The organism is Pseudomonas sp. LPH60, from assembly GCF_030718165.1.
GTDB classification, from domain to species: domain Bacteria; phylum Pseudomonadota; class Gammaproteobacteria; order Pseudomonadales; family Pseudomonadaceae; genus Aquipseudomonas; species Aquipseudomonas danubii.
Map to the genome: position 1 here is coordinate 110,619 of NZ_JAVAJH010000007.1, position 57,490 is coordinate 168,108.

Annotated in this window: 49 protein-coding genes (1 of these 49 running past the window's edge); 13 read left to right on the plus strand and 36 right to left on the minus strand. The window is 61.4% G+C overall.

All coding sequences use genetic code 11. From position 1 onward, the window contains the following. Positions 1–279: 279 nt before the first annotated feature. Positions 280–627 carry a DUF6124 family protein gene (locus tag Q8O96_RS23855; RefSeq protein ID WP_102864688.1) on the minus strand — a complete coding sequence of 116 codons (348 nt, stop codon included), beginning with the start codon at positions 625–627 and terminating at the stop codon, positions 280–282. Positions 628–760: 133 nt separating this feature from the next. Between Q8O96_RS23855 and Q8O96_RS23860 the strand changes: the two genes are divergently transcribed. Further along, entirely contained in the window at positions 761–1,426 is a 666-nt protein-coding gene (locus tag Q8O96_RS23860) for a LexA family transcriptional regulator (RefSeq protein WP_102881807.1), read from the plus strand. 54 nt (positions 1,427–1,480) lie between these two features. On the opposite strand, the gene Q8O96_RS23865 is transcribed toward Q8O96_RS23860, so the two are convergent. The 4 genes from Q8O96_RS23865 to Q8O96_RS23880 all read right to left on the minus strand — a co-directional run bounded on the left by Q8O96_RS23865 (position 1,481) and on the right by Q8O96_RS23880 (position 7,134). Next, complete coding sequence (locus Q8O96_RS23865) at positions 1,481–3,427, minus strand: acetyl/propionyl/methylcrotonyl-CoA carboxylase subunit alpha (protein WP_305949526.1); 1,947 nt, start codon at positions 3,425–3,427, stop codon at positions 1,481–1,483. Continuing rightward, positions 3,427–4,242, minus strand: coding sequence for a gamma-carboxygeranoyl-CoA hydratase (locus tag Q8O96_RS23870; protein WP_115580508.1), 816 nt, complete (start codon positions 4,240–4,242; stop codon positions 3,427–3,429). Before Q8O96_RS23870 ends, Q8O96_RS23865 begins: the two co-directional genes overlap by 1 nt. Positions 4,243–4,259: 17 nt before the next feature. Continuing rightward, the gene (locus Q8O96_RS23875) at positions 4,260–5,864 is read right to left on the minus strand and encodes a carboxyl transferase domain-containing protein (protein WP_115580507.1); all 1,605 of its coding nucleotides are present in this window, start codon (positions 5,862–5,864) and stop codon (positions 4,260–4,262) included. A 106-nt stretch (positions 5,865–5,970) separates the two neighbouring features. After that, on the minus strand, positions 5,971–7,134 hold the full coding sequence (locus Q8O96_RS23880; RefSeq protein ID WP_102864693.1) for an isovaleryl-CoA dehydrogenase: 1,164 nt from the start codon (positions 7,132–7,134) through the stop codon (positions 5,971–5,973). Positions 7,135–7,362: 228 nt separating this feature from the next. Here Q8O96_RS23880 and Q8O96_RS23885 point away from each other — a divergent pair, with 228 nt between their 5' ends. Further along, the gene (locus Q8O96_RS23885; protein WP_305949527.1) at positions 7,363–9,066 is read left to right on the plus strand and encodes an AMP-binding protein; all 1,704 of its coding nucleotides are present in this window, start codon (positions 7,363–7,365) and stop codon (positions 9,064–9,066) included. A gap of 622 nt (positions 9,067–9,688) precedes the next feature. Here the strand turns inward: Q8O96_RS23885 and Q8O96_RS23890 are convergent. From Q8O96_RS23890 to Q8O96_RS23900, 3 genes are all read right to left on the minus strand, one after another. Then, entirely contained in the window at positions 9,689–10,588 is a 900-nt protein-coding gene (locus Q8O96_RS23890; RefSeq protein WP_170003889.1) for a hydroxymethylglutaryl-CoA lyase, read from the minus strand. Between the two features lie 62 nt (positions 10,589–10,650). Next, complete coding sequence (locus tag Q8O96_RS23895; RefSeq protein ID WP_102864696.1) at positions 10,651–11,055, minus strand: MerR family DNA-binding transcriptional regulator; 405 nt, start codon at positions 11,053–11,055, stop codon at positions 10,651–10,653. Between the two features lie 124 nt (positions 11,056–11,179). Continuing rightward, positions 11,180–12,115 (minus strand): LysR family transcriptional regulator, encoded by a 936-nt coding sequence (locus Q8O96_RS23900; protein ID WP_102864697.1) that lies wholly within the window; start codon positions 12,113–12,115, stop codon positions 11,180–11,182. A 180-nt stretch (positions 12,116–12,295) separates the two neighbouring features. On the opposite strand from Q8O96_RS23900, the gene Q8O96_RS23905 reads away from it, so the two are divergent. Next, positions 12,296–13,525 carry an acyl-CoA dehydrogenase gene (locus Q8O96_RS23905; RefSeq protein ID WP_102881801.1) on the plus strand — a complete coding sequence of 410 codons (1,230 nt, stop codon included), beginning with the start codon at positions 12,296–12,298 and terminating at the stop codon, positions 13,523–13,525. 55 nt (positions 13,526–13,580) lie between these two features. Here the strand turns inward: Q8O96_RS23905 and Q8O96_RS23910 are convergent, their stop codons facing one another. After that, a complete protein-coding gene (locus Q8O96_RS23910; protein ID WP_305949528.1) occupies positions 13,581–14,963 on the minus strand; it encodes a phosphate ABC transporter substrate-binding/OmpA family protein in 1,383 nt (460 codons plus the stop codon). Between the two features lie 292 nt (positions 14,964–15,255). On the opposite strand from Q8O96_RS23910, the gene Q8O96_RS23915 reads away from it, so the two are divergent. Further along, on the plus strand, positions 15,256–15,588 hold the full coding sequence (locus Q8O96_RS23915; RefSeq protein WP_102864700.1) for a YegP family protein: 333 nt from the start codon (positions 15,256–15,258) through the stop codon (positions 15,586–15,588). A 48-nt stretch (positions 15,589–15,636) separates the two neighbouring features. Here the strand turns inward: Q8O96_RS23915 and xthA are convergent, their stop codons facing one another. Then, positions 15,637–16,449: an exodeoxyribonuclease III gene (gene xthA / locus Q8O96_RS23920; protein WP_102864701.1), complete on the minus strand. Its 813-nt coding sequence runs from the start codon at positions 16,447–16,449 to the stop codon at positions 15,637–15,639. A 175-nt stretch (positions 16,450–16,624) separates the two neighbouring features. Here xthA and Q8O96_RS23925 point away from each other — a divergent pair, with 175 nt between their 5' ends. The 7 genes from Q8O96_RS23925 (at position 16,625) to Q8O96_RS23955 (ending at position 27,700) form a co-directional block, all read left to right on the plus strand. Beyond that, on the plus strand, positions 16,625–17,275 hold the full coding sequence (locus Q8O96_RS23925) for an N-acetyltransferase (protein WP_110596189.1): 651 nt from the start codon (positions 16,625–16,627) through the stop codon (positions 17,273–17,275). 65 nt (positions 17,276–17,340) lie between these two features. Continuing rightward, the gene (locus tag Q8O96_RS23930; protein ID WP_102864702.1) at positions 17,341–19,068 is read left to right on the plus strand and encodes an autotransporter assembly complex family protein; all 1,728 of its coding nucleotides are present in this window, start codon (positions 17,341–17,343) and stop codon (positions 19,066–19,068) included. Then, positions 19,065–22,742 (plus strand): translocation/assembly module TamB domain-containing protein, encoded by a 3,678-nt coding sequence (locus tag Q8O96_RS23935; RefSeq protein ID WP_305949529.1) that lies wholly within the window; start codon positions 19,065–19,067, stop codon positions 22,740–22,742. Before Q8O96_RS23930 ends, Q8O96_RS23935 begins: the two co-directional genes overlap by 4 nt. A 205-nt stretch (positions 22,743–22,947) precedes the next feature. After that, entirely contained in the window at positions 22,948–23,421 is a 474-nt protein-coding gene (locus tag Q8O96_RS23940) for a MarR family winged helix-turn-helix transcriptional regulator (protein WP_102864704.1), read from the plus strand. Beyond that, the gene (locus Q8O96_RS23945; RefSeq protein WP_102864705.1) at positions 23,418–24,887 is read left to right on the plus strand and encodes an efflux transporter outer membrane subunit; all 1,470 of its coding nucleotides are present in this window, start codon (positions 23,418–23,420) and stop codon (positions 24,885–24,887) included. Before Q8O96_RS23940 ends, Q8O96_RS23945 begins: the two co-directional genes overlap by 4 nt. A 15-nt stretch (positions 24,888–24,902) precedes the next feature. Beyond that, a complete protein-coding gene (locus Q8O96_RS23950) occupies positions 24,903–26,102 on the plus strand; it encodes an HlyD family efflux transporter periplasmic adaptor subunit (RefSeq protein WP_102864706.1) in 1,200 nt (399 codons plus the stop codon). 68 nt (positions 26,103–26,170) lie between these two features. Then, entirely contained in the window at positions 26,171–27,700 is a 1,530-nt protein-coding gene (locus tag Q8O96_RS23955; RefSeq protein WP_102864707.1) for a DHA2 family efflux MFS transporter permease subunit, read from the plus strand. 139 nt (positions 27,701–27,839) lie between these two features. Here the strand turns inward: Q8O96_RS23955 and lpxH are convergent, their stop codons facing one another. Both lpxH and Q8O96_RS23965 read right to left on the minus strand, forming a co-directional pair. Next, positions 27,840–28,592: a UDP-2,3-diacylglucosamine diphosphatase gene (gene lpxH, locus Q8O96_RS23960; protein ID WP_305949530.1), complete on the minus strand. Its 753-nt coding sequence runs from the start codon at positions 28,590–28,592 to the stop codon at positions 27,840–27,842. Continuing rightward, positions 28,589–29,092, minus strand: coding sequence for a peptidylprolyl isomerase (locus tag Q8O96_RS23965; protein ID WP_016965727.1), 504 nt, complete (start codon positions 29,090–29,092; stop codon positions 28,589–28,591). Before Q8O96_RS23965 ends, lpxH begins: the two co-directional genes overlap by 4 nt. A gap of 270 nt (positions 29,093–29,362) precedes the next feature. Here Q8O96_RS23965 and Q8O96_RS23970 point away from each other — a divergent pair, with 270 nt between their 5' ends. Both Q8O96_RS23970 and cysS read left to right on the plus strand, forming a co-directional pair. After that, the gene (locus Q8O96_RS23970) at positions 29,363–31,063 is read left to right on the plus strand and encodes a glutamine--tRNA ligase/YqeY domain fusion protein (RefSeq protein ID WP_102864710.1); all 1,701 of its coding nucleotides are present in this window, start codon (positions 29,363–29,365) and stop codon (positions 31,061–31,063) included. A gap of 18 nt (positions 31,064–31,081) precedes the next feature. Continuing rightward, a complete protein-coding gene (gene cysS, locus Q8O96_RS23975; protein WP_102864711.1) occupies positions 31,082–32,464 on the plus strand; it encodes a cysteine--tRNA ligase in 1,383 nt (460 codons plus the stop codon). 68 nt (positions 32,465–32,532) lie between these two features. Here cysS and Q8O96_RS23980 read toward each other — a convergent pair whose 3' ends face one another. From Q8O96_RS23980 to Q8O96_RS24095, 24 genes are all read right to left on the minus strand, one after another. Further along, positions 32,533–32,850 (minus strand): DNA-binding transcriptional regulator, encoded by a 318-nt coding sequence (locus tag Q8O96_RS23980; RefSeq protein WP_102864712.1) that lies wholly within the window; start codon positions 32,848–32,850, stop codon positions 32,533–32,535. Further along, positions 32,837–33,187 (minus strand): hypothetical protein, encoded by a 351-nt coding sequence (locus Q8O96_RS23985; RefSeq protein WP_019092839.1) that lies wholly within the window; start codon positions 33,185–33,187, stop codon positions 32,837–32,839. Before Q8O96_RS23985 ends, Q8O96_RS23980 begins: the two co-directional genes overlap by 14 nt. A 237-nt stretch (positions 33,188–33,424) precedes the next feature. Then, on the minus strand, positions 33,425–34,888 hold the full coding sequence (gene nuoN, locus Q8O96_RS23990) for an NADH-quinone oxidoreductase subunit NuoN (protein WP_015636299.1): 1,464 nt from the start codon (positions 34,886–34,888) through the stop codon (positions 33,425–33,427). 7 nt (positions 34,889–34,895) lie between these two features. After that, on the minus strand, positions 34,896–36,428 hold the full coding sequence (gene nuoM / locus Q8O96_RS23995; RefSeq protein WP_207166231.1) for an NADH-quinone oxidoreductase subunit M: 1,533 nt from the start codon (positions 36,426–36,428) through the stop codon (positions 34,896–34,898). Positions 36,429–36,467: 39 nt separating this feature from the next. Next, positions 36,468–38,321 (minus strand): NADH-quinone oxidoreductase subunit L, encoded by a 1,854-nt coding sequence (gene nuoL / locus Q8O96_RS24000; RefSeq protein WP_102864714.1) that lies wholly within the window; start codon positions 38,319–38,321, stop codon positions 36,468–36,470. Beyond that, positions 38,318–38,641 carry an NADH-quinone oxidoreductase subunit NuoK gene (nuoK, locus tag Q8O96_RS24005; protein ID WP_016964784.1) on the minus strand — a complete coding sequence of 108 codons (324 nt, stop codon included), beginning with the start codon at positions 38,639–38,641 and terminating at the stop codon, positions 38,318–38,320. Before nuoK ends, nuoL begins: the two co-directional genes overlap by 4 nt. 4 nt (positions 38,642–38,645) lie before the next feature. Beyond that, a complete protein-coding gene (nuoJ, locus tag Q8O96_RS24010; RefSeq protein WP_102864715.1) occupies positions 38,646–39,146 on the minus strand; it encodes an NADH-quinone oxidoreductase subunit J in 501 nt (166 codons plus the stop codon). 9 nt (positions 39,147–39,155) lie between these two features. Further along, complete coding sequence (gene nuoI / locus Q8O96_RS24015; protein WP_003223795.1) at positions 39,156–39,704, minus strand: NADH-quinone oxidoreductase subunit NuoI; 549 nt, start codon at positions 39,702–39,704, stop codon at positions 39,156–39,158. Positions 39,705–39,715: 11 nt separating this feature from the next. After that, positions 39,716–40,723, minus strand: a complete 1,008-nt coding sequence (gene nuoH, locus Q8O96_RS24020; RefSeq protein WP_102864716.1) for an NADH-quinone oxidoreductase subunit NuoH — start codon at positions 40,721–40,723, stop codon at positions 39,716–39,718. Next, a complete protein-coding gene (nuoG, locus tag Q8O96_RS24025; protein ID WP_115580498.1) occupies positions 40,720–43,434 on the minus strand; it encodes an NADH-quinone oxidoreductase subunit NuoG in 2,715 nt (904 codons plus the stop codon). Before nuoG ends, nuoH begins: the two co-directional genes overlap by 4 nt. 137 nt (positions 43,435–43,571) lie before the next feature. After that, entirely contained in the window at positions 43,572–44,927 is a 1,356-nt protein-coding gene (nuoF, locus tag Q8O96_RS24030) for an NADH-quinone oxidoreductase subunit NuoF (RefSeq protein ID WP_011062189.1), read from the minus strand. Beyond that, positions 44,924–45,421 (minus strand): NADH-quinone oxidoreductase subunit NuoE, encoded by a 498-nt coding sequence (gene nuoE / locus Q8O96_RS24035; protein WP_011062188.1) that lies wholly within the window; start codon positions 45,419–45,421, stop codon positions 44,924–44,926. The genes nuoF and nuoE overlap by 4 nt, the downstream gene beginning before the upstream one ends. A gap of 2 nt (positions 45,422–45,423) precedes the next feature. Next, complete coding sequence (nuoC, locus tag Q8O96_RS24040) at positions 45,424–47,205, minus strand: NADH-quinone oxidoreductase subunit C/D (RefSeq protein ID WP_102864719.1); 1,782 nt, start codon at positions 47,203–47,205, stop codon at positions 45,424–45,426. Positions 47,206–47,275: 70 nt separating this feature from the next. Beyond that, positions 47,276–47,950 (minus strand): NADH-quinone oxidoreductase subunit B family protein, encoded by a 675-nt coding sequence (locus tag Q8O96_RS24045; RefSeq protein ID WP_305949531.1) that lies wholly within the window; start codon positions 47,948–47,950, stop codon positions 47,276–47,278. Between the two features lie 10 nt (positions 47,951–47,960). Further along, complete coding sequence (locus Q8O96_RS24050) at positions 47,961–48,374, minus strand: NADH-quinone oxidoreductase subunit A (RefSeq protein WP_011062185.1); 414 nt, start codon at positions 48,372–48,374, stop codon at positions 47,961–47,963. Between the two features lie 604 nt (positions 48,375–48,978). Next, on the minus strand, positions 48,979–50,304 hold the full coding sequence (aceA, locus tag Q8O96_RS24055) for an isocitrate lyase (protein WP_025126589.1): 1,326 nt from the start codon (positions 50,302–50,304) through the stop codon (positions 48,979–48,981). Positions 50,305–50,818: 514 nt separating this feature from the next. Continuing rightward, complete coding sequence (locus Q8O96_RS24060) at positions 50,819–51,574, minus strand: secretin N-terminal domain-containing protein (protein ID WP_102864720.1); 756 nt, start codon at positions 51,572–51,574, stop codon at positions 50,819–50,821. A gap of 176 nt (positions 51,575–51,750) precedes the next feature. Then, complete coding sequence (locus Q8O96_RS24065; protein ID WP_102864721.1) at positions 51,751–52,173, minus strand: GNAT family N-acetyltransferase; 423 nt, start codon at positions 52,171–52,173, stop codon at positions 51,751–51,753. Further along, the gene (locus Q8O96_RS24070) at positions 52,166–53,332 is read right to left on the minus strand and encodes a cupin domain-containing protein (RefSeq protein ID WP_102864722.1); all 1,167 of its coding nucleotides are present in this window, start codon (positions 53,330–53,332) and stop codon (positions 52,166–52,168) included. Before Q8O96_RS24070 ends, Q8O96_RS24065 begins: the two co-directional genes overlap by 8 nt. Positions 53,333–53,415: 83 nt before the next feature. Then, the gene (gene purB, locus Q8O96_RS24075; RefSeq protein ID WP_102864723.1) at positions 53,416–54,786 is read right to left on the minus strand and encodes an adenylosuccinate lyase; all 1,371 of its coding nucleotides are present in this window, start codon (positions 54,784–54,786) and stop codon (positions 53,416–53,418) included. A 119-nt stretch (positions 54,787–54,905) separates the two neighbouring features. Then, positions 54,906–55,529 (minus strand): high frequency lysogenization protein HflD, encoded by a 624-nt coding sequence (gene hflD, locus Q8O96_RS24080; RefSeq protein WP_025126594.1) that lies wholly within the window; start codon positions 55,527–55,529, stop codon positions 54,906–54,908. Then, the gene (gene mnmA / locus Q8O96_RS24085; RefSeq protein WP_102864724.1) at positions 55,526–56,659 is read right to left on the minus strand and encodes a tRNA 2-thiouridine(34) synthase MnmA; all 1,134 of its coding nucleotides are present in this window, start codon (positions 56,657–56,659) and stop codon (positions 55,526–55,528) included. Before mnmA ends, hflD begins: the two co-directional genes overlap by 4 nt. Before the next feature lie 71 nt (positions 56,660–56,730). Then, positions 56,731–57,177, minus strand: coding sequence for an NUDIX hydrolase (locus Q8O96_RS24090; protein WP_115580497.1), 447 nt, complete (start codon positions 57,175–57,177; stop codon positions 56,731–56,733). Positions 57,178–57,338: 161 nt separating this feature from the next. Further along, positions 57,339–57,490: the 3' end of an NADP-dependent isocitrate dehydrogenase gene (locus Q8O96_RS24095; protein WP_305949532.1), read on the minus strand. It continues 2,074 nt past the right edge of the window; the window shows 152 of its 2,226 coding nt (coding positions 2,075–2,226); the start codon falls outside the window, past its right edge; it ends in the stop codon at positions 57,339–57,341.

The window sequence follows — 57,490 nt, forward strand, 5'->3', positions numbered from 1 at the left end:
CCATTATTTTAGCTGCATCCACGTCTTCATTAGCCTGAAGCCAAGCCAGAAAACTGGCAAAAAAAAGACCCGGCAAAAAGCCGGGTCAAAAACCGTGATTAGCCTGATGAGGAGATAATCCAAAGGTCCGACCTAAGGTCCTTTGGGCTATCGACTGATCTCGCGACCAGTTGCTTGCAATAATAATCATTATCATTTGCAAGTCAAATGTTTTTCCCTGCCCTTCGGAAAATATTTTTCCATTTCTCCTGTTTCCGCTGTTTTTTCCTTGCCGGCGCCTCAGCTGGACTCAAAGCGCTGACTTTCCAGGGACTTGTCCACCAGGGCTTTGGCCAGGTCGATCATGTGCACCACGGAAAAAGCCAGGTCACGCTTGGCCCCCCGCAGATTGTCGGCCGCGTCATAGGCGGTGGCTGCTGCACAGCGCAGCAGATCGGATGCATGGATCATGGCTTCCTCGCTGCTGAGGTTGCGCCTGACCTCGAAAAACTTCTCTTCCTTGTCCGATCCGGTCAGCGCGGGCTTCAAGTAGTAGTCCATCGCCCGTCGTGCTGCGTGGCTGCCCTTGAGTGAATTCAATGTGGTCTCTGTATCGAGCTCCGGCACGTCCTTGCTGCTTGCGTTCATAAAGTGTTCCGTCCTGTTTGAGAAAAGGAAAGAGGGGTATGAACTAGATTAATACGTATTGTAATTGTGACGAGATTTCAAATACTACAAGTTGTGTGTTGAGGCCGGAAATACACAACGTATTGTTCAGTCCATGGACAAATGGATCGAGTTGGTCAAAGCCAACATGAAAGGCCGCAAGGTCACACAGGAAAAACTCGCCGAGCGTCTGGGCATGTCTCAGGGTGGTATCGGTCATTGGTTGAGCAAACGCCGTCAGCCAAAGATCGAAGACATGAATCGGGTGCTTGAAGAGATCGGCATGGGCTTTCTGGAAGTTGCCCTGGTGGTCCGCGAGAAACCCATGCTCGGTGACGATGGCGAACCCCTGGTGAACGAGCCTTCACTGTTGCACAAGTACAATCCGTACTTCCGTTATCCGGTGAGCGATTGGCGAGCTGCTGGGGAAGTTCGTGAAGATGGCAAGTCAGCCTATGTACCGGAGCGCTATGAGCTTTCCGATTATCAGGCTCAAGGCGCGGCGTTTTGGCTGGTGGTAGTCGGTGACGCAATGATTGCGCCCAGCGGCTTGAGCATCAGTCAGGACATGCTGATTCTGGTGGACCCGGCTATTACCGCCGAACCTGGGAAGTTGGTGGTCGTACAGTGTCCCGGTAATGCCGAGGCGATCTTTCGTAAGTGGGTGAAAGAGGGCAGTCAGCATTATCTGGTTCCCCTCAATCCCACCTATCCGAAGATGCTCTACAGCGACGAGTGCCGGGTTATTGGTGTAGTCGTACAAGCTACTGCGAAGTTTTAACTTGCTTGAAAGGCCCCTTCCTACAGCTAGGAAGGGGCTTTCTTATTAGTGGGTTTACTCCAACTCTACCAACGCACTGCCTTCACTAACCATTTCGCCTTCCTGGCAATACAGTGCCTTGATGACACCTGCCTGGGGCGCGCGGATGCTGTGTTCCATCTTCATCGCCTCCAGCACCACCAGTTGCGCGCCGGCTTCGACGCTTTGCCCGGCGCTGACCAGCACCCGCACGATGCTGCCGTTCATGGGCGCAGTAAGTCCGCCCTGGTGACTGTGACTGGCATCGGCTGCAGCAATCGGATCGTAAGCCGTGACGCTGTGCATCTCGCCCTGCCAGTGCAGGTACAGAGTGTCACCACGGCGAATGGCGCGATGTTCACGACGCAACCCCTGTTGCTCTACCCACAGGTGTTCACCTTGCAACTGGAAGGCTGGCGAGCGAGCGCCCAGGCTGATGGCCTGATCCTGTCCGGCACAGCTCAGGTGCAGGCTGGTCTGGGCCGGTAACGCGCTGCGCCAGCCATTGACTGCCGACCATGGGGACTGCAGGTCGTCGCTACGCACCCGTTCCGGCTGGCTTTGTGTGAATGCCTGTGCGGCCGCTTGCCAGAAGTCCGCGCCGAGTTCGCAGGGCGCTGGCAGTAATTGTTCCTGATAGCGTGGGATAAATCCGGTATCCAGTTGCGCCTCGGCGAACGCTGGATGGGCAATGATGCGCCGCAGGAACGCCAGGTTGGTTTTCAGGCCACCGATGGCGAACTCGTCCAGCATGCTTAACAGGCGCAGACGAGCCTGCTCGCGGGTTTCGCCCCAGGCGATCAGCTTGCCCAGCATCGGATCGTAGAAGGGCGACACGCTATCGCCTTCCTCGACCCCGCTGTCGACCCGACGGCCCGGGCCAGCGGCGGATTCGCGATACAACTCCAGGCGCCCGGTCGCGGGAAGGAAGTCGTTGCCCGGGTCTTCGGCATACAAGCGCACTTCAATGGCGTGCCCCAGCAGCGGGACCTGTTCCTGGCTGATGGGCAGGGCTTCACCCTGGGCCACGCGTATTTGCCAGGCCACCAGATCGAGGCCGGTAATGGCTTCGGTAACCGGGTGTTCCACCTGCAGCCGGGTATTCATTTCCATGAAGAAGAATTCGCCGCGAGCATCCAGGAGAAACTCCACGGTGCCGGCGCCGACGTAGCCGATGGCCTGGGCCGCGCGCACGGCGGCTTCGCCCATGGCCTTGCGCAACTCGGGGCTGAGGCCGGGAGCGGGGGCTTCTTCGACCACTTTCTGGTGACGCCGCTGGATCGAGCAGTCGCGCTCATTGAGGTACAGGCAGTTGCCGTGTTTGTCGGCGAACACCTGGATCTCCACGTGGCGGGGCTTGAGCAGGTACTTTTCCACCAGCATCCGCGAATCGCCAAAGGATGATTGGGCCTCACGCTGGGCCGAGGCCAGGGCTTCGGCCAACTGGCTGACGTCCTCGACCACTTTCATGCCCTTGCCGCCGCCGCCAGCGGTGGCCTTGAGCAGCACCGGGTAGCCGATGCGCTCGGCGGCACTGCGGAAGGTTTCCAGGTCCTGGGCTTCGCCGTGATAACCCGGCACCAGAGGTACGCCGGCGGTTTCCATCAGTGCCTTGGCCGCCGACTTGCTGCCCATGGCGTCAATGGCCGAGGCGGGCGGGCCGAGAAAGATCAGGCCCGCCGCTTCGATGGCTCGGGCAAAACCGGCGTTTTCCGAGAGAAAGCCGTAACCGGGGTGGATGGCCTGGGCGCCGCTGGCCTTGGCCGCAGCGATCAGCTTGTCGATCTGCAAGTAACTGTCGGCGGCCTTGCTGCCCCCCAGGTCGACGCGGATATCTGCCTCGCGGCTGTGCCGGGCATTGCGGTCGGTGGCGCTGTGCACGGCCACGGTGGTCAGGCCCAAGGCCTTGGCGGTGCGCATCACGCGGCAGGCGATCTCGCCACGGTTGGCCACCAGTAAAGTGTCTAGAACGGGGGCGCTCATCAGCGGGACTCCTTGGTCGTGGGCTCGGACTGCCAACTGGGCGGGCGTTTTTCCAGGAAGGCCCGCAGGCCTTCCTGGCCTTCGGCGCTGACCCGAATCCGCGCGATGGCATTTTCGCAGTAGCGACGCAGGGCTGTGGTGAGGGCGCCATTGCCCACTTCTCGCAGCAGGTCCTTGCTGGCACGCATGGCTTGGGGGCTGTTGAGCAGCAGATTGTCGATCCATTGGGTGACTTGCTGTTCCAGCTCGGCAGCCGGGTAACTCTCCGCCAGCAAGCCGATTTCCCGTGCCCGTTGGCCGCCAAAGCGCTCGGCGGTGAGGGCGTAACGTCGGGCGGCGCGCTCGCCAATGGCCTGGACCACAAAGGGACTGATGACCGCTGGCGCCAGGCCAATGCGGACTTCCGACAAGCAGAACTGCGCATCGTCGGTACCGATTGCCATGTCGCAGCAACTGATCAGGCCCAGGGCGCCACCAAACGCTGCGCCTTGCACCACGGCCAGGGTCGGGATCTTCAGTTTGGCCAGGTTGTACATCAACTCCGCCAGTTCCCGGGCGTCGTCGAGGTTGGTCTGGTAGTCGAGTTCGGCGGACTGCTGCATCCAGGCCAGGTCGGCGCCGGCACTGAAGTGCTTGCCGCGTCCGCGCAGCAGCAGGAAGCGCAGGCTCGGGTCGCTCTGCACCTGATCCAGGGCCAGGATCAGCTCGCGGATCATCTCGGCGTTGAAGGCGTTGTTCTTGGTTTCGCGGCTGAGCCACAGGGTGGCGAAGCCACGAGGGTCACGCAGCAGTTCCAGGGTATTGAAGTCGCTCATGTTCTTCTCGCGCAGGATTACATGCGGAACACGCCGAAGCGGCTCTGTTCGATGGGTGCATTAAGGGCCGCAGACAGGGCCAGGGCCAGGACGTCACGGGTCTGTGCCGGGTCGATGACGCCGTCGTCCCATAGCCGGGCGCTGGAGTAGTAAGGGTGCCCCTGGTGCTCGTATTGATCGAGGATCGGCTGTTTGATCTCGGCTTCCTGGGCGGCATCGAAAGGGTGTCCGCCGCGTTCCGCCTGCTCGCGCTTGACCTGGACCAGCACCCCGGCCGCCTGTTCGGCCCCCATCACGCCAATCCGCGCGTTGGGCCACATCCACAGAAAGCGTGGATCGTAGGCGCGACCGCACATGCCGTAGTTACCGGCCCCGAAGCTGCCGCCGATGATCACGGTAAATTTCGGCACCTTGGCACAGGCCACCGCGGTGACCAGCTTGGCGCCGTGCTTGGCGATGCCGCCAGCCTCGTATTTCTGGCCCACCATGAAGCCGGTGATGTTCTGCAGAAATAGCAGGGGAATCCCGCGCTGGCAGGCCAGTTCGATGAAGTGCGCGCCTTTTTGCGCGGCTTCGGCGAAGAGGATGCCGTTGTTGGCGAGGATGGCGATAGGGTAGCCATGCAGGTGAGCGAAACCGCAGACCAGGGTGGTGCCGAACAGGGCCTTGAATTCATCGAACAACGAGCCGTCCACCAGCCTGCTGATGACTTCGCGCACATCGAAGGGCTGCTTGGGATCGGCCGGCACCACGCCGTAAAGCTCTTCACGGGCATACAGCGGAGCGAGCGGGGTGCGTTGCTGCAACTGGCCCTGCTTGTGCCAGTTGAGGTTGGCCACGCTGCGCCGGGCCAGGGCCAGGGCGTGTTCATCGCTGTCGGCGTAGTGGTCGGCAACCCCGGAAATCTTGCAGTGCACGTCGGCGCCGCCCAACTCTTCGGCACTCACCACCTCGCCGGTGGCAGCTTTTACCAGGGGCGGGCCGGCGAGGAAGATGGTGGCCTGTTCACGAACCATGATGGCTTCGTCGGCCATGGCCGGCACGTAGGCGCCGCCGGCGGTGCAGGAACCCATGACCACGGCGATCTGCGGAATGCCCTGGGCGCTCATGTTGGCCTGGTTGAAGAAGATCCGGCCGAAGTGCTCGCGGTCCGGGAATACTTCGTCCTGGCGTGGCAGGTTGGCGCCGCCGGAGTCCACCAGGTAGATGCAGGGCAGGCGGTTCTGTTGGGCGATGGTCTGGGCCCGCAGGTGTTTCTTTACCGTCAGCGGGTAGTAGGAGCCGCCTTTCACCGTGGCGTCGTTGGCCACGATCATGCATTCGATGCCTTCTACCCGACCGATGCCGGCAATCACGCCGGCGGCGGGCACGTCTTCGCCATAGACCTCGTAGGCGGCCAGGGGGCTGACTTCAAGAAACGGCGAGCCAGGGTCGAGCAGGCGGTTGATACGCTCGCGCGGCAGCAGTTTGCCCCGGGAAGTGTGGCGCTCCTGGGCCTTGGCACCACCGCCTTGCTGGACCTGGGCGAGCAGGGTATGCAGGGCGTCGACTTGGGCCAGCATGCTGGCCGCGTTCTGCGCGAACTCGGGGGATTTCGGGTTGAGCTGAGACTTCAGAATCATGGGAGGGCCTACGGCAGCTTCAAGCGACACGCTTCAAGCTGCAAAAGTAAGTCGGTATTACGGCAGCTTTGGCTTGCCGCTCGTAGCTCGCAACGTGCGGCTGCTCTTACTTGGTTTCGTTGAACAGTTCGCGACCGATCAGCATGCGGCGGATTTCGCTGGTGCCAGCGCCGATTTCGTAGAGCTTGGCGTCACGCAGCAGACGGCCCGCGGGGAATTCGTTGATGTAGCCGTTGCCGCCAAGGATCTGGATCGCATCCAGGGCCATCTGGGTGGCACGTTCGGCGCTGTAGAGAATCACCCCGGCGGCGTCCTTGCGGGTGGTTTCGCCACGCTCACAGGCCTGGGCCACGGCGTACAGATAGGCGCGGCTGGCGTTGAGCTGGGTGTACATGTCGGCGATCTTGCCCTGGATCAACTGGAACTCGCCGATGCTCTGACCGAACTGCTTGCGGTCGTGGATGTAGGGCACCACCAGGTCCATGCAGGCTTGCATGATCCCGGTCGGGCCGCCGGAGAGCACCACGCGCTCGTAGTCCAGGCCGCTCATCAGCACTTTGACCCCGCCGTTGAGCACGCCGAGGATGTTTTCCTCCGGCACTTCCACGTCATCGAAGAACAGCTCGCAAGTGTTGGAGCCGCGCATGCCCAGCTTGTCGAACTTGTTGCTGCGGCTGAAGCCTTTCCAGTCACGTTCGACGATGAAGGCGGTGATGCCGTGGGGGCCCTTTTCCAGGTCGGTCTTGGCGTAGATCACGTAGGTGTTGGCGTCGGGGCCGTTGGTGATCCAGGTCTTGCTGCCGTTGAGGACGAAGTGGTCACCGCGTTTGTCGGCGCGCAGCTTCATCGACACCACGTCGGAGCCGGCGTTGGGTTCGCTCATGGCCAGGGCGCCAATGTGTTCGCCGCTGATCAGCTTGGGCAGGTATTTGCTCTTTTGCTCATGATTGCCGTTGCGGTTGATCTGGTTCACGCAGAGGTTGGAGTGGGCACCATAGGACAGTGCCACCGAGGCGGAGCCGCGGCTGATCTCTTCCATGGCCACCACGTGGGCCAGGTAACCCAGCCCGGCGCCGCCGTATTCTTCCGCTACGGTAATGCCCAAGAGGCCCATGTCGCCGAACTTGCGCCACATGTCGGCGGGGAACAGGTTGTCGACATCGATCTGTGCCGCCCGAGGAGCCAGTTCCGCCTTGACGAAGGCCTGGACCTGTTGGCGCAGCATGTCAATGGTTTCACCGAGGGCGAAGTTCAGGGTCGGGTAACTCATGGCGGGGCACCTTCAAACTTGTTTTTATTGAGGGAATGGGCTGCAGAGAGCGGCGCTGTCTAGCTCTCACCTTTACGTTAACGTAAACCTGCGACCGAAGGCTGTCAATCGCCCTTTACGTAAACGTCAACTTGCGCCAGAGTAGCAGGGCTTTCGATTGGAGCCAGGCTTTTTCGCACCATCGGCCAGGCTCCTGAACACCCACTAATAAAGACAATAGGGGTCGTCATGGAACACTCGGGTTTCCAGCCGGATCGCAGTTACACCCGTGGTACGCAAGACAAGCCATTGCTGGCGCTGACCATCGGCCAGGCCTTCGACAACACCGTCGCTACCTATCCCCAGGGGGAAGCCCTGGTGGTGCGTCATCAGCAGTTGCGCTACAGCTGGCAGCAACTGCGCGAGGCCGTCGACCTGCATGCCAGGGCGCTGCTGGCCTTGGGGCTGAAGACGGGGGATCGACTGGGGATCTGGGCCCCCAACTGCGCCCAGTGGTGCATCGCCCAATTTGCCAGTGCCAAGATCGGCGCGATCCTGGTGAACATCAACCCGGCCTATCGCAGTTCCGAGCTGGAATATGTGCTCAAGCAGTCCGGCTGCCAGTGGCTGATCTGCGCCGGAGCCTTCAAGACCTCTGACTACCACGGCATGCTGCAGGGGCTGATCCCTGAATTGGCGGAGCAATCCATCGGTCAATTGCACTGTGAACGCCTGTCCGAGTTGCGTGGGGTGATCAGCCTGGATGCCCAGCCGCCCTCCGGCTTTCTGCCCTGGTCGCAACTGACGGCCCTTGCCGCTGGAGCCACCGCCGAGCAATTGCAGGCGCGCCAGGACAGCCTGGATTTCGATCAGCCGGTGAATATCCAGTACACCTCCGGCACCACCGGTTTCCCCAAGGGCGCGACCCTGAGTCACTACAACATCCTCAATAACGGTTACATGGTGGGGGAGAGCCTGGGCCTGACCGCGGCAGATCGGCTGGTGATCCCGGTGCCGCTGTATCACTGCTTCGGTATGGTCATGGGCAACCTGGGCTGTATCACCCACGGCACCACCATGATCTACCCCAACGATGCCTTCGACCCGTTGCTGACCCTCAGTACCGTGGCCGAGGAGCGGGCTACCGGCTTATATGGGGTGCCCACCATGTTCATTGCCATGCTCGACCAGCCCAGGCGTGGTGAGTTCGACCTGTCGAGCCTGCGTACCGGGATCATGGCCGGTGCCACTTGTCCGATCGAGGTGATGCGCCGGGTCATCAGCGAGATGCACATGAGCGAGGTGCAGATCGCCTACGGCATGACGGAGACCAGTCCGGTGTCGTTGCAGACCGGTCCTGCCGATGATCTGGAGTTGCGGGTCACCACCGTGGGTCGTACCCAGCCGCACCTGGAGAGCAAGATCATCGACGAGGCCGGCAATCTGGTGCCCCGGGGCACCATCGGTGAACTCTGCACCCGGGGTTACAGCGTCATGCTCGGTTACTGGAACAACCCCCAGGGCACCAGCGAGTCCATCGATCAGGCGGGCTGGATGCACACCGGCGACCTGGCCACCATGAACGAGCAGGGTTATGTGTGCATTGCCGGGCGCAACAAGGACATGATCATCCGCGGTGGCGAGAATATTTACCCGAGGGAGCTGGAAGAGTTTTTCTTCACCCATCCCGCCGTGGCCGATGTACAGGTGATCGGCATTCCTTGCGTCAGGTACGGTGAGGAAATCGTCGCCTGGATCAAGTTCCACCCCGGGCATTGCGCTAATGAAGTCGAGCTGCAGGCCTGGTGCAAGGAGCGCATCGCCCACTTCAAGACGCCGCGTTACTTCAAGTTCGTCGAGGAGTTTCCGATGACGGTAACCGGCAAGATCCAGAAATTCCGCATGCGCGAAATCAGCATCGAGGAGTTGCGCGAGCAGGTGAGCAGGGTGTGAGCATTGCTGGAGCGTGCATCTGGACGGGTGCACGCTTTATGGGCGAGAAGGGCAGGCAAAAGCTAAATCGCAGAAAGCACAAAGGGGAGCCGAAGCTCCCCTTTAATTTGTCGTTGCGTGCTCTTTTTTTATTATTGAGGGGCGGTCTATTGTTGTTTTTGGCAACCGTGGCCCTTTACCGCTGTTTTTGGCGATCCCCATCCGGGATCAAGAGCAAACGTATTTTTTTGAGCGCTGATCTAACGTGTCGCCAGGGCGATCCAACCAGTTCGGGAGCTACCTCAAGGGTAGTTTTATTGTTCTCTGACCGGTTGCGGGTGGCTCTTGCAAGCCCTCCTGCACATCACATCCTCTCCAAAAAAATCTGTTAGCTGCGTCTCTGCCGTGTTGTTTTTGTTATGTCAGAGTCGTTACGTCTTATTTTTATTAGGTTTGCTGCTTTTTATTCTTGTTATGCCATAGAGATAGCAGGAGCCGTGCCAACTTTTTAAAATCCTTTAAAATCAATGGCTTGATGTTTTTGTAGGACAATCTGCATCGCAATAAAATCGACAAACTGTTTCCGTGTTACTCGTTCCCGCCACCGTTTAGAGCGGCCGGTAACACCCGGCCGCACATTGGCTCACCCGGCGCTACGTGCCTTGGCCACACGAGAACCGCTGGGGCGGCCCAGCACCGTGCAGATCTGCCGGCCAGCATCGATCAGGCGATCCATGTCGATACCGCTGTGTATGCCCAGGCCGTTGAGCAGGTACAGCACATCCTCGGTAGCAACGTTACCGCTAGCGCCCTTGGCATAGGGGCAGCCGCCGAGGCCGGCGATCGAACTGTCGAACACCGCGATGCCCTCCAGCAGACTGGCGTAGACGTTGGCCAGGGCTTGGCCATAGGTGTCGTGGAAGTGGCCGGCGAGCTTCTCCCGTGGTACCTGGGCGCTCACCACTTCGAACATTCTGCGGGTGGCGCCGGCGGTGCCGGTGCCGATGGTGTCGCCCAAGGACACTTCGTAGCAGCCCATGGCGTACAGCTCACGGGCCACCAGGGCCACTTGCTCCGGGGCTACCTCACCTTCGTAAGGGCAGCCCAGCACACAGGACACATACCCGCGCACGCTGACGCCATGCTGCTTGGCGGCCTCCATGATCGGCACGAAGCGCTGCAGGCTTTCGCTGATGGAACAGTTGATGTTGCGTTGGGAGAAGGACTCCGATGCGGCGGCGAACACCGCGACTTCCTTGACCCCCGCCGCCAGGGCATCTTCGAAGCCCCGCAGGTTCGGCGCCAGCGCGCCGTAGACCACCCCCGGCTTGCGCTGGATGCGGGCGAAGACCTCGGCCGAACCGGCCATCTGCGGTACCCACTTGGGCGAGACGAAACTGCCGACTTCTATATAGCCCAGGCCTGCCGCCGTCAGGGCATCGACCAATTGCACCTTGTCATCGACGCTGATGGGCTGGGCTTCGTTCTGCAGACCGTCGCGGGGGCCCACTTCGATCAGGCGTACATGGCTGGGGAGTGACATTCAGGTTCACCTTCTATGAGGGAGGGCGGATGCCGGCGCGAGCGGCGCAGGTGTCCCAAGGATTATTGTGCGGTGCTTTTCTGGTTCTGGATGGTTTGTTCCAGCGCCTGGGTACAGCGCTCTTCGGCGGTGTCCAGTTCCAGCTTCATCTGTTCGATGTCGAGCAACTGCTGTTCGAGCTGCTCTCGCCGTTCGCCGATTTTCGCCAGCATGCTGTGCAACTGCTTCAGGTTGCCGCTGCTGGGGTCGTAGAGCTCGATGAGTTCACGGCATTCGGCCAGGGAAAAGCCGATGCGCTTGCCCCGCAGGATCAGCTTCAGACTGACTTTGTCCCGTGGGGAGTAGATGCGTTCCTGGCCGCGACGCTCAGGGGCCAGCAGGCCCTGCTCTTCATAGAAGCGTATGGCCCGGGTAGTGATGTCGAGCTCGCGGGCGAGGTCGGAGATGCTGTAGGTCTGGCTGCTCATGGAGGCGCTCAAGGTGGGACTTGGCGCTAAGCTAAAGGCAGGTTTACGTATACGTCAAGCAATCCGCGTCGATCCCGTTCGCCGGCAAGCCGGCTCCTACAGTGAGGGCTTGCCGGCGAAGGGGTCAGGCTGTCTGCTGGTCGAGTTTCTTTTCGTGGGCGGTCACCTGTTGGCACAACTCGATCATCTGTTCGCGCATCCAACGGTTGGCCGGGTCCTGGTCGGTGCTTTCGTGCCAATAGAGGTGGGTTTCCACCGGTGGTACATCATTGACCGGCAGATTGAAGGCCTGCAGGTCATGGCGTCGGGCAAAACGTTCCGGGACGGTCATGACCATGTCGGTTTGTTGCAACACTTGTGAAGCCATCAGGTAGTGCTGGGAGCGCAGGGTGATCTTGCGCTGGATGCCCATCTTGCCCAGCGCCAGGTCGACATGGCCCAGGCCGCTGCGACGGCTGGAAATATGGATGTGGGTCAGGGACAGGTAGTCGTCCAGGGTGAACTTTTCCTTGCCGGCCAGGGGGTGGCCCTTGCGCATGGCGCACACGTAACGGTCTTCCATGAGCTTGACGTGGCGCACCTGGGGGTCGGTGTTGAGGGGGGCGTCCACGGCAAAGTCCAGGCGCCCGGCTGCCAGTTCCTTGGTGGTCTCCCGGCGCTTGGAGAGGAAACTCTCGATGATCACCGCCGGTGCCAGGCGGCGCAGGCGTTGGAACAGGGGGGGCAGGATCACTGCCTCGGTCAGGTCGGTCATGCTGATGCGGTAGGTCTTGACCGCTTGCAGAGGGTTGAAAATCCGACTTTCCTGGACTGAAACCCGCAGCAGTGACAATGCATTGCGCACCGGACCGATGATGTTCTGTGCCATGGGGGTGGGCACCATGCCCTGGGCGGTCCTGACGAACAGCGGATCATTGAAGGTCTCGCGCAGACGCGCCAGCGCGTTGGACACCGCCGGTTGAGTGATGCCGACGATCTGCCCGGCGCGGGTCAGGTTGGCTTCGGTGTAGATCGCGTCGAAAACGATGAAGAGGTTGAGGTCGACCTTGCTCAGATTCATGGCGCTGCACTCTTATTGTTAGGGCCTGTGAGGGAGGCTCGGAGGCCTTTCGGATCAGCCGATCATATATCGGTGATGAATGTTAATACACGCCGAGAATAGGCTAGGTAAATTTTCGTAGCTGATCTAGCATCGATTTCAGTCCCCCAACACCCGTTCTTCACAAAGGTAGAACTGCCCATGGAATTCGCCTATTCCCCCAAGGTTCAAGAGCTGCGTGAGCGCGTCACCGCGTTCATGGATGCCTATGTTTATCCGGCTGAAGCGGTCTTCGAGCGTCAGGTTGCCGAAGGTGATCGTTGGCAGCCGACCGCCATCATGGAAGAGCTCAAACTCAAGGCCAAGGCTGAAGGTCTGTGGAATTTGTTTCTGCCTGAGTCGGAACTGGGGGCCGGCCTGACCAACCTTGAATATGCGCCACTGGCGGAGATCATGGGCCGATCGCTGCTGGGCCCCGAGCCGTTCAACTGCTCGGCGCCGGATACCGGCAACATGGAAGTGCTGGTGCGTTATGCCAGCGAAGAACAGAAGCAGCGCTGGCTGGAGCCGCTGCTGCGTGGCGAGATCCGCTCCGCGTTCGCCATGACCGAGCCGGATGTGGCTTCCTCCGACGCCACCAACATGGCGGCCCGCGCGGTGCGCGACGGCGATCAGTGGGTCATCAACGGCAAGAAGTGGTGGACCTCGGGCGCCTGTGATCCGCGTTGCAAGATTCTGATCTTCATGGGCCTGAGCAATCCGGATGCGCCGCGTCATCAGCAGCACTCGATGATCCTGGTGCCGGTGGATACCCCCGGGGTGAAGATCGTCCGTCCACTGCCGGTGTTTGGCTACGACGATGCGCCGCATGGTCACGCCGAAGTGTTGTTCGACAACGTCCGCGTACCTTATGAGAACGTGTTGCTGGGAGAGGGGCGTGGTTTCGAGATTGCCCAGGGCCGCCTCGGCCCGGGCCGCATTCACCACTGCATGCGTTCCATTGGCATGGCCGAGCGGGCGCTGGAATTGATGTGCAAGCGTGCGGTGAATCGCACCGCGTTCGGCAAACCGCTGGCTCGCCTGGGGGGCAATATCGACAAGATCGCCGACTCGCGGATGGAGATCGACATGGCTCGGCTGCTGACCCTCAAGGCGGCCTACATGATGGACACCGTGGGTAACAAAGTGGCCAAGAGCGAGATTGCCCAGATCAAGGTAGTGGCGCCGAATGTGGCCCTGCGGGTGATCGACCGGGCGATCCAGATTCACGGTGGGGCCGGGGTATCCAATGACTTCCCATTGGCCTACATGTACGCCATGCAGCGCACCTTGCGCCTGGCCGATGGCCCGGATGAAGTACACCGCGCGGCCATTGGCAAGTACGAAATCGGCAAGTATGTGCCGAAGGAAATGCTGCGCAGCAGCCATTGATGATCATGCAGCCGGCCTGCCGGGCGACGCCTGTGGCAGGCCGGTTGCTGTGTATTCAGTACACCCAGACTTCTACGCGCCGGTTCTTGATCCGGCCCTCGTCGGCGTTGTTGGCCGCCACTGGCAGCTCAGCGCCGAAACCGCGGATCTCGCGAAACACCACGCCGCTTTTCACCAGTTCCCTGCGCACTGTCATGGCCCGCAGCTTGGACAGCAGCGCAGCGCGTGCCGGGTCGCTCTTGGCATCCCCGAATCCGGCCAGAGTGACGTGCCGGTTCATCTTGCCGTGCTGGCGCAGGTAATCCAGGACGCGATTCAGGTCCTGGCGTGCCTTGTTGTCCAGATTGGCGCTGCCCTCCTCGAAGCGAAAGTTCACGCTCAGGCGTTGCGCATCCCGGCTCAGTTGCTGGTAGGCCTTGGGCATCTGTGGGCTGGGCGTTACCCGCATGGCTTGCACGGTCTGGGCGACAAAGCCGTTGGCGGCGACGATGGCCTGGCCTTTGGCGCTCTGGGAAAAACTCACCAGGGCGTCCGCCCAGGGGTTCTGCCCATTGGGCGGCAAGTACAGGTACAGACGCCGCGACAGTGGGTAGTCCTCAGTGGCGATCAGACTGTTGAGGGGCGGCATGGGCTGGGAGTCACCGTCGATAATCGCCACGGCCTTGGCCTGGCGTACGTAGGGCAGGCCGATGAAGCCGATGCCTTGAGGGTCCCGGCTCACCGCGTCCGACAGCTGTTCGCTGGATTCGAAACGCTTGGCCGTCGGGTTCAACGCCTTGTCGCGACGGCTGAGGACCAGCTCCTTGAAGGTGTCGTAGGTGCCGGACTGATCATCCCGGGCATACAGGTGGACCGGCCCGCCCGTGCTCCCCAGCTCTTCCCAGGTCTTGATCTCGCCACTGAACAGGCGGGCCAGTTGCTCGGTGCTTAGCTGGCTCAGCGGATTGTGCGGATGAAGGATGATTGCCAGACCATCGATGGCGATGACCTGTTCGGCGCCAGGGCTTTTCAGGTCTCCCAGGCTTTCCAGCTCCACCAGTTCGCTGTCCTTGATCGGTCGGGAGGCGGCCGCAATATCGGCCTGGGCGTTTTTCAGTGCGCTAAAGCCGGTGCTCGAACCGTGGGCGGCAACGTCCACTCTGACTGTCCGACCTTGGGCGCTCTGTCCTAGAACGCGTTTCTCATTGTCCTTGCCACCGCCCTCGATCCTGACGTTGTGCAGACCCTGTTGTTCAAGCAAGCCCTTGACCAGCGCCGGGCCAAGCTGGGCGCCGATGGTGTTGGAGCCCTGTATACGCAGCACGGCGGCATTGTCGGGCGCCAGGGGCAAGGCGGCGAACACCGACCAAGGCAGGGCATAGCAAACAAAGCCGATCAGAAACAGGCTGATGGTCCGGCACCAGATATCTCGTTCACTGACGGTGGAAGCGCGGGGCATGGCGGCACTGGCCTTCTATTGAGAAAGAGGAGAGTGCTGGCGAGATTAAGTCAGGGAGGTGACAGATATGTGACGAGCGGCACTTTCTGGCGATAAATGGCGAAAGTCCTACATCGTAAATAGCTGTTTTCTCTAGATTTTTTGAGACTTGTCCTAAAGACCAGTCTTCGGAGGCTGCGTAGAGTTGGCAACTTTGTCTGGCGGGGATTGGGGCGACTGCCAACGCGTCATCCCCCCGCAGATGCCTCGGCAGTGTTGTGCTGCTATTTCGTAGTAAGCAAAGGAGTTACAAATGAGTGCCTGGTTCGAGCTGAAGCAGTATGGCAGTGGTGCATGCAGATTCTTGCTGAAGACAAAGGAGGCGCAGACCATGCTTCAAAGCGACCGATTCCCTTGCCGGGACAGTGCCGAGGCGGCTCTCGGCCTGTTCCGCGCACACTGCGCTTCTCCTGAGCGCTACGTCAAGAAAATTTCATCGGGCGGTAAACCTTATTTCAAGCTCAAGGCCGGCAAGGAAGTGATTCTGGTCAGTCATTTGTACGACTCGGAGCCCACTCTCGAGAGCGCCATCAACGCCATCGCAGCTGCTGGCACCACTGAACGGGTTGAAGTGGTCCAAATGTAAGCGGTAGTAAAAAGCCCATCTTGCGATGGGCTTTTTTGTGCCTGTGAATCAGCTCAACTCGAGCCAGATCGGCGCATGGTCAGAGGGCTTTTCCATGCCCCGCAGTTCATAGTCGACGCCGGCGTCCTTGACCCGGGGCAGCAGCCCCTGGGATGCCATGATCAGATCGATGCGCAGGCCACGCTTGGGTTCGTCCTCGAAGCCGCGACTGCGGTAGTCGAACCAGCTGAAGCGATCGTTCACCTCGGGGTTCAGGTGACGGAAGCTGTCTACTAGACCCCAGTTCTTCAAGCGTGCCATCCACTCGCGCTCTTCCGGCAGGAAGCTGCATTTGCCGGTCTTGAGCCAGCGCTTGGCATTTTCGGCGCCGATGCCGATGTCGCAGTCTTCCGGGGAAATATTCACGTCACCCATGACCACCAGGGGCTGGTCGTTGCTGAAGCGATTTTCCAGCAGGTGCTGCAGGTCATGGTAGAAGCGTTCCTTGGCCGGGAACTTGGTGGGATGGTCGCGGCTTTCACCTTGGGGGAAGTAGCCGTTCATGATGGTCACCGGCGTGCCGTTGGCATCGGCGAAAGTACCCCAGATAAAACGCCGCTGGGCGTCTTCGTCATCGCCCTCGAAGCCTTTATGCACGGCCAGTGGTGCCTGGCGCGAGAGCAGGGCGACACCGTAATGGCCCTTCTGGCCGTGGTAGTGCACGTGGTAGCCCAGGGCCTGGACGTCGGCGAGGGGAAACTGCTCGTCGGCGACCTTGGTTTCCTGCAGGCCGATCACGTCCGGCTGGTGTTTGTCGATCAGCGCCGCCAGCTGATGGGGGCGGGCGCGCAGCCCGTTGATATTGAACGAGACGATCTTCATGGTCGGCGGTCCTGGCAAAACAGCGATGCTAGCTGACTACGCCCGGGTCGACCAGCATGGCAGCCCCGCGAATGCGCTGCTAATGTCCTTGAGCGTGGGAACGATCAGCGCCGCGCCAGGTTCGTAATAACAAGAGTGCGGCCATTCGAGCCGGGCCCAGGGGAGAGTGACCGACATGCCTGATACCGCCAACGCCATCGCCGATATCCATATGCTCGACAGCGGCTATTCCCGTGAAGCGCGGTCGCTGCTGTACCAGGCCTATCGCCATGAGCCGACCTTCGGTTTCATTTTCGAATCCGAGCGTGCCGGTTATGAACAGCGGGTGCGGGCCACAGTGCGTGAGCTGGTGAAACAGCATTTTCTGCAAGACCTGCCGGCCATCGGCCTACTGGTCAACGACCGCTTGATCGGCATTGCCCTGATCGCCCCACCGCAACGCCGCCTGGGCATTACCGAAAGCTGGGCCTGGCGGCTGCGCATGGTGCTGAGTACCGGGTTTCGTTGCACGCGGCGATATCTGGAGTACCACGAGGCGGTGCAGGCCTGCCTGCCCGGCGATGCGGTCCATGTCTTGCCGTTGCTAGGCGTGCACCCGCAATTCCAGGGGCAGCATTTCGGCGAACAGCTGCTGGAGGCGGTGCACAATTGGTGTGCTGTGGATGAGCATTCCCAGGGCGTGGTGCTGGATACGGGTAATCCGCGCTATCTGGAGTTCTATAAACGCCAGGGTTATGAAGAGATCGGAGAGATCGCGGTAGGGCCGGTCCGCGAGCACGTATTCTTTCATCCGAACCCGCAACTCTTACAAAGAGCAACAGCCTGATATAGAACTTTCCCAGCACTTGAGCGCTCTATCGCCCCCCCAAGCTCGTGATAGCATCCGCGCCTATGAAGTTTCCAGGAAGATTTACCAGCGGCTTTTTGCTGTTGTTCACAAGCTGTGCGGCGCTGGCGCAGAGCGAATTGGATGTCAGGGTAAAGCCCGCCAATGACGAGCTGAAAGCCAATGTGGAAGGTTACATTGGCGGTGTCGGTGATCGTGATGAAGAAGCCCTGCTGCGATTCAGCCGGGGCGCCGAGGAGCAGGCGAAGAAAGCCGCCCAGGCATTGGGCTACTACCAGCCCCGTATCGAAAGCGAAGTGCGCGGCGGCGAGAAACCCCGCCTGTTGTTGCGTATCGACCCCGGCGAGCCGGTGCATCTGCGCAATGTGACGATCCGGGTCGAAGGCCCGGCAGCGTCCCTCAAGTCCTTCCGCACCCCTGACAGTGACCAGCTCAAGCCTGGCGCTGTGCTCAATCATGGCCGTTACGAAGATGCCAAGCGCCTGATTCAGAACCAGGCCTCGCGCTACGGTTTTTTCAGCGGACGTTTTACCCGCCAGCAATTGTCGGTAGACCCCCTGGCCGGGGTGGCGGACATCGAACTGGTGTATGACAGCGGTCCGCGTTACGCCCTGGGCAAGGTCAGCTTCACCGGGGACTCGTTGTTCGACGAAGACCTGTTGCGGCGCATGGTGCCCTTCAAGAACGGTGCTCCCTACGACTCCGAGCTGATTGCCGAACTCAACCAGGCGCTACAGTCCAGCGGCTATTTCGAGGGCGTGCGGGTCGATGCCGCGCCCACTGCTGCCGAGCACGAGGTGATTCCAGTGGCGGTCCTGCTGGAAACCCGCAAGCCCCGGACCATGGGGCTTGGCCTGGGTTACTCCACTGACGTCGGCCCCCGGGTCAAGGCCAACTGGACCCGACACTGGGTCAATCCCCAGGGTCACAGTTATGGCTGGGAGGCTGAAGTCTCCCAGCCCCGGCAGAACGTCGGCCTGTGGTATGACATTCCCTTGGACCCGCCGCTGACCGACAAGCTGCGCTTCGCCGGTGGTTATCAGAATGAAGAAATCTCCGGCACCGATACCCTGAGTAAGCTGCTCACAGTGGGCCCCGAGTGGCACAGCAAGTTGCCCAGCGGCTGGCAGCGCGTGGTCTCGCTGAAGTATCAACGTGAGGAGTATCGCCTTGGGGACGACTCGGGCCTGAGTAATCTGCTGATGCCTGGCCTGACCTATTCCTACCTGCGCAGCGACAACCGTATCGATCCGCACAACGGTTATCGCATTCAATTCGATACCAAGCTGGCCAAGGAAGGCGTGGGCTCCGACACCAACCTGTTGTACGGAACGGTCCTGCTCAAAGGCCTGACCACGGCCTGGGACAATCACCGCTTTCTGGGGCGTGTGCAGTTCGGAGGTAGCGCCACCAACGGTTACAAGTCCATTCCGCCGTCCTTGCGCTTCTTCGCCGGTGGCGACCAGAGCGTGCGTGGTTACGACTACCAGACTCTGTCCCCGAAGAACTCCGAAGGGGATCGCATTGGCGGTCGTTACATGGTGGCTGGCAGTGTCGAGTATCAGTACTCCATTGCCGAGAAATGGCGGATCGCGACCTTTGTCGATCAGGGCAACTCGTTCAACAAACTGGAGCTACCGAACCTCAAGACCGGGGTTGGTGTGGGGCTGCGCTGGGTGTCGCCGGTAGGGCCGATCCGGGTCGACCTGGCCCACGCGATGAATGACGACGGTGGGATTCGCTTGCACTTTTCCATGGGGCCAGAGCTTTGAAGCGCACCTTGAAGATAACGCTGCTGGCGATTCTTGCGCTGGTGATCCTGACCCTCCTGGCCTTGACCACGGTGCTGGGGACCCAGGCCGGCAGCCGCTGGGCCCTGGGCCTGGTGCCGGGGCTGACCCTGGACAATTTCCAGGGCCATCTGGGTAGCCAGTGGAGCACAGACCATCTGCTCTGGCAGCAGGACGGCAGCCGGGTTGAGCTCGATTCGGTGAAATTTGCCTGGTCTCCTGCCTGCCTGTTGCGCATGACCCTGTGCATCGAGCAGTTGGAGGCCGATCAGGTCAGCCTGCAGTTCGCTCCCAGCAACGATGCCGAAGAAAGCACAGGGCCCATCAGCCTGCCGGAACTGCGTCTGCCCGTGGCCATCGAGCTGGGACAGGTACGGGTCGGCCGCTTGTTGTTCAACGGCAGTGAAGAGCTCAAGGGGCTGCAACTGGCGGCGCGCTGGACCGCTCAAGGCTTGCAGATCGACTCGGTGCACCTGCAGCGCGATGACCTGAGCCTCGACCTGTCCGGCCTGTTGCAACCCAGTGGCGACTGGCCCCTGACGGCTCAGGGCACCCTCGGCTTGCCCGATCCTGGCGGTGGTCCCTGGGCGCTGGCTATGCAGGTCGAAGGCGATCTGCTCAAGACCCTGAAACTCAAGGCCGACAGCAGTGGCTATCTGCAAGGGCAGTTGAGCGGTGAGCTGCAACCCCTGGTGGAGAACCTGCCGGCGCAAGTGCGGATCATTGCCAGTGGCTTCAAGGCCAGCGCTGACTTGCCGGACACCCTGCAACTGGATCAGTTGGAACTGACCGGCAAGGGGGACTTGAAAAACGGCTACCGGCTCGACGGCAAGGCCAGTCTGCCGGCGGAGCAAGGGCCGGTGGCTCTGCTGTTGCAAGGCAAGGTCGACGCCAAGGGCGCACAGATTGCCACGCTGGAGTTGCGGGCCAACGACAAGCAGAGCCTCAATCTCAGCGGTCAGCTTGATTGGAGCCAAGGCTTCTCGGCCGAGGCCAAGCTTGCCTGGCTGGATTTCCCCTGGCATCGCCTTTACCCATTGATCGAAGAACCGGCCGTGGCGCTGCGCAGCTTCAATGCAGAAGTGGCCTATGGGGATGGCAACTACCTGGGCAACTTCAAGGGTGACCTGGATGGCCCGGCAGGCGCCTTCAGCTTGAGCAGTCCCTTCAGTGGCGACCTGAGCAAGATCTTCCTGCCGCAATTCCAACTCACGGCCGGACAAGGCAAGGCCCAGGGGCACCTGAACCTGCAATTTGCCGACGGTGTGGCCTGGGATACGGCGCTGGAACTGTCGGCCATCAACCCGGCCTATTGGCTGGCCGAGTTGCCCGGTACCCTGGCCGGCCCTTTGCGCAGCCAGGGGGAAATGAAGAACGAACAGCTCAAGGTCACGGCCGACCTCGACCTCAAGGGGCGCCTGCGGGGGCAGCCGGCCGTGCTGCTGGCCAAGGCCGACGGAGCAGGGGAGCAATGGAACCTCAGTGCCCTGGATATCCGCCTGGGGGACAACCGCATCAACGGCTCCGGCAGCCTGCAGCAGAAAATCGCCGGCCAGCTGGACATCAAGCTGCCGCGTCTGGGCCAGCTATGGCCGCAGTTGCGCGGGCAACTCAATGGCCGGGTAGATCTGGCAGGCACGCTCAAGGCGCCACAGGGCAAGGTGGACCTCTCGGGGCAGCAACTGGCCTTTGCCGACAACCGCCTGCAAAGCCTCAAGCTGGGGGCGACTCTCGACGGCGCGCAACAGGCCCAGGTGGATCTCAAGGGCAGTGGAATTCAGGCCGGAGACACCCAGCTTGGCACCCTGACCCTGGCCGGCCAGGGCAATATCAAAAAACAGAAACTGCAACTGGATTTGCAAGGCCCACTGTTGAAACTGGCCCTGGGGCTGGACGGCGCGCTGGATCAGGGCAACTGGCGGGGGCGCCTGGCCAGTGGCGATGTACAGACCGGCGGCCAGGACTGGAAACTGCAGAACCCGGCGAAGCTGGAGCGTTTGGCCAATGGCACCCTCAACTTTGGCGCCCATTGCTGGACCAGCGGCGATGCCAGTCTGTGTGGCGAAGACCAGCGATTGATGCCCGATCCGAAGCTGCGTTATCACCTCAAGCGTTTCCCCATCGACAACCTGGCTCAATGGCTGCCCAAGGATTTCGCCTGGAAGGGCATGCTCAATGCCGAGGTACAGTTGGACCTGCCGGCCAGCGGTCCCAAAGGCCAGATCCTGCTGGATGCCAGTGGTGGCACCCTACGGGTCAAGGACAAGGGTCAGTGGCTGGACTTCCCCTATCAGGCGTTGAAGCTCGACACCCGCCTCAACCCGCGACGCATCGATACCCAGTTGCAGTTCGACGGCGGCAAGTTGGGCGAACTGATGGTCCAGGCACAGATCAATCCGTTGCCCAAAAGCAAACCGTTGTCCGGGGAGTTCCGCCTCAGTGGTCTGGATCTGTCCGTGGCACGGCCGTTTGTGCCCATGGTGGAGAAACTCAGTGGCAACCTGAACGGCAGTGGTCGCTTGTCTGGCGGGCTGTTGGCGCCTCAGGTCAACGGCAATCTGCAACTCAGTGGCGGTGAGGTCTCCGGTTCCGAGCTGCCCATCAGCCTTGAAGACTTGCAATTGAGCGCGCAGATCATGGGCGAGAGCGTGCAACTCAACGGCGGCTGGAAAAGCGGCAAGGCCGGGCAGGGCAACCTCAATGGCAATATCGCCTGGGGGCGAGCCTTGGCGGTGGACCTGAGCCTCAAGGGCACGCAGTTGCCCGTCACTGTCGAGCCCTATGCCGCGCTGGAAATGGCTCCGGACCTGAAGATTTCACTGCAAGACGACAAGCTGGCAATCAACGGCAAGGTGCTGATCCCCAAGGGGCAGATCACCGTACGCGAATTGCCGCCCTCGACGGTCAAGGTTTCCGATGACACGGTCATCGTCGGCCAGCAGACCGACGAAGGTAAGAAGCCCATGGCCATGGCGATGAATATCGATGTGGAGGTGGGCCAGGACAAGCTCAGCTTTGCCGGGTTCGGCCTTACCGCCAACCTGCGGGGGCATGTGCACATTGGCGACAACATGGATACCCGCGGCGAGCTGTGGCTCAACGACGGTCGTTATCGGGCCTATGGCCAGCGCCTGACGGTGCGTCGTGCACGGTTGCTGTTTGCCGGCCCCATCGACCAGCCGTACCTGGATATCGAGGCGGTGCGCCAGACCGACGACGTGATTGCCGGCATCCGCCTCAGTGGCAGCGCCGAGCAACCGGCGACGCAGATCTTCTCCGAGCCGGCCATGAGTCAGGAACAGGCCTTGTCCTACCTGGTACTGGGACGGCCGCTGAGCTCTACCGGTGAAGACAACAACATGCTGGCCCAGGCGGCCCTGGGCCTGGGGCTGATGGGCAGCGCCGAGCTTACCGGCGGCATTGCCAAGAACCTGGGCATCCAGGACTTTCAGCTGGACACCCAAGGCAGTGGTAACAGCACCAGCGTGGTGGCTAGCGGCAATATTTCCGAGAAACTCAGTCTGCGTTATGGCGTCGGGGTCTTCGAACCCGCCAGCACCATTGCCTTGCGCTACAAACTGAGCAAGAAGGTCTACCTGGAAGCGGCCAGCGGTTTTGCCAGCTCCCTGGACATCTTCTACAAGCGCGACTTCTAAGGCTCGCTGCCAAGGGGGCATGGCCCCCTTCTTGTCCACACCACCTCTCCCTGATCGAACAAGGCGCCCGCCGGTTTTCAAGCCGGCGGCGCTGCGCCGTTGATCAAGCAAATAAACAGCAAGCTAATCACTGCGTTGACATTGGCTGCCTAGGCAGTAATATCTCGACACACACTCTCTGCCTAGGCAGCTAACTGGTGGTCAGATGAAGCATTTCAAACCCGACGACTTTCACAATTGCCATCTCGGCTTGCTGCTGGGGCGTGCCGCCCTGCTCAAGGACCGGATCATTGACACCCACATGGAGCCCCACGGCATCACTGCCGCGCAGTTCAAGGTGCTGATCATCATGGCCCAGTTCGGCGTCGATACCCCGGCCGAATTGTGCCGCCACCTGTCCCTGGACAGCGGTTCGATGACCCGCATGCTCGACCGCCTGCAGCAGAAGGACTTCCTGGCGCGTCAACGCTCGGAGGACGACCGGCGCCAGGTGCGCCTGGTGCTGACCGAGGAAGGTCGCAAGCTTGCTGATCGGCTGCCTTACATCGGTGCCAATGCAATGAACCAGTTGGCGGGTGCCATCTCTCCCGAGGAGTTGCGCACCCTGGAGCAGATTCTCAAGAAAATTTTGCTGGCTGCCGGTGACCCGATCACCATCCTGCGTTTAGGTGAAAAATGAGCAGTAAAACCTCGCGTACCCGCCTCAGCCTGGTGCTGTTGGCCATGAGTCTGGCCGGTTGTGCCAATTACAGCGGCCTGGATACCTCCGGCGTAAGCCTTGAGGCGAAAAGCCTCGCAGCTGGACAGTCTCTCAACGGTGTGACTTTGTCGCCGGCAGCCTGGCCACAAAGTGACTGGTGGAAAAGCCTGGGCGATACCCAGCTTGACGGGCTGATCCAGGAAGCCCTGCGGGACAGCCCGGACATGCAGATCGCCAGTGCCCGTGCCCATCAGGCCAGTGCTGCGGCTTATGCCGCGGATGCCGGGCGGATGCCGACCCTGGATGCCAGTGCCGGTATCAGCCGCTCGCGCCTGGCCCGTGACCAGGACCCGCTGGGGCAGGGCGGGGCCTATTCCACGGTGCGCAACATTGGCGCCAGCTTCAATTACAACTTCGATCTCTGGGGGGGCCAGCGCGCGGCCTGGGAAGCAGCGCTGGGGCAGGCCCGAGCCGCTGAAGTCGACCGCCAGGCAGCGAGTCTGACCCTGGCCGCCGATGTAGCGCGTGCCTACAGCGACCTGGGGCGTGCGCATATCGTGTACGACCTGGCGAACGAGGACCTCAAGCGTACCCGGCAGATGCTCGACCTGAGTCGCCGTCGCCTGGACTCCGGGATCGACAGTCAGTACCAGTACCAGCAGACCGAAAGTCTGGAGGCCAGCTCCCAGGCCAGCCTGATCGACGCCGAGAAGCAATTGCAGAGCGCGAAGATCGCCTTGGCTGTGTTGCTCGGCAAGGGGCCGGATCGGGCCGATGACATCTCCCGGCCCAAGGTCCTGCAAGCCAGCGCCGTAGCCCTGCCTTCGACGCTGCCCGCTGAACTGCTGGGGCGCCGGCCTGATCTGGTGGCGGCTCGCTGGCGGGTGGAAGCGGCGAGCAAGAACATCGATGCCAGCAAGACCCGTTTCTACCCCAACCTCAACCTCAGTGCGCGAGCGGGCACCGAGGCGTTGCTGGGGGATGCGCTGTTCGGTTCCGCCAGTCGCTTCTTCAGTATCGCGCCGACTGTCTCGCTGCCGATTTTCGACGGCGGGCGGCTGCGGGCTGACCTGGACGCCCGGGATGCCGACTACGACCTGGCAGTGGCGCAATACAACAAGACCCTGGTGGCTGCCCTAGGGGATGTCAGCGACAGCATCTCCCAACTGCGGGAAATCGGACGGCAGATCGTCGCCCAGCAGCACGCCACCGACATCGCTCAGGACTCTTACAACACCGTGGTCCAGCGTTTCGGCTCCGGGATCGGCAACTACCTGGACGTGCTGAGCATTGAGCAGCAACTGCTGCAGGCCCAGCGCCAGCTGGCCACGCTGAATGCTCAGCAGATCGATCTGTCGATTCAATTGATGCAGGCGTTGGGGGGCGGCTTCGGTGCCCAGAACCTGGCTTCGGCCGACCCAGCCCCAGTTCCTCAGACTAAATAATTCGAGGTATTTGTCATGGCCACTGCCGACACTCAAGCAACCGAAAACACCCCGGACGCCGGTAACTCCCGCAAGCGCAAAGTCATGCTCCTGGGGCTGACGGCCATCGTCATTCTCGGCGGTCTGGGCGTGTTCGCCTGGCACGAACTTTATGGGCGCTGGAATGAAAGCACCGACGATGCCTATGTCAACGGCAACGTCGTGGAGATCACCCCGCTGGTCACCGGCACTGTGGTCAGCATCGGCGCCGACGATGGTGATCTGGTGCATGAGGGCCAGGTGCTGATCAACTTCGACCCCAACGATGCCCAGGTCGGCCTGCAGAGTGCCGAGGCCAATCTGGCCCGCACCGTACGCCAGGTGCGTGGCTTGTACAGCAACGTTGATGGCATGCGGGCTCAAGTGGCGGCGCAGAAGGCCGAAGTGCAGAAAGCCCAGGACAACTTCAATCGCCGCAAGAACCTCGCGGCCAGCGGAGCGATTTCCCAGGAGGAACTGTCCCACGCTCGTGATGACCTGACCTCGGCACAAAATGCCCTGGCCAACGCCCAGCAGCAGCTCAACACCACCAATGCCCTGGTGGACGACACCGTAGTCTCCAATCACCCGGATGTGCAGGCCGCGGCCGCGCAGTTGCGCCAGGCCTACCTGAACAACGCCCGCAGTACGCTGATTGCGCCAGTGACCGGTTATGTGGCCAAACGCACCGTGCAACTGGGCCAGCGGGTCCAGCCGGGCACTGCACTGATGGCGGTGATTCCCCTGGACCAGCTGTGGATTGACGCCAACTTCAAGGAAACCCAGCTGCGTGACATGCGCATTGGCCAGCCGGTAGACATCGAGGCCGACATCTATGGCAGCGATGTGAAGTACAGCGGCACCATCGATAGCCTCGGCGCCGGCACCGGTAGCGCCTTTGCCCTGTTGCCGGCGCAGAACGCCACCGGTAACTGGATCAAGATCGTGCAGCGTGTGCCGGTGCGTATCCACATCAATGCCGAGGAGCTGGCCAAGCACCCGCTGCGGGTCGGCCTGTCGACCCTGGTGAACGTCAACCTGCGGGATCAGAGCGGCCCGGTACTGGCCCAGCAACCACCGCAAAAGGCTTCCTTCAGCACCAACGTCTATGACCGTCAGTTGGGCGAGGCCGATGCCCTGATCGCCCGTCTGATCCACGACAACAGCGCGACCATCGGCAAGACGGCCCAGCGCTGATTCGCCAATCCGTCAACCCTGGTGTCGTCTAGAGACCAGGGTGCCAGCCCAGTTCCTAAGGATTCGCGATGAGCAATAACGCGTCTTTCACGCCTCCCAGCCTGCTGCTGAGCACCATCGGCCTGTCACTGGCGACCTTCATGCAGGTGCTCGATACCACCATCGCCAACGTGGCGTTGCCGACCATCTCTGGCAACCTCGGGGTGAGTTCGGAGCAGGGCACCTGGGTCATTACCTCGTTCGCCGTGAGCAACGCCATTGCCTTGCCACTGACCGGCTGGCTGAGCCGGCGTTTCGGTGAAGTGAAGCTGTTTATCTGGGCCACCCTGCTGTTTGTGCTGGCCTCGTTTCTCTGCGGTATTTCCACCTCGATGCCCGAACTCGTTGGCTTTCGGGTGCTGCAAGGGGTGGTAGCAGGTCCCCTGTATCCCATGACCCAGACCCTGCTGATTGCCGTCTACCCGCCCGCGAAGAGGGGGATGGCCCTGGCGCTGCTGGCCATGGTCACGGTGGTGGCGCCGATTGCCGGGCCGATACTCGGTGGCTGGATCACCGACAGCTACAGCTGGCCGTGGATCTTCTTTATCAATGTGCCGATCGGCCTGTTTGCTGCCTGGGTGGTTCAGCAGCAATTGAAGGCGCGACCGGTGGTGACCAGCCGCCAGCCGATGGACTATATCGGCCTGCTGAGCCTGATCGTCGGGGTCGGTGCCTTGCAGATCGTTCTCGACAAGGGCAACGACCTGGACTGGTTCGAGTCCAACTTCATCATCGCCGGCACGCTGATCTCGGTGATTGCCCTGGCGGTGTTCGTGATCTGGGAAATGACGGATCGGCATCCTGTGGTCAACTTGCGGCTGTTCGCCCATCGCAACTTCCGCATCGGCACCATCGTGTTGGTGGGCGGTTACGCCGGGTTCTTCGGGATCAACCTGATCCTGCCGCAATGGTTGCAGACCCAGATGGGCTACACCGCCACTTGGGCCGGTCTGGCCGTGGCACCGATTGGCATTTTGCCGGTGCTGATGTCGCCCTTTGTCGGCAAGTACGCCCACAAGTTCGACCTGCGCCTGCTGGCTGGACTGGCGTTCCTGGCCATTGGCCTGAGCTGCTTCATGCGTGCCGGATTCACCAATGAGGTGGACTTCCAGCACATCGCCCTGGTGCAGCTGTTCATGGGGATTGGTGTGGCGCTGTTCTTCATGCCGACCCTGAGCATCCTCATGTCCGACCTGCCGCCGCACCAGATCGCCGACGGCGCGGGCCTGGCGACCTTCCTGCGGACGCTGGGGGGTAGCTTTGCGGCGTCGCTGACGACCTGGATCTGGATTCGTCGGGCGGATCAGCACCATGCCTACATGAGCGAAAGCATGAGCATCTTCGATCCGGTCACCCGGGACGCGTTGAACAACCTCGGCGGTGCCAGCACCCAAGCCTACGCGCAGTTGGACCAAGTGCTCACCAGCCAGGCGTACATGCTCTCGACCGTGGACTATTTCACCTTGCTGGGCTGGGGCTTCATGGGCCTGATTCTGTTGGTGTGGCTGGCCAAGCCACCGTTTGCCGCCAAGGCCGGCCCGGCGTCGGCGGGGCATTGATGCCCATTGTCGTATGAGCTGGCCTGCCAGCGAAGGCGTCCGTAAGGGCGATGCAAGGCTTGCTGGCCACTTCGCCGGCAAGCCGGCTCCTACGGTGGGGCATTTGTTGTAGGGGCTACTTGCCAGCGAAGGCGTCTGTTCAGGACGAACCGGGCAACGCCAGCTGCGTGGGTACGAAATCGAACGCAGCCAGTTGGAAACCCTGCTCGTCCACCTGCAATGCCCAGCCCTGTCGATCCCAGTCCCCCAGCACGATGCGTTTGGCGGCCTGTTGGCCAATCTGCAACTTGTGAATCGCCGGGCGGTGGGTATGGCCATGAACCAGGGTGCCCACTCCATGTTCGCGCATGACCCGCGGTATTTCGTCCGGGGTCACATCGACAATGTCGTTGGCTTTCATGCGCGTCTGGGCGCGGCTTTCGTTGCGCAGCTTGCGCGCCAGCTTGCGCCGGGTGTGCAAGGGCAGGTGCCGCAGAATCCACAGGCTCAACGGGTTGCGCAGGTAACGACGCATGCGCATGTAGGCTTCGTCGCGGGTGCACAGGCTGTCGCCGTGCATCAGCAGTACCGGCTCACCGTAGAAGTCGACGACGCTGGGGTCCTTGAGCAGGGTGGCGCCGGCTGCCTTGCAAAAGGCCTGGCCGAGCATGAAGTCGCGATTGCCATGCATCAGGAAGACCTGGGTACCGCTGTCGCTGAGTTCGCGCAGTGCCTGGCAAATGGAAAGCTGGTAGGGGGTCATGGCATCGTCGCCGATCCATACCTCGAAGAAGTCCCCGAGGATGTACAGCGCCTCGGCGGCGCGGGCGCGCCCACCGAGTAAATCCAGAAACGCCCGGGTAATGTCCGGGCGTTCCTCTTCCAGATGCAAATCTGAAATCAGCAGTATCACTCAATGATCTCGGCTTTCTCGATGATCACGTCTTCTGCGGGTACGTCCTGGTGGCCGGATTTCATGGTGGTGGCCACGCCTTTGATCTTGTCGACCACTTCAGTGCCGGCGATCACTTTACCGAATACTGCGTAGCCCCAGCCTTGAACGGTCTTGCCGCTGTGGTTGAGGAAGCTGTTGTCGGCGACGTTGATGAAGAACTGCGCGGAGGCCGAATGCGGCTCCATGGTACGGGCCATGGCGACGGTGTACTTGTCGTTGGAAAGGCCGTTGTCCGCTTCGTTCTGGATGCTTGGACGCTTGTCTTTCTTTTCTTTCATGCCAGGTTCGAAGCCGCCGCCCTGGATCATGAAGTTACCGATGACGCGGTGAAACACGGTGTTCTCGTAGTGCCCGGCTTTCACGTATTCGACGAAGTTGGCCACGGTCAACGGGGCTTTCTCGGCGTTCAATTCCAGCACGATCTCGCCGTGGTTGGTGGTCAGTTTGACTTGGGTCATGGTCGGTACTCTTTATAAGGAGAAGCGTTTTCAAGAAAATCCTGGGTGGCGGGGCACGCATGCGGTCCGCACCGATTTGGCCATCCTGCAGCCAAGGAGCGCAGTTTAGCGTGACCGCCATGAATTTCGAGGCTGTTTTTTCACTTGCACGCTATTAATAGCCGCAGTTTTAAAGCTGCGCTCTGTCAGGCACTTGACAGCATCGGCTATGATACTCGTTTTGATTTATCAGGCCGCACCCGGCCGCGCACTTGTACGTTCAAGGATCCTATGAGCAAGCCCACTGTCGACCCTACCTCGAATTCCAAGACTGGACCGGCCGTACCGGTCAACTTCCTGCGCCCGATCATCCAGGCGGACCTGGACTCGGGTAAGCACACACAGATCGTGACCCGCTTCCCTCCGGAGCCCAACGGTTACCTGCACATCGGTCACGCCAAGTCGATCTGCGTGAATTTCGGCCTGGCTCAGGAGTTCGGTGGTGTCACCCACCTGCGCTTTGACGACACCAACCCGGCCAAGGAAGACCAGGAGTACATCGACGCCATCGAAAGCGACGTCAAGTGGCTGGGCTTTGAGTGGTCCGGTGAAGTGCGCTATGCCTCGCAATATTTCGACCAACTGCACGACTGGGCCGTGGAACTGATCAAGGCAGGCAAGGCCTACGTCTGCGACCTGACTCCCGAGCAAGCCAGGGAGTACCGCGGTAGCCTCACCGAAGCGGGCAAGAACAGCCCGTTCCGCGAGCGTTCGGTTGAAGAGAACCTGGACTGGTTTGCCCGCATGCGTGCCGGCGAATTCCCGGACGGTGCACGGGTGCTGCGGGCCAAGATCGACATGGCCTCGCCGAACATGAACCTGCGCGACCCGATCATGTATCGCATCCGCCATGCCCATCACCACCAGACCGGTGACAAGTGGTGCATCTACCCCAACTACGACTTCACCCACGGTCAGTCGGACGCCATCGAAGGCATCACCCATTCGATCTGCACCCTGGAATTCGAAAGCCACCGTCCGCTGTACGAATGGTTCCTAGAGCACTTGCCGGTGCCGGCGCACCCGCGTCAGTACGAATTCAGCCGCCTGAACCTGAACTACACCATCACCAGCAAGCGCAAGCTCAAGCAACTGGTGGACGAGCAGCACGTGAATGGTTGGGACGACCCGCGCATGTCGACCCTGTCGGGCTTCCGCCGCCGCGGCTACACCCCGGCATCGATCCGCAACTTCTGCGAGATGGTTGGCACCAACCGCTCCGACGGCGTAGTCGATTACGGCATGCTGGAATTCAGCATCCGCCAGGACCTCGACGCGAATGCCCCGCGCGCCATGTGCGTGCTGCGTCCGTTGAAAGTCGTGATCACCAACTACCCGGAAGACCAGGTCGAGAACCTCGAACTGCCGCGTCATCCGCAGAAAGAAGAACTGGGCGTGCGCAAGCTGCCGTTCGCCCGTGAAATCTACATCGACCGTGATGACTTCATGGAAGAGCCGCCAAAGGGCTACAAGCGCCTGGAGCCCAACGGTGAAGTGCGGCTGCGCGGCAGCTACGTGATCCGTGCCGACGAAGCGATCAAGGATGCCGAGGGCAATATCGTCGAGCTGCGTTGCTCCTACGATCCGGACACCCTGGGCAAGAACCCTGAAGGCCGCAAGGTCAAGGGCGTGATCCACTGGGTGCCGGCTGCCGCCAGCGTCGAGTGCGAAGTGCGCCTGTACGATCGTCTGTTCCGTTCTCCGAACCCGGAGAAGGCCGAGGACAGCGCGAGTTTCCTGGACAACATCAACCCTGACTCCCTGCAAGTGCTCACTGGTTGTCGTGCCGAACCCTCGCTGGGCAACGCACAGCCGGAAGACCGTTTCCAGTTCGAGCGCGAAGGCTACTTCTGCGCGGATATCAAGGACTCGAAACCCGGTGCTCCGGTATTCAACCGTACCGTGACCCTGCGCGACTCCTGGGGTCAGTGATTCAGTCAAGGAACTAACGTGCTAACGATCTACAACACGCTCACCAAGAGCAAAGAAGTCTTCAAGCCTTTGGATGGCAACAAGGTGCGCATGTACGTGTGCGGCATGACCGTGTACGACTATTGCCACCTTGGGCACGGCCGCAGCATGGTGGCCTTCGACCTGATTACCCGCTGGCTGCGTTTCAGCGGTTATGACCTGACGTACGTGCGCAACATCACCGATATCGATGACAAGATCATCAATCGTGCCAATGAGAACGGTGAGTCCTTCGAGGCCTTGACCGAGCGTATGATCGCGGCGATGCACGAGGACGAGGCGCGGCTGAATATCCGCAAGCCGGACATGGAACCGCGGGCCACCGACCATATCCCTGGCATGCACGCGATGATCCAGACCCTGATCGACAAGGGTTATGCCTACGCTCCGGGCAATGGCGACGTGTACTACCGCGTCGGTAAGTTCATGGGCTATGGCAAGCTGTCGCGCAAGAAGATCGAAGACCTGCGCATCGGTGCGCGGATCGAAGTGGATGAGTCGAAGCAGGACCCGCTGGACTTCGTGCTGTGGAAAGCCGCCAAGCCGGGCGAGCCGAGCTGGGAGTCGCCGTGGGGGGCTGGTCGTCCGGGCTGGCATATCGAGTGCTCGGTGATGTCCACCTGCTGCCTGGGTGAGACCTTCGACATTCACGGCGGTGGCAGCGATCTGGAGTTCCCGCACCACGAGAACGAGATTGCCCAGAGCGAGGCGGCGACCGGCAAGACCTACGCCAATGCCTGGATGCACTGCGGCATGATCCGCATCAATGGCGAGAAGATGTCCAAGTCCTTGAACAACTTCTTCACCATTCGCGACGTGCTCGACAAGTACCATCCGGAAGTGGTGCGTTACCTGCTGGTGGCCAGCCACTACCGCAGCGCCATCAACTACTCGGAAGACAACCTCAAGGACGCCAAGGGCGCGCTGGAGCGTTTCTATCACGCGCTCAAGGGTCTGCCAAAGGTCGCTCCGGCCGGTGGCGAAGTCTTCGTCGAACGTTTCACCCAGGTGATGAACGACGACTTCGGTACTCCGGAAGCCTGTGCCGTACTGTTCGAGATGGTGCGTGAGATCAACCGCCTGCGTGAGAGCGATATCGATGCGGCGGCGGGTCTGGCAGCGCGTCTGAAAGAGCTGGCCAGCGTGCTGGGCGTGCTGCAACTGGAAGCCGATGACTTCCTGCAGGCCGGTGCTGAAGGTCGGGTCGATGGGGCACAGGTCGAGGCGCTGATCCAGGCCCGTCTGGCAGCCCGTGCCAACAAGGATTGGGCTGAGTCCGACCGTATTCGCGATCAGATCACCGCCATGGGCGTGATTCTGGAAGACGGCAAGGGCGGTACGACCTGGCGCCTGGCTGACTAAGCTGGCGTTTGCTGCAACAAGAAACCCGCCTGGTGCGGGTTTTTTGTTGCCCTTCGAACAGTGCCGGATCAGGCCAGCGAGGCGAGGCGCTCCACTGTGTCCGGGTAGCGTTCCACCAGGCGCATCAAGGTCGTGGCCTGGGCGTTGGGTGTGGCGCGGCCTTGTTCCCAGTTTTCCAGGGTACGGGTGTTGGTCCGCAGGTACATGGCGAATACTGAGCGCGAGAGGTTGAGTTGCTGGCGGATGTTCATCACCTCGGTGGCAGTGATGGGGGGCAGTTTGTCCAGCTTCACTTTATGGCTGCGCAGGGTGATCTTGCCCTGGCGTTCCTGGGTGAGGGCGTCGATGCCTTCTACCAGTTCGGAAAAGATGTCACGTTTGGTCATGTCTTCTGGCCTCGATTTCACGTTCCAGCAGTTGTTTGAGCTGTTGTCGCTGCTGCGGTAGCAGGTCGTCCATCTGCTCCTTGTCGAACAGGGTGAAGAGCCAGAACTGCGCCCCTCCGGACCACCAGTAATAGATCACCCTCAGCCCGCCACGCCTGCCCTTGTTGCGTCGCTCATCGACAAAACGCATCTTGCGCAAGCCGCCAGTGCCCTGAATCAGAACCCCTGCGTGCGGGTGGCGCAGCAACTCGATCTGCAGTTCGCAGAACAGCTCGTCGTCAAGGAAGTCCTTTCGGTATCGTGCAAATGCCGGTAGTTCAATAAACAGAGCATTCATTTCATACGCTTCCTGCGTATAGACTGGATGACGCTGCAGCTTTGGTCAAGGCCCGCTGAGCGCCGCGTTTGATCTGGCAACAGTCTATGCCTGCGGCATTGGGCTGAATGTCGGAGCGGGCCGACGTGACAGGAAGGGCGATTCCGAGTTTCGCTGGGAAGAGGGGAGGGCAGGGCCCTGAAATGCATAACGGCACCCGAAGGTGCCGTTCTGTTTGTTACGTTGAAACCTAAGCGATCAACCCGCCAGGCCGGAGTGCTGGACCAGGGTCAGCAGCGGCTGTGGGTATACGCCGAGGAAGAACGCCAGGACCGCGATGGCCAGCAGCATGACGCCACCGGCTTTCTGTTCCCAGTGCAGTTGGGCATCGACGCGACGCAGGTTCGGCTCGATCAGGTACAGGGTGACCATCACTCGCAGGTAGTAGAAGACGCCGATGGCGCTGCCCATGACCAGAGAACCGACCAGCCACCATTGGTGCGCTTCGACACCGGTAGCGATGATGTAGAACTTGCCGATGAAGCCTGCGGTCAGCGGGATACCGGCCAGGGACAGCATCATCACGGTGAGGACGGCGGTCAGGTACGGACGGCGCCAGAACAGGCCGCGGTACTCGTACAGGGCGTCGGCATCACGGCCTTTGTACGGCGAAGACATCAGGGTGATCACACCGAAGGCGCCAAGGCTGGTGATCACGTAGGTGACCAGGTACACGCCGATGGCTTCCATGGCCAGGCCCTTGCTCGCCACCAGGGCGATCAGCAGGTAGCCGAAGTGAGCGATGGACGAGTAACCCAGCAGACGCTTGAGGTTGCTCTGGGTCAGCGCCAACAGGTTGCCCACCAGGATCGAGGCGATGGCGATCACGGTCAGCACGTTGCTCAGGACACCGCTGCTGGCCACTGGCGACAGCTGGAACAGACGCACCAGTACCGCGAACACCGCTACCTTGCTGGCGGTGGCCAGGAAGGCGGCGACCGGGGCCGGGGCGCCTTCGTAGACGTCCGGAGTCCACAGGTGGAAAGGCACCAGCGACAGTTTGAAGGCCAGGCCGATCAGCATCATGCCCAGGCCCAGTTGCGCCAGCGGGCTTGGCAGCCCAGTGGCGGCCAGGGCTTGACCGATACCGCTGAAGCTCAGGCTGCCGGCTTCTGCGTAGAGCAAGGCCATGCCGAACAACAGGAAGCCCGAACCGGCGGCCGACAGCACCATGTACTTGATGCCGGCTTCCAGGGAGCGCTTGTTGAAGAAGGCATAGGCCACCAGGCCGTAGACCGGTACCGAAAGCAGCTCCAGGCCGATGAACAGGCCGGCCAGGTTCTGCGCGCTGACCAGTACCAGACCACCGGCGGCGGCCAGCAGGATCAGCAGGTACAGCTCTTCTCGGTTGCCCGGGTAACCGCTGCTGCCGTCGCCCAGGTAGGCGTGGGCCAGGGTGACGCAGGCCAAGGTGGCCACCAGGATCAGGGCCATGTACAGGCAGGCGAACTGGTCGATCTGCAACAGCGGGGTCACTGCCAGCGGTGCCACTTTCAGCACCGGGAAAATCGACAGCAATGCCAGGTTCAGACCGGCCACCGACAGCAGGAAGGTCTGGGCGTGGTTGCGCCGCCAGGCGATCGCCAGCATCACCACCACAAGGGTGGCGCTGGTGATCAGCAGCGGCGCCAGGGCTATAAAGTGTTGAATCGTAAAGTCCATAGCGCTCTTACCGGGCCGAAGCGAGTTGAGTGAAGGCGGTGCTGAGCCATTGCTGCACGCCATGCATGGTGGCGGCAGAGGTATCGAGGAACGGTTGCGGGTACACGCCGATGTAGATCAGCAGTACCGCCAGTCCCAGCACCATGATCAGTTCGCGAGCATCCATGCCGTGCAGTACCGCGTCCGACTTGGACGGGCCGAAGTAGGCACGGTGGATCATGATCAGCGAGTAGACCGAGCCGAACACCAGGCCGGACGTCGCGATCGCAGTGATCCATGGCGCGCTGACGAAGGTGCCGATCAGGATCAGGAACTCGCCGACGAAGTTGCCGGTGCCCGGCAGGCCGAGAGAGGCGGCTGCAAAGAACAGGCTGATGGCCGGCAGGTAGGCGATACGCGACCACAGGCCGCCCATTTCACGCATGTCGCGGGTATGGGTGCGTTCGTACAACTGGCCGCTGAGGATAAACAGCGCGGCTGCCGAAACACCGTGGGCCAGCATCTGGATCACCGCGCCCTGCAGGGCCTGCTGGCTGCCGGAGTAGATCCCGATCAGCACGAAGCCCATGTGGGAAACGCTGGAGAAGGCGATCAGACGCTTGATGTCGGTCTGGGCGAAGGCCAGGAAGGCGCCGTAGAAGATGCCGATCAGACCCAGGGTCATGGCGATCGGTGCGAACTCTGCCGAAGCATTGGGGAACAGCGGCAGGGCGAAACGCAGCAGGCCATAGGCCGCCGTCTTCAACAGGATACCCGCCAGGTCCACGGAACCGGCGGTCGGTGCCTGGGCGTGAGCGTCAGGCAGCCAGGAGTGGAACGGCACCACCGGCAGCTTCACCGCGAAGGCGATGAAGAAGCCGAGCATCAGGATGTACTCGGTGGCGGTGGACATCTTGGTCTTCAGCAGCTGGGCGTAATCGAAGGTGATCACCCCGGTGTTGTTGAAGTTGACCAGCACCAGGCCCAGGATCGCCACCAGCATGATCAGGCCGGAAGCCTGAGTGAAGATGAAGAACTTGGTTGCTGCGTAAATCCGGGTTTTCTTGCCGTCTGCCGAGCTGTGACCCCAGAGCGCGATGAGGAAGTACATCGGCACCAGCATCATTTCCCAGAAGAAGAAGAACATGAACAGGTCCAGCGCGAGGAACACGCCGACCACACCGCCCAGGATCCACATCAGGTTCAGGTGGAAGAAGCCCACGTGACGCTGAATCTCTTTCCAGGAGCAGAGTACCGAGAGGATACCCAGCAGGCCGGTCAGCAGGATCATCAACAGCGACAGACCGTCCAGGGCCAGGTGCACGTTGATGCCGAAGCGCTCGATCCAGACATGCTTGAACTCGATGGCCCAAGTCGGATCGGCGCCAGGCGCCGGAGCATATGAATAGTTACCGTGGGCCCACAGCCAGAGGCCGAGAGCGAGTTCCAGGGTCATGGTCAACAGCGCAATCCAGCGGGGGAGGGTGGCGCCGAAGCGCTCACCCAGCCAGCACAGCAGGCCGCCGATGAAGGGGATCAGGATTAGCCAAGGCAGAATCATGACGGGCTCAATTCCTTTCGCAAGTTCGCAAGGTTCATATCAGACCGCTACCAGCACAATGGCGCCGATGACCAGCACGGCACCGGCTGCCATCGAGGCGGCGTACCAACGCAGTTGACCGGTCTCGGTACGGCTCAGGGAGTTGTGACCCCCTTTGGCCATACGCGGGATCAAACCGATGGTCTGATCGAGCGGGTCCTTGCGCAGTACATGGCTGATGGCCAGGTATGGCTTGACGAACAGTTTGTCGTAGATCCAGTCGAAGCCCCAGGCGGCGAACCACCAGGCCGAGAGCAGACGCCCGATGCCGCTGTTGGCGATGGCGGTCACAACGCGACGCTTGCCAAGGAACAACAGGGCGGCCAGCAGGATACCGGCCAGGGCGATGGCGCCCGAGGCGATTTCCAGGCTGTGCTTGGCTTCGCCACCGGCATGACCGACGCTCAGCGGCAGTACACCATGCAGGGGCGGAGTGATCATCGCGCCGATCCCGGTGGACAGCACGATCAGCACCACCAGCGGCAGCCAGTGGGAAATCCCGTGGCCGGCGTGGGCTTCGGTCTTGGCTTCACCGTGGAAGGTGATGAAGATCAGGCGGAAGGTATACAGCGAGGTCATGAACGCACCCACCAGGCCGGCGTACAGCAGGCCGTGGTTGCCGCTGGCGAAGGCTTCCCAGAGGATCTCGTCCTTGGAATAGAAGCCCGCGGTCACCAGAGGCAGGGCCGCCAGGGCTGCACCACCGACGATGAAGCTGGCGTAGGCCAGAGGCAACTTCTTCCACAGGCCGCCCATTTTGAAGATGTTCTGCTCGTGGTGGCAGGCAACGATCACCGCACCGGAAGCCAGGAACAGCAGGGCCTTGAAGAAGGCGTGGGTCATCAGGTGGAAGATCGCACCGTCCCAGGCGCCAACGCCCAGGGCCAGGAACATGTAGCCGATCTGGCTCATGGTGGAGTAGGCGAGGATCCGCTTGATGTCGGTCTGCACCAGCGCGGCGAAGCCGGCCAGTACCAGGGTCACGCCACCCACCAGGCCCACCAGGTGCAGGATTTCCGGCGCCAGGGTGAACAGACCGTGAGTACGGGCGATCAGGTAGACGCCGGCGGTGACCATGGTCGCGGCGTGGATCAGTGCCGAAACCGGGGTCGGACCGGCCATCGCGTCCGCCAACCAGGTCTGCAGCGGCAGTTGTGCGGATTTGCCCACGGCGCCGCCCAGCAGCATCAGGGTCGCCAGGGTGATCCAGAAGTCGCCGGCCTGGAATTTCTGCGGTGCCAGCACCAGCAGTTCCTGGACGTTCAGCGTGCCCACCTGTTGGAACAGAATGAACAGGCCGATGGCCATGAACACGTCGCCGATACGGGTGACGATAAAGGCCTTGAGTGCGGCGTTACCGTTGTTGCGGTTGCTGTAGTAGAAACCGATCAACAGGTAGGAGCACAGGCCCACGCCTTCCCAGCCGAAGTACAGGAACAACAGGTTATCGCCCAGCACCAGGAACAGCATGCTGGCGATAAACAGGTTGGTGTAGGCGAAGAAGCGCGAGTAGCCGGCTTCACCGCGCATGTACCAGGACGCGAACAGGTGGATCAAAAAGCCCACGCCCACCACCACACCCAGCATGGTCACGGACAGACCATCCAGGTACAGGGCGAAGTTCGGCGCGAAACCGTCCACCGACATCCACTGCCACAGCACCTGGGTGTAGTGACCACCCTCGGGCGGCGCGACGTTGAATTGCCAGATCACGTAGGCGGCCACGATGGCCGATAGGCCAATGGAGCCGACGCCGATCAGGGCCGAGAGGTTTTCCGAGAGGCGTCCCCGGGAGAACGACAGCAGCAGGAAACCGATCAGGGGGAATACGAAAGTCAGAAAGAGAAGGTTCATCCGCGCATCTCGCTGGCTGCATCGATATCGAGAGTGTGGAAGCGGCGGTACAGCTGCAGCAGGATCGCCAGGCCAATACTGGCCTCGGCGGCTGCCAGGCTGATCACCAGGATGAACATCACTTGTCCATCCGGTTGCGCCCAGCGGGCGCCCGCAACGATGAAGGCCAATGCCGAGGCGTTCATCATCACTTCCAGGCTCATCAATACGAAGAGGATGTTACGGCGGACCATCAGGCCGACCAGACCGAGGCAGAACAGGATGCCGGCAACTGCCAGGCCATGTTCCATCGGGATAGTACCGAGAGGGATAGTAGGCATCGTGTTACTCCTTCGCCTCGTTGCGGCCCAAGTGGAACGCCGTGACGGCTGCGGCGAGCAGCAGCATCGAGGCGAGTTCGACCACCAGCAGGTAAGGGCCGAACAGGCTGATGCCCACGGCCTTGGCGTCGACGGTGGTTTGACCGATACCGGCACCGCTCTGGTGGCTGAACAATACGTACAGCAGTTCAGCCAGCAGCAGGGCGGCGAGAATCACCGGGCCGATCCAGATGCCGGGCGTGAGCCAGATGCGCTCTTGCTGGGCCGCGGCCGGGCCGAGGTTGAGCATCATCACCACGAACACGAACAGCACCATGATGGCGCCGGCGTAGGCGATCACTTCCAGGGCACCGGCGAACGGTGCGCCGAGGCTGAAGAAGGTCATGGCCACGGCGATCAACGAAATGATCAGGTAGAGCAGGGCGTGCACAGGGTTGGTGTTGGTGACCACGCGCAGCGTGGAAACAACGGCAACACCTGATGCGAAATAGAAAGCGAATTCCATCGTTCTTCCTTAAGGCAGCAAGCTCTTCACGTTGATCGGCTCGGCTTCATTCTGCGCGGAGCCTTTTGGCTTACCGGCAATGGCCATACCTGCAACACGATAGAAGTTGTAGTCAGGGTTCTTTCCGGGACCGGAGATCAGGAGATCCTCTTTCTCGTAAACCAGGTCCTGACGTTTGAACTCGGCCATCTCGAAATCCGGTGTCAGCTGGATTGCGGTGGTCGGACAGGCTTCCTCGCAGAGACCGCAGAAAATGCAGCGTGAGAAGTTGATGCGGAAGAAGTCCGGGTACCAGCGACCGTCTTCGGTTTCAGCTTTCTGCAGCGAGATGCAACCCACAGGGCAGGCCACGGCGCACAGGTTGCAGGCTACGCAACGCTCTTCGCCATCGGGGTCGCGAGTCAGGACGATACGGCCACGGTAGCGTGGCGGCAGGTACACCGGCTCTTCGGGGTATTGCAGGGTGTCGCGTTTGCGAAAGCCGTGACCGAACACCATCACCAGGCTGCGCAACTGGGTACCAGTACCCTTAACGATGTCGCCAATATATTTGAACATGGGTCAAATCCTCACTGAACCGCGCCCGCAGGCGTGTTCAACAACACAAGCGCAGCGGTCACCAGCAAATTGATCAGGGTCAGCGGCAGGCAGAATTTCCAGCTGAAGTCCATCACCTGGTCATAACGCGGGCGCGGAATAGAGGCGCGCAGCAGGATGAACAGCATGATGAAGAACGCGGTCTTCAGGGCGAACCAGACGAAGGACAGTTGCGGCAGGATGCCGAACGGACCGTGCCAGCCACCGAAGAACAGGGTGACCAACAGTGCCGAGATCAAGATGATGCCGATGTACTCACCAACGAAGAACATGCCCCATTTCATGCCGGCGTATTCAATGTGGTAACCGTCGGCCAGTTCCTGCTCCGCTTCCGGCTGGTCGAAGGGGTGACGGTGAGTCACGGCCACGCCAGCGATGAAGAAGGTACAGAAGCCGAAGAACTGCGGAATGATGAACCACAGGTTCTGCGCCTGGTACTCGACGATGTCGCGCATGTTGAAGGAACCGACCTGAGCCACGATGCCCATCAGCGCCAGGCCCATGAACACTTCGTAGGACACGGTCTGGGCCGAGGCCCGCAAGCTGCCCAGCAGGGCGAACTTGTTGTTACTCGACCAGCCGGCGAACAGCACCGCGTAGACCGACAGGCCAGCCATGGCGAAGAAGAACAGCAGGCCGATGTTCAGGTCCGCGACGCCCCAGGTTGGGGTGATCGGGATGATCGCGAAGGCGATCAGCAGGGCAGACATGGCGACCACCGGTGCCAGGGTGAAGATCACCTTGTCGGCAAACGGCGGGGTCCAGTCTTCCTTGAAGAACATCTTCAGCATGTCGGCGGCGATCTGGAACATGCCGAACGGGCCAACGCGGTTCGGACCGTAACGGTCCTGCCACCAGCCCAGCAGGCGACGTTCGACGAAGCTCAGCAGCGCACCGGCGATGACCACCGCCAGCAGGATCACGACGGCCTTGACGACCGTCAGGATCACGTCGATCACTTCAGGGGTAAACCAACTCATTGCGCCGCCTCCTGCAGACCGTCAACGGATTTGCCAAAGAACGCCGGAGGAATCCCCGCCAGACCGGCAGGCAGGCCCACCAGGCCAGCACCCAGCTCTTCGTTGATGCGCAGTGGCAGACGCAGGGTCTGGCCGGCTACGTTCACCGCGAGCAGGGCACCGTCGTTGACACCCAGGCGATCGGCTTCGGACTTGGCCAGGGCCACGTAGGCCGCCGGAATGCGTTCCTGTACCGGAGCGGCTTTCGAAGAGTTCTCTTCGCTGCCGAACAGGTGATAGAACGGCACCGCTTGCCAGGTGCCCTGAGCCGGAGAGAAGGCCCGCGGTACGCTGGCGAACCAGTTGAGACGGTCGCCCTGGCTTTCGATCAGGCGAGTACCCGGATCACCGGCACGCAGATGGCCGCCGACTTCGTCCTGGAACTTGTTCCAGGCTTGCGGTGAGTTCCAGCCCGGCGACCAGGCGAACGGCACTTGCGAGCGCGGTTCGGCGGAGCCCGAGTAACCTTCCATGGAGTAGGCGAAGGCGGTATCCGGGTCTTGCGGGGTGCGCGGTTCATGCACGCTCTGGTTGGCGCGCATGGCGGTACGGCCGCTGTAGCGCAGCGGTTCGCGGGCCAGTTTCAGGCCTTTGATACGGAACGCTGCGGAAGGTGCCGCGTCGATGATGGAAGCCAGTTGCGGGGTGCTCGCGGCGCAGGCAGCGGTCACGTGGTCCAGCTGGGTCCAGTCCACCGGCTTGTTCAGCAGAGTGCTGCGCAGCGCATGCAGCCAGCGCCAGCCTTCGTGGACCATGATGCTGGCATCCAGGTAGGTCGGATCGAAGACCTGGAAGAAGCGCTGGGCGCGACCTTCCTGGCTGACCAGGGTGCCGTCGCCTTCGGCGAAGCTGGCCGCCGACAGCACCAGATGCGCGCGCTCCACGGTGGCGGTCTGTTGATGATCGGCAACGATCACCACCTTCGCCGCGTTCAGTGCGGCATCCACCTTGGCTGCGTCGGTGCGGGTGTACAGGTCGTTTTCCAGGACCACGATGGCGTCGGCCTTACCGTCGATCACCGCCTGCAGGGCCGCGTCCACGGATTCGCCACCGAGCATGGCCAGGCCGAGGCTGTTGGCCTCTGGCACGATCAGGCTGATGGAGCCGGCTTTGTCGCGCAGCTTCAAGGCTTTGGCGATGTTCGCTGCAGCTTCGATCAGCGCCTTGGAGCCCAGGGATGTACCGGAAATGATCAGTGGGCGCTTGGCCGCCAGCAGAGCGTCGGCAATACGCTTGGCCAGTTCCAGGGCTTCGCTGTCCAGGCCTTCCACGGCAGGGGCGCTGGCGTCGATGGCGTGGGCCACGGCGAAACCGATGCGCGCCAGGTCGTCCGGAGCGGCGTGTACACACTCCTCGGCGACGTCGTCGAGCTTGGTTTCAGCCAGGCTGGCAATGAACAGCGGGTTCAGCGCGTGCTGGCCGATGTTCTTCACGGCGGCGTCGAGCCAAGGCTGGACGCGCATGGCGTCGGCCATTTCCTCTGCCTTGCCCTTGACCGACTGGCGCAGGGCCAGGGCCATGCGTGCGGCGGTTTGGGTCAGGTCTTCGCCAAGGACGAAGATGGCATCGTGGTCTTCGATCTCGCGCATGTTCGGAACCGGCAGCGGACTGTCGTTCAGCACCTGCAGAACCAGGCGGATGCGCTCCAGTTCGGAAGCTTCGATACCACTGTAGAAGTGCTCGGCACCGACCAGCTCACGCAGGGCGTAGTTGCTTTCCAGGCTGGCGCGAGGCGAGCCGATACCGACGATGTTGCGACCGCGCAGCAGGTCGGCCGCCTGGTCCAGGGCCTGGTCCAGAGTCAGCTGGGTGCCATCGGCCAGTCGTGGCTGGCGCGGACGGTCCTTGCGGTTGACGTAGCCGTAGCCGAAACGGCCACGGTCGCAGAGGAAATACTGGTTCACCGAACCGTTGTAGCGGTTCTCGATGCGCCGCAGCTCGCCGTAGCGCTCACCCGGGGAGATGTTGCAACCGCTGGAGCAGCCATGGCAGATGCTCGGCGAGAACTGCATGTCCCACTTGCGGTTGTAGCGCTCGGAGTGAGTCTTGTCGGTGAACACACCGGTCGGGCAGACCTCGGTGAGGTTGCCGGAGAACTCGCTTTCCAGGGTGCCGTCTTCAACACGACCGAAGTACACGTTGTCGTGGGCGCCGTAGACGCCCAGGTCGGTGCCGCCGGCGTAGTCCTTGTAGAAGCGCACGCAGCGATAGCAGGCGATGCAGCGGTTCATTTCGTGGGAAATGAACGGGCCGAGGTCCTGGTTCTGGTGGGTGCGCTTGGTGAAGCGATAACGGCGCTCGTTGTGGCCGGTCATCACCGTCATGTCTTGCAGGTGGCAGTGACCGCCTTCCTCACAGACCGGGCAGTCGTGGGGGTGGTTGGTCATCAGCCATTCGACAACGCTGGCGCGGAAGGCCTTGGATTCTTCATCGTCGATGGAGATCCAGGTGTTGTCAGTGGCTGGGGTCATGCAGGACATGACGATACGACCACGGGTGTCGTTCTCGTCGGTGTACTGCTTGACCGCGCACTGGCGACAGGCACCAACGCTACCGAGAGCGGGGTGCCAGCAGAAATAAGGGATGTCGAGGCCTAGTGACAGACAAGCCTGTAACAGGTTGTCCGCCCCATCGACTTCGAGCGCTTTGCCGTCTACGTGGATAGTGGCCATGGTTCAAAGTTCTTCGTTGGCCCGGTGTCAGCGGGCGTGGCTAATGGAATCTTGTTATGCGTGCGAATCAACACAGCCGTTCACGGCGTCATCGCACGTCGAGCGCAGGGCACGGACCCTGCGCCCTCATCTAAGCGTTACGCGCCGACTACGATCGGTCGGGCCAGAGGCGGGACGGCGGCGCTGGTGGGCGCGATGCCGGCTTCGAACTCTGGACGGAAATACTTGATGGCACTGCCCAAAGGCTCCACGGCACCCGGTGCGTGAGCACAGAAGGTCTTGCCTGGGCCGAGGAACCCCACCAGACCCAGCAGGGTCTCGATGTCGCCCTGCTGGCCCTGGCCTTTTTCCAGGGCCATCAGCAGCTTGACGCTCCATGGCAGGCCGTCACGGCAAGGGGTGCAGAAGCCGCAGGATTCACGTGCGAAGAATTGCTCCATGTTGCGCAGCAGCGACACCATGTTGATGCTGTCGTCCACCGCCATGGCCAGGCCGGTACCCATGCGGGTGCCCACTTTGGCGATGCCGCCAGCGTACATTTGCGCATCCAGGTGTTCCGGCAGCAGGAAGCCGGTACCGGCGCCGCCGGGCTGCCAGCACTTGAGCTTGAAGCCGTCGCGCATGCCGCCGGCGTAGTCTTCGAACAGCTCGCGTGCGGTTACGCCGAAGGGCAGCTCCCACAGGCCAGGGTTCTTCACTTTGCCGGAGAAGCCCATCAGCTTGGTGCCGTGGTCTTCGCTGCCTTCGCGGGCCAGGGATTTGTACCACTCCACGCCGTCGCCGATGATCGCCGGCACGTTGCACAGGGTCTCGACGTTGTTCACGCACGTCGGCTTGCCCCACACGCCTACGGCAGCAGGGAAGGGCGGCTTGGAGCGTGGGTTGGCGCGACGGCCTTCCAGGGAGTTGATCAGTGCGGTTTCTTCACCGCAGATGTAACGCCCGGCGCCGGTGTGGACGAACAGCTCGAAATCGAAACCGCTGCCCAGGATGTTCTTGCCCAACAGGCCGGCGGCCTTGGCTTCCTCCACGGCACGCCGCAGGTGCTTGGCGGCAGTGGTGTATTCGCCGCGCAGGAAGATGTAGCCGCGGTAGGTCTTCAGTGCACGGGCACTGATCAGCATGCCTTCGATCAGCAGATGGGGCAGTTGCTCCATCAGCATGCGGTCCTTCCAGGTGTTGGGTTCCATTTCGTCCGCGTTGCACAGCAGGTAGCGGATGTTCATGGACTCGTCTTTGGGCATCAGGCCCCACTTCACGCCGGTGGGGAAGCCCGCACCGCCGCGACCCTTGAGACCGGCGTCCTTGACGGTCTGGACGATGTCGTCCTGGGACAGGTCGGCGAAAGCCTTGCGCGCCGCCGCGTAACCGTTCTTGGCCTGGTACTCGTCGAACCATACCGGCTCGCCGTCGTCACGCAGACGCCAGGTCAGGGGGTGGGTTTCTGCGGTACGCGCAATGCGGTTCGCAGGGCCGAAAGAGGTCAGGGTCATACGTAGCCCTCCAACAGTTTGGCCACGCCAGCAGGCTGTACGTCGCCGAAAGTGTCGTCGTCGATCATCAGCGCCGGGGCCTTGTCGCAGTTGCCCAGGCAGCACACCGGCAGCAGGGTGAAGCGGCCGTCGGCGGTGGTCTGGCCGAGGCCGATGCCCAGCTCGCTCTGAATCTGGCTGACCACGGACTCGTGGCCGCCGATGTAGCAGACCATGCTGTCGCAGACGCGAATGATGTGGCGGCCCACTGGCTGACGGAAGATCTGGCTGTAGAACGTCGCGACGCCTTCAACGTCGCTGGCGGGGATGCCAAGGATCTCGCCGATGGCGTAGACCGCGCCGTCCGGCACCCAGCCACGTTCCTTCTGGACGATCTTCAGGGCTTCGATCGACGCCGCGCGCGGGTCTTCGTAGTGATGCATCTCGTGCTCGATGGCCGAGCGCTCGGTTTCGCTCAGGGCGAAACGGTCTGTCTGGATAAGCGTGCTGTTCATGCTTAGCGGTCCACGTCGGCCATAACGAAGTCGATACTACCCAGGTACGCGATCAAGTCCGCGACCATGCTGCCGCGGATCACCGAAGGGATCTGCTGCAGGTGGGCGAAGCTTGGGGTGCGAATCCGGGTGCGGTAGCTCATGGTGCCGCCATCGCTCGTCAGGTAATAACTGTTGATGCCCTTGGTCGCTTCGATCATCTGGAAGGATTCGTTGGCCGGCATCACCGGGCCCCACGAAACCTGCAGGAAGTGCGTGATCAAGGTTTCGATGTGCTGCAGGGTGCGCTCTTTCGGCGGCGGCGTGGTCAGCGGGTGATCCGCCTTGTACGGGCCTTCCGGCATGTTGCGCAGGCACTGGTCGATGATCTTGATGCTCTGGCGCATCTCCTCGACGCGAACCATGCAGCGGTCGTAGGCGTCACCGTTGGCCGCCAGTGGAACTTCGAACTCGAAGTTCTCGTAGCCGGAGTACGGACGAGCCTTGCGCAGGTCGAAATCGCAGCCGGTGGAACGCAGGCCGGCACCGGTGACGCCCCACTCCAGGGCCTCCTTGGTGTTGTAGGCGGCGACACCGATGGTCCGCCCCTTTAGGATGCTGTTCTGCAGGGCAGCCTTGGTGTACTCGTCGAGGCGCTTGGGCAGCCATTCGACGAAGTCCTTGACCAGCTTTTCCCAGCCGCGGGGCAGGTCGTGGGCGACGCCGCCGATGCGGTACCAGGCCGGGTGCAGACGGAAGCCGGTGATGGCTTCGATCACGGTGTAGGCACGCTGACGGTCGGTGAAGGTGAAGAACACCGGGGTCATGGCTCCGACGTCCTGGATGTAGGTACCCAGGAACAGCAGGTGGCTGGTGATGCGGAAGAACTCGGCCATCATGATGCGGATGACGTCGACCTTCTCCGGTACCTTGATGCCGGCCAGCTTCTCGACCGAGAGCACGTACGGCAGGTTGTTCATCACCCCGCCGAGGTAGTCGATACGGTCGGTGTAAGGGATGAAGCTGTGCCAGGACTGACGCTCGGCCATTTTCTCAGCACCACGGTGGTGGTAGCCGATGTCCGGAACGCAGTCGACGATCTCTTCACCGTCCAGCTGCAGGATGATGCGGAACGCACCGTGGGCCGATGGGTGGTTCGGGCCCAGGTTGAGGAACATATAGTCCTCGTTGGCACCGGAACGCTTCATGCCCCAGTCTTCTGGACGGAAGCGCGCGGCTTCTTCTTCCAACTGCTGCTTGGCCAGGGTCAGGCTGAACGGGTCGAACTCGGTGGCGCGGGCCGGGAAGTCCTTGCGCAGCGGGTGACCTTCCCAGGTCGGCGGCATCATGATCCGCGAAAGGTGAGGGTGGCCGGCAAAGTCGATGCCGAACATGTCCCAGACTTCACGCTCGTACCAGTTGGCATTGGGCCAGATACCGGTCACGGTCGGCAGACTGAGGTCGCCTTCGGACAGGGCCACCTTGATCATCACGTCGCTGTTACGTTCGATCGACAGCAAGTGGTAGAACACGCTGAAATCGGCACTCGGCAGGCCTTGACGCTTGGTGCGCAGGCGCTCGTCCACGCCATGCAGGTCATAGAGCATGACGTACGGCTTGGGCAGGTTGCGCAGGAAGGTCAGGATTTCAACGAGTTTGGAGCGGGTAACCCACAGCACCGGCATGCCGGTGCGGGTGGCCTGGGCGGTGAACGCCTCAGGGCCAAAACGGTTATTGAGTTCGACGACCACATCCTGGTCGTCAGCCTTATAAGGCGGGATGTACAGAGCACTGCCTGTAGTCATGGTTTTTTATCGCTTTCGGTCAACGTAAAGAGTGAAGCCAGTGTCGTTTCTTTGTCAGAACAGATCTGGATCAGACTTCGTCAGGGCTGCGCAGGTTGGTGACCTGAATACGCTGTTCGCGGCGCTGCTCCTTTTGCGACGGCATCTCGGCGCGATATACGCCTTGATCACCGACGACCCAGGACAGTGGGCGACGCTCCTGGCCAATGGATTCTTGCAACAGCATCAAGCCTTGCAGGAATGCTTCGGGGCGGGGCGGGCAGCCAGGTACGTAGACGTCCACGGGCAGGAACTTGTCCACCCCCTGAACTACGGAGTAGATGTCGTACATGCCACCGGAGTTGGCGCACGAACCCATGGAGATAACCCATTTGGGCTCGAGCATTTGCTCATAGAGACGCTGGATGATCGGCGCCATTTTGATGAAGCAGGTGCCGGCAATAACCATGAAATCCGCCTGACGCGGCGATGCCCGGATAACCTCGGCGCCAAAGCGCGCGATGTCGTGGGGCGCCGTGAAGGCAGTGGTCATTTCCACGTAGCAGCAGGACAGACCGAAGTTGTACGGCCACAGGGAGTTCTTACGCCCCCAGTTGACCGTGCCGCTCAGCACGTCTTCCAGCTTGCCCATGAAGATGTTTTTGTGGACCTGATCCTCTAACGGATCGGAAACGGTTTCCCGTTCGCCGATCGGGTACTGATCGTTAGGAGCATCGGGGTCGATCCTGGTGAGATTGTATTGCATCGCCAAAGCCTCATTGTTTTAGCTTCGCCTGCCGCTTACGACGACCTTCCGGAGCCCAGTCAAGAGCCCCCACTCGCCAAAGGTAGACAAGACCTGCCAACAGAATTGCTATGAAAACGAGAGCTTCGACGAATCCGGTCCAGCCGCTTTCGCGGACGGACACAGACCAGGCAAAGAGAAAGAGGGCTTCGATATCGAAGATCACGAAGAGCATCGCGACCAGATAGAATTTGGCTGAGAGCCGCAAGCGGGCGCCACCGGTAGGTAGCATGCCGGACTCGAACGGTTCGTTTTTGCTGCGGCCCCAGGCTTTTGACCCGAGGAGGCTGGAGACGCCGAGCATGAAGGCACAAAGGCCGACAACACCCAGAAGGAAAATGGCAAAGCCCCAGTTGTGGGCCATGAGTCCTGTCGCTTCGGGCATGCTGGTAATCCTTAACAGAGAGCAAGAGTCTCTGAGCTTGATAAAGAAATAAAGCAGTGACGATATGTCGCAGCGCAATCAATCGCGCTGATTTTATGGCTAAACACCGGGCAAGTAAAATTTCTAAAGCGAAATTGTTTATCGTAATAAGGACATAGCTCACCTCTGTAGCCCCGTAAGCCGCGGCCTGTGGGCATTAGGGGAGGTTTTGTTAATTATGTTTTGTTGCTGCTGCAACGAAAGTTATAGCAGCTAAATGATAATCAATATTGTTTAGGTGTTGTTTTAATCTGCTTTCCTTCGGGGAGTGGGAAAGTTGCTTGTTATATCCCTGTTACTGCAAGTAGCAGGGGCGCACCTTTTAACCTGTTTCGCTCTGGGTAACACCGCTCTGGATCAATGTTTGGCGAGCTTTCTTGCAGGGGCCGGGCACCTCGAGGTTTTTGAGGGGGGGGCGCAGGGGAGCGGTTCGCCGGCAAGCTGGCTGTTGCAGGTTTGGCGGGCAAAAAAACGCCCCGAACCAGTCGGGGCGTCAGTTGTACAGCAATGCAGTTGTTTTTACCGGGCCTGCATTGGCCGCTCGATCAAGGCGCGAGGCCTGGGATCAATGGAACTGCTCTTCTTCGGTGGAGCCGGTCAGAGCGGTTACCGAGGACGAACCACCCTGGATCACGGTAGTCATGTCGTCGAAGTAGCCGGTGCCCACTTCCTGCTGGTGAGCCACGAAGGTGTAGCCTTTGGCGGCGTCAGCGAATTCCTGCTCTTGCAGCTTCACGTAGGCAGTCATGTCGTTGCGGGCGTAGTCGTGCGCCAGGTTGAACATGCTGTGCCACATGTTGTGGATACCGGCCAGGGTGATGAACTGGTGCTTGTAACCCATGGCGGACAGTTCGCGCTGGAACTTGGCGATGGTCGCGTCGTCCAGGTTTTTCTTCCAGTTGAAGGAAGGCGAGCAGTTGTACGACAGGATTTGGTCCGGGTATTCCTTCTTGATCGCTTCGGCGAAACGACGGGCTTCGTCCAGGTCCGGCTTGGCGGTTTCGCACCAGATCAGGTCGGCGTACGGAGCGTAAGCCAGGCCGCGGGCGATCGCTTGATCCAGACCGGCTTTTACTTTGTAGAAGCCTTCCTGGGTGCGAGTGCCGGTCACGAACGGCTGGTCGTACGGGTCGCAGTCCGAAGTCAGCAGGTCAGCAGCGTTGGCGTCGGTACGGGCCAGGATGATGGTCGGTACACCGGCAACGTCTGCCGCCAGGCGGGCAGCGGTCAGCTTCTGTACGGCTTCCTGGGTTGGAACCAGCACCTTGCCGCCCATGTGGCCGCACTTCTTCACGGAAGCCAGTTGGTCTTCGAAGTGAACGCCGGCGGCGCCCGCTTCGATCATGCTCTTCATCAGCTCGTAGGCGTTCAGCACGCCGCCGAAACCGGCTTCAGCGTCGGCCACGATTGGCGCGAAGTAGTCGATGTAGCCGTCGTCGCCCGGGTTCTTGCCGGCTTTCCACTGGATCTGGTCGGCACGACGGAACGAGTTGTTGATGCGCTTGACCACGGTCGGAACCGAATCCACCGGGTACAGCGACTGGTCGGGGTACATGGATTCGGCGGAGTTGTTGTCCGCAGCCACTTGCCAGCCGGACAGGTAGATGGCCTGGATGCCGGCTTTGACCTGTTGAACAGCCTGGCCGCCGGTCAGGGCGCCCATGCAGTTGACGAAATCTTTCTCAGGACGGAAGGACGGCTTGGCACCTTGGGTGACCAGGTTCCAGAGCTTCTCGGCGCCCATGCGTGCCAGGGTGTGCTCGGGTTGGACCGAACCACGCAGACGGACCACGTCGGCAGCGGAATAAGTGCGAGTCACGCCTTTCCAGCGCGGGTTTTCAGCCCAGTCTTTTTCAAGGGCTGCAATTTGCTGTTCGCGTGTCAGTGCCATGGAGATAAACCTCGTCGCGTCTTGTGTAAAAAGTCGTTCTTGGTTGGAGAATTCCGGCTCCGCCGATCACGCGTCGTAACGTTGCGTGGAAGGCTGCTCGCTGACCAGGAAGCTTAGGCGGTCCAGTCGGGTCTGGCGGGGATGGCGACGGGTGAACGATGGGCTCGAGGGGAGAGTGAGCAGGTGAAGGCGAGCTGCGGTGCGCATGCGGGCGTCGTGGGCCTTGGTGCGTTCCATCAGTGTGTTGCCGATCGACCTAAATACGCTTCCGTCCCTCGGGACAACTTCGTTCCAGTCGCAATCTCGTCAAACACACCTTGTGGGCAGTACAGACACGAATCGGCTCAGGTGGGTAGGTTAGAGCGGCGATCCGAAGGCCCTTGCCAGGGCCCCTGATTAGCGGGAGCGAGGCCATCATGCCCGCGGTTTTTTGGCTCGTCAAATGTTTTGTAGTGCTTTTTTTATGGCACTACATCTTTGGTCTAATACGACTAATCAGTCAGTTTTTGGTGCTTTAGTCCAAGGCGTCGACCTTGACGCGCAAGGTCATGTCATCCCGTCCTTGAGTCGAGTAGCTGCGCCCCAGGGCCTGCTTGTCGGCCTGGGTCTGGCGATTGACCCCGGCCAGGGTGATCCACTCGCCGAGGCGCCCACTGACAGTTGTGTCGGTACTTTGCACGTTCACTACATCAGGGCGTTCCTGGCTCATACGGTCGCGGTTGGTGCTGATACTCAGGTGCACGGTCTCGCCGGTGACGCTGGCTGTCACGTAGAAGCCCTGGGTGACGTTGCGGTATTGGGTCTGGTTTTGCAGGCGACCGTAGGGATCGGTCTGGGTGGTGGTCAGGGGTACGCTCTGGCCAACCTGGATCAGCGCCGGCACGCCTTCGCTGGCCTGGACCTGTTGGATGCCGCCATCGCGGCTCTCGGTGCTGCGATTGATGATGCGCGTTTGCGGTGCACCATTGACCGAATAACCCTGGTTATCCTGGAAGTTGTTCTCGTTGGTGTCGACGGTGATCAGCAGACGCTTGGCCGCGGTATCCAGTTGCGCAATGAAGGCCCGCAGTTCGGCGATCTTGCCCGGCTCGGCGTTGACGATCAGCTGGTTGCCATAGGCGCTGACCTTGCCGTCCTTGCCCAGAAAATTCTGCGCCACCGGCAGCAGGTCGGCGCTGGTGCGGTTGTTAAGGGGCACGATCTCGGTGGCGGCCATGACCGAGCAGCTGAAGGTCAGCAGCAGCGTCGTGAGCAAGGTGCGTAGGGACATATCCGTTATCTCCGCGAGTAGCTGGCGTAAAGCCTTGAGTTTGACACTTTGTCGGCTTTGGGTGGGGCAAGTTGAATCCTAGACGGCAAAACGCCCCGGCATCCTGGTCTTGCGCCTGGTGGGCGCAAGGGGATGGCGGGGCGTTCGCTCTGGCCATTGCCGCTGGGGCTTGTCGGTCAGGCGCCGCGAACCATGTCGACGTGGGGGATTCCCGCTTCGAGGAATTCCTCGCTGACAATCGAGAAGCCCAAGCGCTCGTAGAACGGTGTGGCCTGGACCTGGGCGCTGAGCATCTGTTGCTTCAGGCCGCGCTTCTCGGCTTCGTCGATCACTGCGCGCATCAGCGCATCGCCGACCTTGAGGCCGCGCCAGTCCTTGAGTACCGAGACCCGGCCGACATGGCCGTCCGGCAGCAGGCGCGCGGTACCGATAGGGAAATCACCCTCGCAGGCCAGAAAGTGCACCGCGCTGTCGTCGTCGGCGTCCCACTCCAGTTCGGGCGGAACCGATTGCTCGGCAATGAACACTGCTTCACGAATGCGCCGGATCTCGGCGTTATCCTTTTGCCAGTCTGCGACACGTACGTGAATCTTATTCATCGGCAAACCCCAGGCTCCCTTGCTTGACCAGTTCACACAGCAGGCCGCGCCCATCTTCATCCGCCAGCCAAGGGCCGAGGTTGTCGATATGCAGGGCGTCGGCGGCGCAAATCATTTTCAGCAGCTCGCGCAGTTTACCGGGAAGCAGGCGACTTTGGCCGCTGGCGAACAGCAGCAGGTCTTCATCGACCTCCGACCAGGCCAGGCGTGCGCTTGGATTGCGGATCAGGATCGCGCCCTGTTCCAGGCTGCCCAGCAGGTCGTCCTCTTCCAGTTCCGGGCCGACCACCAGTTCCGGGTAGCGTGGCTCGGTCATGAACTGGCCGAACCAGGTCAGCAGCAGGCGTTCGTCGCTCATGTGCTCGGCCAGCAGGCCCTTGAGGCGATCGAGGGCGTCCTGCTGGATCTGGTGCGGGTCGCTGGCCGGCTGCACGTCGGCGTCGGTGTAGCGCTCTTCGTCCGGCAGGAACTGGCCGAGGAAGTCGGTGAAGTGAGTCAGCACTTCAGCGGCGCTCGGGGCGCGGAAGCCCACCGAGTAGGTCATGCAGTCGTTCAGCGCGACGCCGTAGTGGGCCAGGCGTGGGGGTAGGTAGAGCATATCGCCCGGCTCCAGGACCCAGCTTTCGGTCTCTTCGAATTCGGCGAGGATGCGCAGGTCCGCGTGCTGCAGCAGCGGGCTCTCGGAGTCGCACATCTGGCCGATCTTCCAGTTGCGCTTGCCGTGGCCTTGCAGCAGGAACACGTCGTAGTTGTCAAAGTGCGGGCCGACGTTACCGCCCGGTGCGGCGAAGCTGATCATCACGTCATCGATGCGCCAGCTCGGCAGGAAGCGGAAGTGCTCCAGCAGCTCGGCGACTTCCGGGACGAACTGGTCCACGGCCTGGACCAGCAGGGTCCAGTCGCGCTCTGGCAGCTTGCTGAACTCGTCTTCGGCGAACGGGCCGCGGCGCAGTTCCCATGGACGTTCGCCTTTCTCGATCACCAGGCGCGATTCGACTTCTTCTTCCAGGGCCAGGCCGGCCAGTTCGTCAGGTTCGATCGGGCTTTCGAAGTCAGGCAGGGCCTGACGGATCAGCAGGGGCTTCTTCTGCCAGTAGTCACGCAGAAATTCCCGTGCAGTGATGCCGCCCAGAAGTTGAAGTGGAATGTCAGGATTCATTTGTAACCTATTGAAAAAGTTTACTTTTCTAGCAGGAATAAAAACGCCCGGCGCGGCCGGGCGTCAAAAGGTCGAGCAGTCGGTCAGATGCGCTTGGCCTGGGCCGCGGCATTGCCGATGTAACTGGCCGGGGTGAGCTGCTTCAGCTCGGCCTTGGCCGCGGCCGGCATGTCCAGCCCGTCGATGAAAGTCTGCAGCGCTTCAGGGCTGATGCCCTTGCCGCGGGTCAGTTCCTTGAGCTTTTCGTACGGATTTTCGATGTTGTAGCGACGCATCACGGTCTGAATCGGCTCGGCCAGGACTTCCCAGCAAGCGTCCAGGTCTTCGGCGATCCTCGAAGCGTTGAGCTCCAGTTTGCTGATGCCTTTTAGGCTGGCTTCGTAGGCGATCACGCTGTGAGCGAAGCCCACGCCCAGGTTGCGCAGGACGGTGGAGTCGGTCAGGTCGCGCTGCCAGCGTGAGATCGGCAGCTTGCTCGCCAGGTGCTGGAACAGGGCGTTGGCGATCCCCAGGTTGCCTTCGGAGTTTTCGAAGTCGATCGGGTTGACCTTGTGCGGCATGGTCGAGGAACCGATTTCGCCGGCAATGGTGCGTTGCTTGAAGTAGCCCAGGGAGATGTAGCCCCAGATATCGCGATCGAAGTCGATCAGGATGGTGTTGAAGCGGGCGATGGCATCGAACAGCTCGGCAATGTAGTCGTGCGGCTCGATCTGCGTGGTGTAGGGGTTGAAGGCCAGGCCCAGCTCGTCTTCGATGAAGGCGCGGGCATTGGCTTCCCAGTCGATGTCCGGATAGGCCGACAGGTGGGCGTTGTAGTTGCCCACGGCGCCGTTGATCTTGCCCAGCAGTGGCACGGCGGCGACCTGAGCGATCTGGCGCTCCAGACGGTACACGACGTTGGCCAGTTCCTTGCCCAGGGTGGTCGGCGAGGCCGGCTGGCCGTGGGTGCGCGACAGCATCGGCACTTCGGCGAAGCGGATCGCCAGTTCGCGGATGGCGTTGGCGGTCTGGCGCATCAGCGGCAGCATCACGTCATCACGGCCTTCGCGCAGCATCAGGGCGTGGGACAGGTTGTTGATGTCCTCGCTGGTGCAGGCGAAGTGTATGAACTCACTGACGTTGGCCAGCTCAGGCAGCTTGGCGGCTTGTTCCTTGAGCAGGTACTCGATGGCCTTGACGTCGTGGTTGGTGGTGCGCTCGATCTCTTTGACGCGCTCGGCGTGCTCTAGGGAGAAGTTCTCTGCCAGGGCATTGAGGACGGCGTTGGCTTCGGCGGAGAACGCCGGCACTTCGCTGATGGCGCTGTGGGCGGCCAGGCGCTGGAGCCAGCGCACTTCAACGAGGACGCGAGCACGGATCAGGCCGTATTCGCTGAAAATGGGGCGCAGGGCCTGGGTTTTGCCGGCGTAGCGGCCGTCAACAGGGGAAACCGCAGTGAGCGAAGAGAGCTGCATGGGGTGTTCTCGGACAGTCGGGCAACGAAATGGGGCGCGTATCATACATGAAAATATCCGCAGGTCCGTTGCCAACTGACCAGCGTCTTACGCGCAGCTCTTGAAAAATCAGGCGCAGCTCAGCTGCTGCGCATCAATGGATAAAGCTCTTTGAGCAATTTGCGCCGGCTGATCACCAGTTGCCAGCGATGGCCGCCCAACTGGCGCCACAGGCGTGCGGAACGAATGCCGGCCAGCAGCAGGGCGCGAATTTTCGAGGCATTGCTCGGTTGCTGCAGGTTGCGCATGTCGCCATGTACCTGAATGCGCTGGCGCAGGGTGCTCAGGGTGTCCTGGTACAGCCCGCCGCACGCGGCAATGACGTTTTCGTGGGCCGGGCCGAAGTGTTCGACCTGGGACTGGATCTGCGGCAGGCGCTTGCCGATGGTTTCCAGCAGGTCTTCGCGCTTGGCCAACTGACGTTCCAGGCCAAGCATCGACAAGGCGTAGCGCAGCGGCTCGCGTTGCAGAGTGCTGGGGTCGCGCTCCAGGGCGCCGATCAGGGCGCGGTAGCCCTCGCGCAGGTTGATGTCGTCGCCGCCATAGACTTCTAGGGTGTCCTTCGGATCACGGATCAGCAGGCTGCCGAGCATGCAGCTCAAGGCAGCTTCGCTGACCTGGCCGGTCTTGGCGATGCGGTCCACCAGCACCGCTGCGAGGAATACCCCACCCAGCGCCGTCAGTTGCTCCTGAATCGGGCTCATGGACGGACGTCCTTGCTGCTCCAGGGTTCGGCGACTTCGATGACGCCGCCGCCAAGGCAGATTTCACCGTCGTAGAACACCACGGACTGGCCGGGGGTTACGGCGCGCTGCGGGTCGTCGAAGGTGGCGCGGTAGCCGTTGGCGGTCTTTTCCAGGGTGCAGGGCTGGTCGCTCTGGCGGTAGCGCACCTTGGCGGTCAGGCGCCGTGGCTGGCTCAGGTCGATAGGGTTGACCCAATAGATGTCGGAAGCCAGCAGGGCGCGAGAGAACAGCCATGGGTGATCGTTGCCCTGGCCAACGATCAACTCGTTGTGCTCCAGGTCCTTGATCAACACGTACCACGGCTCTTCGCCGGCGTCTTTCAGGCCGCCGATGCCCAGGCCCTGGCGTTGGCCGATGGTGTGGTACATCAGGCCGTGATGGCGGCCGATGACTTCACCTTCGGTGGTCTTGATCTCGCCGGGCTGGGCCGGCAGGTATTGCTTGAGGAAGTCGCTGAAGCGCCGCTCACCGATAAAGCAGATGCCGGTGGAGTCTTTCTTCTTTGCCGTGGCCAGGTCGTGTTTCTCGGCGATGGCGCGTACTTCGGGTTTTTCCAGCTCGCCCACCGGGAACAGGGTCTTGGCGATCTGCTCGCCGCCCACGGCATGCAGGAAGTAGCTCTGGTCCTTGTTCGGGTCCAGGCCCTTGAGCAGTTCGGTGCGGCCGTCGATGTCGCGACGGCGCACATAGTGGCCGGTGGCGATCAGGTCGGCGCCGAGCATCATGGCGTAGTCGAGGAACGCCTTGAACTTGATTTCGCGGTTGCAGAGGATGTCCGGGTTCGGCGTGCGACCGGCCTTGTATTCGGCCAGGAAGTGCTCGAACACGTTGTCCCAGTACTCGGCGGCGAAGTTGGCGGTGTGCAGCTTGATGCCAAGCTTGTCGCACACGGCCTGGGCATCCGCCAGGTCGTCCATGGCGGTGCAGTACTCGGTTCCGTCGTCTTCCTCCCAGTTCTTCATGAACAGGCCTTCCACCTGGTATCCCTGCTCCATCAGCAGGAGGGCGGAAACGGAAGAATCCACGCCGCCGGACATGCCGACAATGACGCGCTTCTTTTGGGTGTCAGAAGGGGCTGGATCACGCATAGGAATTCAATGGGTGTCTTGAAAAAGGACGCGATTCTAACAGGCTGAGGCCTGCAAGGCTAAAACTGCGGTTAAAGCATTGGTCGGATCAGCGCCAGGCTGTGCAGTTGGCCGTCCAGGTAATCGTCCAGGCACTGCAGGATCAGCTCGCTGCGCCAGTTGGCCCGTTGCTCCAGCAGTTGCTCGCGGCTCATCCAGCGTGGGCCGATGATGCCGTCGTCCAGCTGATAGTCCGGACGGTGGCGCAGTGGCTTGGCGGCGAAGCACACGCGCTGGTAAGTCACGCCGTTGCTGGGGGCGGTGTACAGGTAGATGCCGACCACGCCGGTCAACTCCACGTCCCAGCCGGTTTCCTCCAGGGTTTCGCGGATGGCCGCCTGGAGCAGGCTTTCATTGGCATCCAGGTGTCCGGCAGGCTGATTGAGCACGGCCTGTTCGCCCGAGTATTCCTCGACGAACAGGAAGCGGCCCTGGTCTTCGACGATGGTGGCGACAGTGATATGGGGTTGCCATTCCATAAGGGCACTCCTTTATAAGAGGCGGGCATTTTAGGCGGCGGCTTGTCGGCGAAGCGAGCGCCGCATGTCCGGCGTGGAGGCGTTCGCCGACAAGCCGGCTGCTTGTGGGCCCAGAAGCACAAACCCCGGCGCGGGGCCGGGGTTTGTGTGTTCGCTTCTGCTTACACCAGCGCAGCGATGGCCGCGTTGAGGGTGGTGCTCGGGCGCATGGCCTGGCTCACCAGCTCAGGGTTGGCGCTGTAGTAGCCACCGATGTCCACAGGCTTGCCCTGTACGGCGTTGAGCTCGGCGACGATGGTCGCTTCGTTCTCGG

Excerpts from the sequence above, each read along its gene's own strand:
- Q8O96_RS23855 (WP_102864688.1), bottom strand. The coding sequence starts at position 627 with ATGAACGCAAGCAGCAAGGACGTGCCGGAGCTCGATACAGAGACCACA.
- Q8O96_RS23860 (WP_102881807.1), top strand. The coding sequence starts at position 761 with ATGGACAAATGGATCGAGTTGGTCAAAGCCAACATGAAAGGCCGCAAG.
- Q8O96_RS23865 (WP_305949526.1), bottom strand. The coding sequence starts at position 3,427 with ATGAGCGCCCCCGTTCTAGACACTTTACTGGTGGCCAACCGTGGCGAG.
- Q8O96_RS23870 (WP_115580508.1), bottom strand. The coding sequence starts at position 4,242 with ATGAGCGACTTCAATACCCTGGAACTGCTGCGTGACCCTCGTGGCTTC.
- Q8O96_RS23875 (WP_115580507.1), bottom strand. The coding sequence starts at position 5,864 with ATGATTCTGAAGTCTCAGCTCAACCCGAAATCCCCCGAGTTCGCGCAG.
- Q8O96_RS23880 (WP_102864693.1), bottom strand. The coding sequence starts at position 7,134 with ATGAGTTACCCGACCCTGAACTTCGCCCTCGGTGAAACCATTGACATG.
- Q8O96_RS23885 (WP_305949527.1), top strand. The coding sequence starts at position 7,363 with ATGGAACACTCGGGTTTCCAGCCGGATCGCAGTTACACCCGTGGTACG.
- Q8O96_RS23890 (WP_170003889.1), bottom strand. The coding sequence starts at position 10,588 with ATGTCACTCCCCAGCCATGTACGCCTGATCGAAGTGGGCCCCCGCGAC.
- Q8O96_RS23895 (WP_102864696.1), bottom strand. The coding sequence starts at position 11,055 with ATGAGCAGCCAGACCTACAGCATCTCCGACCTCGCCCGCGAGCTCGAC.
- Q8O96_RS23900 (WP_102864697.1), bottom strand. The coding sequence starts at position 12,115 with ATGAATCTGAGCAAGGTCGACCTCAACCTCTTCATCGTTTTCGACGCG.
- Q8O96_RS23905 (WP_102881801.1), top strand. The coding sequence starts at position 12,296 with ATGGAATTCGCCTATTCCCCCAAGGTTCAAGAGCTGCGTGAGCGCGTC.
- Q8O96_RS23910 (WP_305949528.1), bottom strand. The coding sequence starts at position 14,963 with ATGCCCCGCGCTTCCACCGTCAGTGAACGAGATATCTGGTGCCGGACC.
- Q8O96_RS23915 (WP_102864700.1), top strand. The coding sequence starts at position 15,256 with ATGAGTGCCTGGTTCGAGCTGAAGCAGTATGGCAGTGGTGCATGCAGA.
- xthA (WP_102864701.1), bottom strand. The coding sequence starts at position 16,449 with ATGAAGATCGTCTCGTTCAATATCAACGGGCTGCGCGCCCGCCCCCAT.
- Q8O96_RS23925 (WP_110596189.1), top strand. The coding sequence starts at position 16,625 with ATGCCTGATACCGCCAACGCCATCGCCGATATCCATATGCTCGACAGC.
- Q8O96_RS23930 (WP_102864702.1), top strand. The coding sequence starts at position 17,341 with ATGAAGTTTCCAGGAAGATTTACCAGCGGCTTTTTGCTGTTGTTCACA.
- Q8O96_RS23940 (WP_102864704.1), top strand. The coding sequence starts at position 22,948 with ATGAAGCATTTCAAACCCGACGACTTTCACAATTGCCATCTCGGCTTG.
- Q8O96_RS23945 (WP_102864705.1), top strand. The coding sequence starts at position 23,418 with ATGAGCAGTAAAACCTCGCGTACCCGCCTCAGCCTGGTGCTGTTGGCC.
- Q8O96_RS23950 (WP_102864706.1), top strand. The coding sequence starts at position 24,903 with ATGGCCACTGCCGACACTCAAGCAACCGAAAACACCCCGGACGCCGGT.
- Q8O96_RS23955 (WP_102864707.1), top strand. The coding sequence starts at position 26,171 with ATGAGCAATAACGCGTCTTTCACGCCTCCCAGCCTGCTGCTGAGCACC.
- Q8O96_RS23965 (WP_016965727.1), bottom strand. The coding sequence starts at position 29,092 with ATGACCCAAGTCAAACTGACCACCAACCACGGCGAGATCGTGCTGGAA.
- Q8O96_RS23970 (WP_102864710.1), top strand. The coding sequence starts at position 29,363 with ATGAGCAAGCCCACTGTCGACCCTACCTCGAATTCCAAGACTGGACCG.
- Q8O96_RS23980 (WP_102864712.1), bottom strand. The coding sequence starts at position 32,850 with ATGACCAAACGTGACATCTTTTCCGAACTGGTAGAAGGCATCGACGCC.
- Q8O96_RS23985 (WP_019092839.1), bottom strand. The coding sequence starts at position 33,187 with ATGAATGCTCTGTTTATTGAACTACCGGCATTTGCACGATACCGAAAG.
- nuoN (WP_015636299.1), bottom strand. The coding sequence starts at position 34,888 with ATGGACTTTACGATTCAACACTTTATAGCCCTGGCGCCGCTGCTGATC.
- nuoM (WP_207166231.1), bottom strand. The coding sequence starts at position 36,428 with ATGATTCTGCCTTGGCTAATCCTGATCCCCTTCATCGGCGGCCTGCTG.
- nuoL (WP_102864714.1), bottom strand. The coding sequence starts at position 38,321 with ATGAACCTTCTCTTTCTGACTTTCGTATTCCCCCTGATCGGTTTCCTG.
- nuoK (WP_016964784.1), bottom strand. The coding sequence starts at position 38,641 with ATGCCTACTATCCCTCTCGGTACTATCCCGATGGAACATGGCCTGGCA.
- nuoJ (WP_102864715.1), bottom strand. The coding sequence starts at position 39,146 with ATGGAATTCGCTTTCTATTTCGCATCAGGTGTTGCCGTTGTTTCCACG.
- nuoI (WP_003223795.1), bottom strand. The coding sequence starts at position 39,704 with ATGTTCAAATATATTGGCGACATCGTTAAGGGTACTGGTACCCAGTTG.
- nuoH (WP_102864716.1), bottom strand. The coding sequence starts at position 40,723 with ATGAGTTGGTTTACCCCTGAAGTGATCGACGTGATCCTGACGGTCGTC.
- nuoG (WP_115580498.1), bottom strand. The coding sequence starts at position 43,434 with ATGGCCACTATCCACGTAGACGGCAAAGCGCTCGAAGTCGATGGGGCG.
- nuoF (WP_011062189.1), bottom strand. The coding sequence starts at position 44,927 with ATGACCCTGACCTCTTTCGGCCCTGCGAACCGCATTGCGCGTACCGCA.
- nuoE (WP_011062188.1), bottom strand. The coding sequence starts at position 45,421 with ATGAACAGCACGCTTATCCAGACAGACCGTTTCGCCCTGAGCGAAACC.
- nuoC (WP_102864719.1), bottom strand. The coding sequence starts at position 47,205 with ATGACTACAGGCAGTGCTCTGTACATCCCGCCTTATAAGGCTGACGAC.
- Q8O96_RS24045 (WP_305949531.1), bottom strand. The coding sequence starts at position 47,950 with ATGCAATACAATCTCACCAGGATCGACCCCGATGCTCCTAACGATCAG.
- Q8O96_RS24050 (WP_011062185.1), bottom strand. The coding sequence starts at position 48,374 with ATGCCCGAAGCGACAGGACTCATGGCCCACAACTGGGGCTTTGCCATT.
- aceA (WP_025126589.1), bottom strand. The coding sequence starts at position 50,304 with ATGGCACTGACACGCGAACAGCAAATTGCAGCCCTTGAAAAAGACTGG.
- Q8O96_RS24060 (WP_102864720.1), bottom strand. The coding sequence starts at position 51,574 with ATGTCCCTACGCACCTTGCTCACGACGCTGCTGCTGACCTTCAGCTGC.
- Q8O96_RS24065 (WP_102864721.1), bottom strand. The coding sequence starts at position 52,173 with ATGAATAAGATTCACGTACGTGTCGCAGACTGGCAAAAGGATAACGCC.
- Q8O96_RS24070 (WP_102864722.1), bottom strand. The coding sequence starts at position 53,332 with ATGAATCCTGACATTCCACTTCAACTTCTGGGCGGCATCACTGCACGG.
- purB (WP_102864723.1), bottom strand. The coding sequence starts at position 54,786 with ATGCAGCTCTCTTCGCTCACTGCGGTTTCCCCTGTTGACGGCCGCTAC.
- hflD (WP_025126594.1), bottom strand. The coding sequence starts at position 55,529 with ATGAGCCCGATTCAGGAGCAACTGACGGCGCTGGGTGGGGTATTCCTC.
- mnmA (WP_102864724.1), bottom strand. The coding sequence starts at position 56,659 with ATGCGTGATCCAGCCCCTTCTGACACCCAAAAGAAGCGCGTCATTGTC.
- Q8O96_RS24090 (WP_115580497.1), bottom strand. The coding sequence starts at position 57,177 with ATGGAATGGCAACCCCATATCACTGTCGCCACCATCGTCGAAGACCAG.